We start from the raw sequence: 42,649 nt of genomic DNA on the forward strand, positions 1-42,649 counted from the left end.
TTTCCTATTCTACACTATTAAAAATGCGTTCACTTTATTGTTTTTCATTTTAGTATTTTATCGGCGAAAAAATTTAGCAAAGTCAAAACACTATGAATCATACACTCACCATACACATACCGGATAACATTTATCAAATAATTACACAAGAAGCACTCCAAACAGGGAAATCTCTTGAGGAAGTACTTCTCCAATCAGTAAATTCTCTAAGAAAAACACCGCGCAATCCTTTTTTTGCAGACGAAAATTTTTACGAGGGAGACGTTCCTTCAGATTTATCGTTACATCACGATGAATATCTGTATGGAGATAAACAATGATTTTTATTGATAGCGGTGCGTGGATTTGTGGCATTGAACACGTACGCGAAACAATTCCCTTTGCGAGAATGATTTATCGGATTACGCCGTGAATAAATTGCAGTCATGCTGTGCGAATCGAAGAATCTTCTTTGATTCAACATTGAAGTAAAATTTGAGTAGATGCATCACTTCGTTCAGCATGACAAAATATATAGATGATATCAGTATTAAATCTCCACAAAACGTTTTCCAATGTTGTTGCCGTGAATGACGTTTCATTCAATGCAGAGCGAGGAAAAATATTTGGTTTGCTTGGTCCGAATGGCGCGGGAAAAACAACAATAATTCGTTTGCTGTTGAATATGATTTCGCTCGATGAAGGACAAATTACATTCGATGGGTTTGCATTTTCTTCTGCGCTGCAAAATAAAATCGGATATCTTCCCGAAGAGCGAGGTTTATACAAAAAAAGTAAATTACTCAACACGATAGTTTATTTTGCATGTCTTAAAGGACTTTCTGAAAACGATGCAATGAAACGTGCGAAAGATTGGCTTGCACGTTTTGAGTTATTGAATTATGCCGAACGGCGAATCCAAGAACTCTCCAAAGGCAATCAACAAAAAGTTCAATTCATTGTTTCGCTCATTCACGAACCGGAATATGTTATTCTCGATGAACCATTTTCTGGACTCGACCCTGTGAATCAATTACTGATGAGAGAAATATTTCTTGAACAACGCAAGCAAAACAAAGTCGTAATTTTTTCGACGCACATAATGGAACACGCAGAAAAATTGTGCGATGAACTTGTGCTTATCAACAAAGGAAAAATTGTTCTCGATGGAACAGTAAGCGAAGTAAAAAAACGCTTTGGAAAAAATGCAATTTATATCGAGTTTGATGGTGATGGAAGTTTTCTTTCTTCGATGAAGAGTGTTTCCAAATGTCAACTGTTTCAAAACTATGCAGAACTCGAATTGAACAGTAGGGAATCCCCTTCCGAATTTTTGCGAGAGATTGTTTCTAAACTCAACGTAACAAAATTTGAAACGAAAGAACCATCGCTGTATTCAATATTTCTTGAGTTGGTAGGAAGCGATTCTTCGGTAGAAATTATAGAAACGGAGAAAGGAGCGATGCAATGAAATCAAAAATATTTGCCGTAGCGAAACGGGAATTTTTGGAAAACGTACGAAGCAAAGCGTTTTTGATTTCGCTTGTGCTCACACCAGCGATTATGATTGGTTTTGGATTGTTACCTTCATTCTTTGTTTCGAAAGCAGAAACGAATACGATTATTCTCGGCATTGTAGATGAAACAAATTGGCTTACCGAAAAACTTTCGGAGCGATTAAATGAGAAATATAAACTTCCGAGTGAACAGCCGAATTATTTTTTACGAATATTTCGTAACGGCGATTTCCAAACACTTTTAAACAACGCTGATGCATTAGCATTGAAAGAAGAAATTGAAGGCGTTTTTATTTTTCCAAACACCATCGAGAGCGATTCGACAATAGAATATCGTTCAATTCATCCGGGAAACATTCATCTGGTCAATCGTTTTGAGAAAACGATTCAAGAAATACTACGAGAAGAGCGAATGCGAAGAGCGAATGTAAGCGATGAAGAGATAAAAAAGTTTTCGCAAACCTTAGAAATCAATCCGATAAAAATTTCAACTGAAGGAGAAGAAAAAAAAATAGATTTCAAAACACAATTTTTTTCTTCGTACATTTTTGTAATGCTTATGTTAATGCTGATTCTCACATCAGGACAAATGTTGGTGCGGAGCGTTGTTGAAGAAAAATCCAATCGTATTGTAGAAATTTTGCTTTCAAGTTGTTCTGCAAGCGATTTGATGAATGGAAAAATTCTTGGATTGAGTGGACTTGGTATAACGCAAATTTTCTTGTGGGTTCTTATTGGAATTTCTGCCGTTCCTTCGTTTGCGGTGTTACTTTTTTCAACAAATGGAATTTGGTTTCTCCCAATGTATTTTATTCTTGGTTATTTGATGTATGCCGCAATTTTTGTAGGTATTGGTTCGCTTGTCAATACTGAACAAGAGGCGCAGCAGATTACCACGTACGTAAGTTTAATATTAGTTTTCCCCATTGTTCTATCAATAAATGCGTTTGAGAATCCGAACGACTCATTGTTTCAAATACTTTCCTTTTTTCCGTTGATGACACCAACGATGATTGCGTTGCGAATTTCTGTGCAAATGCCTTCAACGTTTGAAATTATTGCAACACTACTTTTGCTTTTTGCAACAATGGTAACATTGATGTGGACAGCAGGAAAAATTTTTCGCATAGGAATACTTTCAACCGGAAAGAGAATGACAATGAAAGAACTTTGGGAGTACTTGAAAACGCATTAACACAGAAAGTTTTTCAAATTTTTGTGTTACTCAAATTTAATTGCTCATATTTGTGCCGATTTTTTTTCACTAAGAAATCGGAGCAGTATATATCGGTTCAGAGTCGCATCCGTATGCAGTAAAACCAAGTGGAACAATTTTAATTGATGCGCTTGGTATTGGTCCTCATGTTCACGTTGCGAGTTATGAATTTGCCTGCAAATCAGGAGCGCGTCAAGCGCAAAGATGCGCGAATCGGAATGGCTCAAAATATGGTAAAGCGAGAATTTTGTGTTGCGGATATAAAGCAATAGTATTTTGAAAACAGTTGCAGTATGGAGAATGTTAAAACTTTGTTTTTACGTCCTCCGTATTTTTATTCAGAAATAATTTAATCAACATTGAAACAAAAAATTAGAATTGCATCGGGGCAAGGTTTTTGGGGCGATTTGCAAACTGCTCCATTTGAACAAGTAACAAAAGGTCCTGTGGATTACGTAATGATGGATTTTTTAGCGGAAGTTACGATGTCCATTATGCAGAAGCAAAAAACAAGAAATCCGGAATTGGGATACGCAAAGGATGTAGTTCATATCATTGAACAAATATTACCAATCTGCGTTGAAAAAAATATTAAAGTAGTAACCAACGGAGGTGGTGTAAATCCGAAAGCATGTTGTGATGCGATTTTGAAAGTTGCAGAGAAACATCATTACAGAAATGTAAAAGTCGGTATCGTGCTTGGCGATGACATACTTGATAGAATGGAAGAACTTTCAAAGAACGGAATCAAGTTGAATAATATGGAAACGGGAGAATCTATTGACAATATCGGACAAAAAATTTTGAGCGCGAATGTGTATTTCGGCGCATTACCGATTGTTGAAGCGTTGAAACAAAATGCGCAATTTGTCATTACCGGAAGAACAACCGATACAGGATTAACGCTTGCGCCAATGATGTATGAATTCGATTGGAAAGAAAATGATTGGAATAAACTTGCCGCAGGAACTGTTGCAGGACATATTCTTGAATGTGGTGCACAATCGAGTGGAGGAAATTTTTCTGCCGATTGGGAAAGCGTTCCCGATATGGCAAACATCGGATTTCCAATTGCCGAAGCATATCCCAACGGTGAAATCATAATTACGAAGCACGAATCGCTCGGCGGAAAAGTTTCGCGACAAACTGTATCGGAACAACTTCTCTATGAAATCGGAAACCCGAAAGAATATATCACTCCAGATTGCGTTGCTGATTTTACATCTATTCAGTTGGAAGAAGCCGGAGAAAATCGAGTGAAAATGTTTGGCGTAAAAGGAAAGCCGGCAACAGATTTTTTCAAAGTTTCGATGTCGTATCTGGATGGATATGTAGCGTTTGCAACATTAACATACGCTTGGCCCGATGCATTGAAGAAAGCGCAAGTTGCAGATGAAATATTACGGGTGCGATTAAAAAAATTAGGATTGGAATTTGAAGAGATACGAACAGAATTTCTCGGATATAATTCGTGTCACGGTCCGCTTTCAAATTCCGTCGGTGAAATAAATGAAGTTGTGCTGCGCATAGGTGTACGCGGACACGACCATAATTCTGTTGAACAATTTGGAAAGGAAATTGCTCCGCTTATATTAACTGGTCCTCCAAGCGTAACTGGTTTTGCAGGAGGAAGACCGAAACCAAGTGAAGTAATTGCGTATTGGCCCGCATTGATAAGGAAGAATGTCGTAAAATCCGAAGTGAAAGTGTATTAAAATGAAAATTCAACTCTTACAAATTTGTCACGCACGTTCCGGAGATAAAGGAGATACAGCAAATGTTGGTCTTATTGCGCGTGAACAACAATATTATTCTGTCATTGAAAAATATGTAACCGCCGATGTTGTAAAAAAACATTTTGAAGGAATTTGTTTCGGGAAGGTAGAGCGGTACGAACTTCCCAATCTTTGGGCGTTGAATTTTCTATTATATAATGCGCTCGGTGGAGGAGGAACGAAATCGTTGAAAAATGATGCGCAAGGAAAAACGCTTTCTTCCGCATTGTTGCGATTGGAGATTGATGTAAAAGAAAAGTTGCATATCTGAATTTCGTAAAAAAATTATGTACGGATTTTTGTCAAGGAAATCGAGAATAGTATATTTTTACAAAATTTTACAGCACATATACAATGCTGGCGTAGCTCAGTGGTGGAGCAGCGGTTTCGTAAACCGCAGGTCGTCGGTTCAAGTCCGACCGCCAGCTCATCTTCTTATTTTATTCTTTCTTTTTTATTCACAATATTTCTTTCCGAACATCGTATAGAAATTATCAGTATCCGAGAATGAATATAAACTTATTCGGTAAGAATAAATATACTTTCCTTTTTTTTGTATTCTTTTTTATCTTCGAAAAAAATTTTTCACAAGAATATTTTCCACAATTAAAAGGGCGACTACTTCCAACGCCGCTTTTTGACCAAGACAGAAAATTTACAAATGTTGGGAATATCGGTTTAACGGTAACAAACTATGGAGTTACTGGTCATGGATTTTTATATTGGACAGAACGACAACCATCGTGCGAATATCCAAAAGGTTCGAGAACAGAGCATTTGTTTCTCGGAGGTTTTTGGATTGGAGCGCAAAATAGAAGAACAGCGCAGATTTCTGTTTCGACAGGAGCAGTTGATGTTGGCTCCTTAAATAGATTGAACGAAGGATTTGAATTTACCAATGAGGCGGAAGATAGTTTGTTCGAACGTTCATCATTATCGGGCGCATATTTTGACACCAACGCGATAAGTCATCAGGATTTTGTTTGCGATTACAGCGACGTGAGAACTCGTTATTCCAACGGCGATACGATTTTCAATCATATTCCGTTGAATGTCCGAGTTCATCAAGAAACGTATGCATGGAATTATTCGTTTGCAGATTTTTTTGTGATTCTTAATTACAAAATTTACAATGTTGGAACAGATACACTTGATTCTGTGTATGTAGGAATGTGGACAAATCCCGCTGTGCGCAACACGAATCTTTCCGGAGTTCCATCGGGTTCGGAATTTTATCGTCATCAAGGAAACGGTTTTGTTGATTCATTGCGAATGCATTATACATTTGATTTTGACGGACAACCGTACGGACCTCCAGCAGATTCATATTTCGGTGTGAAACTTTTAGGAACTGTTCCGTTTCCACTTTCTGCACGACATACGATTGATTCAACATTTTATCAGCAAGTAACGAACTTACAAGAACTTGATTCATCCGTTCAGTATAATGCGTGGAAATTCCGCAATAGCAGTGGAGATGGAGCATATTTCTATCCCACGGATGATGATAATGCAGATAGATATTTAAGCCGCTACAAACGCTTAAAACTTTCTCTTTCGCAAGATAAAATTTCACCGTTGCGATTGAGCGGAGGAAATTATACGAATTTGCTTTCCGTCGGTCCTTATGCGCAATTACTGCCGAATGATTCTCTCAATATTGTTTTCGCATTTGTGTGCGCCAAAAAATACGGAACATATCACGCGCGATTTGATTCACTTGAAAGCCGCGCAACGTTATATTCGAATGCTAGTTGGGCGCAAAAAGCATACGACGGTGAAGATATAAACGGAAATAATATCTTAGACGCAAATGAAGATTTAAACAATAATGGAATCATTGACCGATATGTTCTTCCGCAGCCGCCGCGACAACCGAAAGTTCGTGTTGAAGTATCAAATCAAAATGCTGTCATATATTGGGATAAAGAAACTTCTGAAAATTCTATTGACCCGATTTCCAAACAAAAAGATTTTGAAGGATACAGAATTTATCGTTCGAATGCCGGCGCGGATTTTTTAAATCCGGAAGATTTTATACTTACGCTTTCACTCGTTGGAGAATTTGATAGAAACGATGACACCATTGCCTACAACACAGGGTTCAAACGAATACTTCTTTCTGAAGCAAAAACATTTGCAGGAGATACGATAAAATATTGGTATCGTTTTCCTCCGGAAGATGCGCAAGATTCTGGACTTTCGCTTTTGAATGGATGGCAATATCTCTACGGAATTTCAGCGTTTGATAGGGGAGATGAAGTTAACAATCTTCCTTCGTTGGAAAGTGGAAAAATATTATCTCGAATTATTCCGGGAACTCCGCCGACAAAAGAAAAGACAAAAGCAATTGGAGTGTATCCGAATCCGTATTATGTGAACGCATATTGGGATGGAACGGGAGAACGGTTGCGCAAATTGATGTTTTATAACCTTCCGTCATTTTGCACCATCAAAATTTATACTCTTTCCGGTGATGTCGTTTCTGAATTTGAACATAATGCGGATAAGAATTTTGGGCAAACAATTCCATGGTATGCACGATTTGAGGGATTGCAATCAGATACTACTGCATTCGCAGGCGGAGAACATGCGTGGGATTTAGTTACAAAGTTTAATCAAGCGCTTGCAACAGGGTTATATTTATTTTCCGTTGAAGATAAAACTAACGGAGAAATTAGAACAGGTAAGTTTTTAATCATCAAATAATTTAAGGATTCAATCGTATGAACAAACTCTTTTTATTCATCTCATTTCTTTTCGTCTCATATTGTTCTTTGGCTGAAAACAGAGTTCAGGTTTCACTAAAGAAAAAATTTAATTTTCCTGAAGTATCCATTCACGACATACAGTTTGTTCATCGTGATTCGTTACGTATTGCAGATTCATTGCAAAACAGTAACCCATCACGATGGACTCTGCAAGTAAGTCCGTATTTAGGAGATACAATCACTGTAACTGCGTTGTGCGTAATTCCTTCCAAAGTTATTACATACACTGCGGCGGGCTTTACTATGCTTCTTGGTGATACATCTGGTACGGGAATTTCAAAACCATGGCACGGTTTGTTAGTGCGTATAAGTACAGCTGATTCTTCGCAGGCAATTCTTGACGGATTTCTCAATGTTCAACGCGGAGACATTGTAAAAATGACGGGATTGATATCAGAATTTCCAACAAACAGTATGAACAGTACAACACAATTTCAACCGATTCCGGGAATTCCTGTTGAAATAGTTGGAAGTGGCGATGTGCCTGATGAACATTTGATAACTGTTGATTCTATTTATGTTGGATTATTTCCGAATGGAAAAGTAAAATACAGTTCTGCTGAACAATTTGAAGGAGTACAAGTAAAAATTGTAAATACCATCGTTAATGCCATCGTGAACGCATCTCGTGGAACATTTGCCGTTGTTGATGCTTCAAGCAACAATATTTCCGAATACGATATTTCACATTTCTTTACTCTTGGGCACGGAAATCCGGTAATTCCCGGTGATTCTGTCTACATTCAACAACTATGGCCGAAAATACAAGTAGGAACTTTGATTGATACTATTCGTGGAACTATTTCATCCGCTTCCGGTCAAGAAAACCAACGAGGATATAGAATTTGTCCTCTTCTTCCAGGCGATGTTGTTATTGGCGTACGAAAAATTCAAGTGTACTCTCATCGTCGTTATCCGGTAATCGTTACTCCCGACAGTAGCGCACGTATTACTTGTATTGTGAAAGAAGGAGATAACGCAATAAATTCTGTTCAATTATTGTACAGAACAAATAATAACGCGTTTCAATCACTTTCAATGGTAGCAACGAGCGGCGATACAATCTACGAAGCAACGATTCCGCAACTTGCAAATAATTCATACGTTAATTATTTTATCAAAGCAACGGATGATGAAAATTATGTTACGATTCTTTCAAGTTCTGCATCCGATGGTTCGCAAAACGATACATCTAAAGGATTTTTCTTTTATACCGTTTTGAATCGGGCGTTATCTATTTATGATGTTCAATATACTCCATTTCTCAACGGAAGAAGCGCATATCTTGGGGCAATTACCAGTGTTTCGGGTTACGTAACAGCAGATACTGCGTATATGATGCTTTCCCCGCGAACTACGGGAGGAACAAGCGCATGGTATTTGCAAGATAGTTCTTCTGCGTGGAATGGAATCTGGATAGTTGGTCCCGAATCGCTTCTTGCGCCGATGAAAAATAACGACAACGTAACCGTAACCGGCTCCATTCAGGAAAGCAATAACGTAACGCGAATTGCAAGCGTATCTTCCGTGACAATCAATTCGAACGGAAATCCGAAACGTATTCCGATAAAATTGAAAACAGGAAGATTTGGTCCATCTGTTGGAAATGGAAATCAAAATGCAGAACCGTATGAAGGCGTATTAGTGAAATTCGATTCTGTTACTGTTACCAGTGTGAATCCAACGTTTGCGGATGTAACCGAGTATGAAGTTGATGACGGCACAGGTCCGCTACTCATCCGTCGCGACGGAAGAAACACTTATTCGAACATTCCCGGAGATGATACGTTGTACGGATATACAGTTTTACACGTTGGAAGTAAAATCGGTACACTTTTGGGTCTTGTATATTTCGGAAATAATCGTTATAAGTTAGCTCCTCGAACCAATTCCGATTTTATGAATGTTCAAGTTGGCGTTATTGAACGACAAGGAGAAAATATCCCAAAAGAATTTTCACTCAAGCAAAATTATCCGAATCCGTTTAACCCTTCAACAAATTTTGAATTTTCGCTTTCCACTTCACAATTTGTAAAGTTGAAAATTTTCGATGTGCTTGGAAGAGAAATGGCAACCGTTGTCAATGAAAATTTAAATGCAGGAACGTACAACGTTCACTATGATGCATCGCAACTTCCGAGCGGTGTATATTTCTATCGTTTGTCCGCAGGAACATTTTCGGATGTGAAGAAAATGATAGTGCTTAAATAAATTATCGAGTGATGAGATATTTTCAAATACTCTTAATCGTTGTTTTCGCGATTGCGGGATGTAAAAAATCTCCAACAGATAGCGAAATGAAAAACAGTAAACCACAAGCATTTCTTTGGATATTTCCGAATAATCCGGATTCACTTGCATTGGGAATTTCCAAACAACATATACATTGGTGGGGAGAGGACAAAGATGGATACGTTGTTGGTTTTCTCGTAGGAATAGGTAAAAGCGAAACTTCCGTAGAATGGATATTTAAAATTAGAAACGATTCCGTTATTTCTTTTCCGTTATTAACCGTACAAGATACATTTCTTGTTTTTGTAAAAGCCATTGACAATCATTTCCGCGAAAAAATAAATGATGGAACAAATATTGCGCTTGCTGCATCTCATCCTTTTATTGATTACGAAAACGACGGTGTATTCAACAATAACGATAGAACACTTCCAACGCTGCAAAATGCGTTAGGAGCAACAGCAAAGCAAAAGTTTCCTATCAAAAACACTCCGCCAACGGTGAAGTTTGAAATAAATTCATCCAATGTTACCGTTCAACCGTCGGAGACTTCATTCACCGTAGTAACATTCGCTTGGAGAGGAAACGATAATGATGGCGATAACACCATCACGAAGTACGAAATTGCATTGAATGATACTGCAACAAATAATTGGGTTTCGATTGACAGTACGGTGAATATGATTACGTTGTTTGTACCGCGCGCTGTTTCTGACATTGCAACGGGTTCAGTAACGGCTGATGTTATGAAAGGTACTTATGGCAACACAAGGAAAATCGGAGAGGCACACGGATTGCGATTGAACGATACGAATCGGATTTTTCTTCGCGTGAAAGATATTGCAGAAGATTACAGTCCAATCGTTTCGCTTCCAGATTCAGGATTTCTTTGGTATGTCAAAAAACCTAAAAGCAAATTGTTAGTCATTGAAGATTACGTTGCTTCTTCAGGACCAAATTCACCGGATTCCGTTCTTTTGTTTTACAAAAATATTTTTTCCCAACTTGCAGATTCGATAGGCGATTCGGTGCGCGTGTTTGATTTCCTCAGTTTAAGAAGAAACGACGGCGCTTTCATTCCGTTTCATTTAGACCCTGCATTGATACTCACGTTACAACAGTTCAATTTTGTTTTTTGGTATGCGGGACAAGAGCCGAGTTGGAGCGTTGCATCAAATCCGTTGTTTCAATATGCCGTTGATCCGGCTACCAATGGAAAAGTCTTATTTTCTACAGCGTTTCAATTTTCAATTGCAGACCCTCGTGGTTCTATTGTAAGTTTTGCACCGATTGAAGCAGTAAGTTTATCTGATGACAGCACAGCAACACGCGCGTATGCAGATACAACTGTTTCCAACATCAGTACAATATTGAATTTTCCTCCGTTGCAGTTCAAGCAAAATCCATCAATTCATTCATTATTCTTTTATCGAAATTTATATCCTCGCTCTACTGCTACGCCAATTTATAAAATTGATTCCATTGTTTCGAAAACGCATAGAAAATTTTCTCCTACCGTAGGAGTCATTGACGCAAACAATCGTTTTGTTTTTATGGGAGTTCCTTTGCATTTATTGAATGGCAATGGAAATCTTCCGTCGTTTTTCAACACAGTATTTGGGAATATTTTTAAGTAAAAAATGATACGAATATTTTTTGTCGTCTTCACCCATTTCTGTTTCCAGTATTTTGTCTTCTCGCAAACGAAAGGAAATATTTCCGGAAAGATAACGGATAAAAAAACGAATGAGCCGCTTCCCAGCGTTAATGTGTTGATAAAAGGAACATATTACGGCGCATCATCGGATTTTGATGGGAACTATAAAATTCAAAACATCAATCCGGGAACGTATGTCATTACGGCAACACTTCTCGGGTATGCACAGAAAACATTTTCCGCAGTAAAAGTTGAAGAAGGTAAAACGACTGCACTTGATATCAAACTCGAAGAAACTTCACTAACGATTGATCAAGAAGTTGTTATCGTAGGAGAGAAGCCGTTATTTAATATCGAAGAAACATCGAGTAGAAGAGCAACGGCAAGCGAGGATTTGAAAGCCGCCGCTATTCAGCGAGTGGAAGATGCAGTTGCATTGCAAGTTGGAGTTACACAAAGCGATAATGAAATTCATATTCGCGGAGGAAGAACGTATGAAAATGCGTATCTCATCAACGGCGTTTCTGTTCAAGACCCGCTCGCTGGCTCTGGATTTGGATTACAACTTGGTTCCGACGCAATGAAAGAAGTGGAAGTTCTAACGGGCGGATATAACGCAGAGTACGGTCAAACAACTTCCGGCGTTGTCATTGTAAAAACAAAAGAAGGAACGGAAAATTATTCCGGAAGTATCAGTTATCGCAGAGACCATTTTGGGTTCAATGATAATTCACGTTCAAATTTCAATCAAGATGTTATGTCAGCAAATATCAGCGGTCCGTTTGGTCCCTTACTTTTTTTTGCAACGTTTGATGGAAATTTTTCAGATGATTACACACGTTGGATGCAACAAACGGAATATGGAAGACCCAGTGGATATTTTGTAAGCGCACCGCAAGGATTACATTCAACAATATTTTATGGAAATACCTTTGCTCCACGACAAAATAATCGTGTTTCGTGGCTCACGAATTTTTCTTTCAAGCCATCATCTACTGCGAAACTTTTGCTTTCATTAACACAATCTGCTACGATAAACCAAAACACAAAAACAATTCAAGCAACGTTAGAACGCGTAGAGCCAAATCCTGGTTTTCAATATGTTTTTCGAAATATTCCCGATAGTGCCGCAACGTTTACTTCTGTCAATAATTTTTACTCATTGCAGTTCACGAATACAATTAGTCCGAAAACATTTTACGAATTGCAATTCAGTTTATACACCGCACACGTACGCGGCGATAATAACGGTCAAGACAAAAATGGAGACGGAATTGTTGATTGGAATGATTATGCAGAGCCACAAGATTTTGTAACGTTTCCGATTGACACATTTCGCACTTCACCTGAAACGTTGCGAGTAATTCCCGGCGATGGATTTTATGATATTGGAAGTCCTTCGATGTGGCGCGACCATTTCTTCCGCGAATATACACTGAAAGGCGACGTAACGCATCACTTTTCAGAAAACAATAAATTGAAAACCGGAATTGAATCGAAGTTTCAGGAAATTCAATACATTGATATTTCGCAACCGTGGATAAAAAAACTTGGTATTGACAACGATAAATATATTGTGTACCCAGCAATGGGTGCGATATATGTACAAAATAGTCTTTCTATTTCTGGTATGATTCTCAACAGCGGATTACGATTAGATTATTGGTTTCCCGGAAAATATGTTGACGATGCTGCAGCAAGTTCGCAAAAAACGCTTGTTGCTCCGTACGTGCGTCAGCAGTATTTTAATGAGACGTTTTCAGGATTCGATTTTAGTTGGAACAATGGTTTTCGTTCTGCGAACAGAAAATGGAAAGCGCGATTAAGTCCCCGACTTGGTATTTCGCATCCGATATCAGATAATCAATCATTGTTTTTTTCATACGGACATTCATCCAAACTTCCGCGTCCACAATTTGTTTATTCAAAATTAAAAGCAACTTCTGCAAAATCTTCTTCGCAAACAATTGGAAATCCGAATTTAAATCCGGAAACAACAGTTTCGTACGAACTCGGCATTCGTTATCAAATTACCGAAAATGACGTGCTATCGGTTACAACGTATTACAAAGATATTTTCGATTACGTTTCGTCCGTTTCGTTTCAATTCCGCGGACCAAGAGCGAAAGGAAACTACAACACATATATCAATCAGGATTACGCGCGAAACCGCGGAGTAGAAATTGAATATATAAAACGGATAGGGACTTGGTTTCGAGGAACATTCTCAGGTTCGTATGCATTAAGCACGGGAAAAAGTTCGAGCGCCACGGAACAAATTTTTGGCACAGAAGAAACGCGGAGAGAAACCGTTACTGAAAATTTTATGAATTGGGACCGTCCGTTGCAATTTTCGGCACACTTAAATTTCACCGTTCAAAAAAACAAACCTCTGTTTGAAATGAAAGGAATACTGGAAGATATCAATGTATTCACTAAAATATTTTTTCAATCGGGAAAGCGTTATTCACCGTGGATTTTTGCAGGGATAGATTCTATCAATTATGAACCATCAAGAAATATTTATCGAGATGAACCGAAAAATTATTTAAGCGGCATTGGCGAATACTGGTTTTATATTGATATGAATATTGAAAAAGCAATAGAGATGGGTTTTGGTAAATTAGTACTTGCTTTGGAAATACAAAACGTACTGAACAATTCTAATTCTCAAATAATCAATCCCGTTACAGGACGTGCATACGAATACGGCGATGATGTCCCACTTTCCAATTCGTGGAATGACCCTCGATGGCCGGATTTGACAAAACCGATTTCACCGTTTCCATTCAATCCTGCGCGATATCTGAATCCACGAACATTTCGACTTGCTATCTCGTGGAGATTTTAAACGTGAAAACTATGGTGAATAAAATTCTGGTGCATCAATTTTTTACAAAAATATTTTTTTGCGTCGCTTTCTTTTTTTCAAGTGTTCAAACATTACATTCGCAACTCGTTCCGAATCTTGGTGGACAACGAGCAGGAATTTCTGTATATCAATTTTTGAAAATCGGTGCGGGAGGAAGAGGTACGGCAATGGGAGAATCGTTCACTGCAGTTGTCAATGACGCATCTGCACTTTATTGGAATCCAGCTGCAATTACAAATTTTGAGTATAATCAAATTATTGTTTCTCACACGCAATGGTTTGTTGATATTCAGCACGAATTTCTTGGAGGCGTGTATCATCTCTCTGCTGCTGATGCAATCGGAGTTTCCTTCACTTCGCTTCATTTGGACGATATGCTGCAAACAACAGAAACGCAACCATTCGGAACTGGAAGATATTTTACTTTCGGCGATATTGCAATAGCAGGAACGTATGCAAGGAAAATGACTGAGCAATTTTCCTTTGGTGTCTCTTTGAAATATGTTGAAGAAACGTTGGATATGCTTAAGATGCGAAGTATGCTTGTTGATGTCGGAACATATTATTATACCGGAATCGGAACAAGCAGATTTGCAGTAGTGGTTACGAATTTTGGAAACAATGCAACTCCAACAGGAACAGTAGAACTTCTTGATGGAAAAAAAATACAATCATTTCAGTCATTTTCGCCGCCAACGCTTTTCAAGATGGGATTTGCATTTGAACCATATCAAAGCGAATTTCAACGCATAACAACATCGGCGCAAATCAATCATCCCAATGATAATGCAGAAAATTTGCGCGTCGGTATTGAATACGAATGGAATAAAACATTATTTCTACGCGGAGGCATAAAACGTACGTTTGGTCAAGAACTCTTCGGCGAAGATGAAACGAGCGCAGAATATTTTTCCCTCGGAGCAGGTTTTTATATCCCTCTTTCGTTCACCGATATAAATGTTGACTATTCATTCGCGCATTTCCAACGATTAGGAGGAGCGCATCGCATTTCTTTAAGTATTGCACAGTAACTATTTCCAATGAAGAATACGTTCATTAATCGTCATATAATTTTTGTCGTTTCAATTTTCGTTGCTTTGATAATACTTACGAGTTGCGAAAAAAAATTCGATTTTTCAACGCTTCCGCTTGACGAAAATATTTCTGTCAATGAAACATCGTATGTGGAATTAGCACCGCCATTTTCCGGTTTTCAAAAAATTTCTTCGATTGCAATTGGAGGCGACCAAATGTTATATGTCGCTGATTACAATTCAAATAAAATTTTTCAACTTAACGTTGCCGGAATTGTTTTAGGTGAACTCTATTTCAATGATTCTATTGCATTTCATCCATCGGCAATTGTACAGGATTCGCGTCTCGATTTGCTTTTCTGTGGAGAAACGAAAGTACAAAACGATACGATTGCGGCAATTTTCAGAATACAACTTTCTAAATTTGGTTTAAAACTTTCCGAAGTTACTACATCGAACATAAAAACAGTTTGGAAAGAACGCGCTAAGCCTGCTCGACGATTTAAAGGAATTATTGTTGTATCCGATAATCAATACATTGTCGCACGTGTTGGTCCCGATAACAGTAGTCCGATAGATCCTGATTCGCGCATTATTTGGTTTCAGAAAAATGATGCAAAAATAAAAGAGATTTCGGATTTGCAAACCGGAGTTGGTTCGAGCATAACATTCATCAATAAACCAACGGGAATAATCGGATTTCCATTTTCAAAAAATTTTATTGTTACACAAACACTTGAAGGAGTAATTTACGGAGCAGTACTTATGAAATATTCATCTCTTGAAGAACTTTGGATTCCCGGTTTTGACCCTTCGAATCCGTTACAGCGTGTTGATTTTATTCGACCGAATCAATTTACAAACGCACGCGGAGGAGCGTACGACGCACATCGCGGTGATGTATTTATCGTAAATGCAACTTCGGATACAAATTCGTACGCAGTTTTTAAGTTTGATTCGAAAGCAAGGTTCAAAAATGAATCCATCCGACCGAATGATGTTGTTCCAATGCTTACTTCTCCTTCGGGAGCAGCGTTCTATGATAGAGTTTTGTACGTTGCTCAAGACTCGAGAATATTTCGATTCAAACTTTCCACTGATTTCATTCGATAAAAAAATTTCATTTTTCAAACGATTAGATTTCTTGTTTTAATCATTCACTCTTATTACATTTATCCCAAGTTTTTTATAAACTATAATTATTCACAAATTCTTTGAAAGGAGTATTCTCGTATGAGATACACGTTTATTTTATTCGTCGCAATTTTACTTTCGTCCACCGTTGTGTTTTCTAAAAAAGAACATAGAAACACGTCTCCATTTTCTCGCGCAATTCTTCCTGATGTCATAAGTCCTGATACCAGTGCACCAGATACGTGGGGCTATACTTGGGTACGAAGCACAGAGCCCGGAGGTCCGGTTTATAACTGGCTTGATTCTACAGATGGATGGCAACGAGTAAATGGTTTATTGGATGATAATGCCGTTGGATTTTTCAACTTAGGTTTTACATTTCATTACTATTGGTATGATGTTACAAGATTGCAAATCGGTTCAAACGGATGGATTGGTTTTGAACAAACTATCGGAAATCTTGCTGCTGCTTTTACACAATTTCCTAACTCAACTCCTCCCAATGATGTCATAGCACCACTTGGCGCAGATTATGATTTTAGCCCTAATGTTATTGGTCCTTATAATTCAAGAGTATATTTTTGGACGAACAATGTTGATTCTGCAGTTATCAGTTGGGTAGATGCAATTGAATGGTTTCAAACACCTCCCAATCCCCGTCCTACATATTCTTTTCAGGTGATATTAACGAAAGCTGATAGTTCTCTCACATTTCAATATGGACAACATACAGGAAATGGAGCATTCGCATCCGAAAGCAATATAACAATGGGAATTGAAAATGTAACGGGAACTATTGGATTAAGTTACTATTTTGCTAGCGGTTCAATTGACCCAACACGCTATGAAACTGGAACTGCAATTAGAATTAAAAAAACAATTGATACTGGTTTGCAAATTGTTGATGCTGGAGTTATTGGAGGATTTAATAATTTGAACGGTGCGGTTTTTCTTCAAGCGAATGTCAATAATACTATTTCTGCGTATGTAAAAAATTTTGGAACTGCAAATTTAACCAATGTACGCGTACGTCATACTATTTCCCGAGGCGTAACAACATTACTTCGCGATACGGTGTTTATAGATACGCTTTCTCCGGGAACAACAAAAGTCATCACGTTTCCAAAGCCGTTTTTGCCAACACAAGTTGCAGTTCATTCCGGACAATTTCGTATTGAAGCAGCGGGAGATGTTCTTGCTTCTAATAACGTAAAGACAACAGAAATGGATGTTATCAATGCAATTCCTGGAACTCCAATCGTATTAGCATACGATGATAATGTTCTTGATGGAACTGGTCGTTCATGGGGAAGTTCTGGTGGTTTTGGAAATGAATTTGAGGTCCCCGTTCCCGTAAAAATTGAATCTGCGTATGTTAGAATTCAAACAGTAACATCCGGACAAACACTTACTATTTATGTCGTAGATGATGACGGTTCTCAAGGTTCTCCTGGAACAGTACTTGATTCGGTAATTATTGCATCTCCAATTTCCGGAATCAACAAAGCGTATTTTGGTTCTAAAAATATTGTTGTCGAAAGTGGTAAATTTTACATTGGTGAAACCGGTCAGCATACTTATGCAATGGATCAAACGCAGCCACTTTCCAACCGTGGATGGGAAATCACATCGGGATGGGGAGTAAACCGTTTTGGAGCAACAGAAGATGTTATGGTGCGCGCAGTAGTATCAGTTGTCTCCAGCGATGTTCGCAATTATATGCAATATCTTCCCAAAGGTTATGAAGTTGAACAAAACTATCCTAATCCGTTTAATCCAAGTACTACAATTCGCGTAACACTTGCCAAGAAATCGAATATCAAAGTAGTAGTGTACGATATACTTGGAAATGAAATCAAAACGCTTTTTAACGGTAATGCCCAAGTTGGCGAAACAAAAATTATTTGGGATGGAACAAATCGTTACGGTACATCTGTTCATTCAGGAGTATTTTTCTATCGAGTACAAGGAGATAATTTTTCCGAAACAAAAAAGATGTTATTATTGAAGTAACACAAACTCTTTGTTTTGCAAAATACGTAAGCCGATTTCAATTTACGAAATCGGCTTTTTTTATCAGAGAAATTGTTTGTGAAAAAAAGCATCATTATATTTTCTCCGTTTCTTTTAATTAACCTAAAAAAAAACACCATGCTCTCAAAATTACTCATTCTGCTTTCAATCATTATTTTCCAAAGCAAAATATTTTCGCAACCTTCCATCAAAATCGTTGGCGGAACAAATGCTGATTTCGGCACACTCTATCGCGGTGATAGAATCGAGAAAAAATTGACAATAAAAAACGACGGAAGTGATACGTTGCGTATTGCAAATGTATCTGCTTCGTGTGGTTGCACAGCAGCAATGTTAAGCGAAAAAATTATTGCTCCCGGCGATTCCGGCTCATTGAATGTTGGATTTAATTCAGAAAATTTTTCGGGAAAAGTTCAAAAAAATGTTACCCTAACATCGAATGATCCCCAAAATCCAACATTGCAATTTCGTTTCGGTGTAAATATCATAGAAGAACTTTCTCTTGATCCGCGAACGCTTATTGTTCGTGAGGCAAAAAAAGGTGAAAATGTTTCAACATCTTTAAGAATCAAAAATACTTCAACATTTCCAATTTCTTTATTATCGTGGAACAGCGAAAATAAAAACGTAAGTATTGAATTGCCCAAAGAACCAATTCAACCTTCAGATGAAATTACACTTATCGTAAATTATTTTTGTGAACAAGCAGGTTATGTGAATTCGACATTCGATATCGTTACCAATGCAAAAAAACAATCGAAACTAACGATAAATTTTTACATCAACATTCTTTCTTCACAAGAGTAAATGCGAACCGAGGCATATATCGTTGAAGCAGTAAGAACACCTATTGGAAAATATGGAGGCGTTTTTCGTGATGTTCGCGCCGATGATTTGGGTGCAATTCCACTTCGTGCTCTTTTGTCACGTACAAAAATATCTGCAGAGTGTATTGATGACGTAATCATTGGTTGTGCAAATCAAGCGGGCGAAGATAACCGAAATATAGGTCGAATGTGCAGTCTGCTTGCCGGTTTTCCTTATTCAGTTCCAGGAGTTACTATTAACCGTCTCTGCGGTTCAAGTCTTGAAGCGATAAATATTGCGGCGCGTTCTATTTGGAGTAATGAAATGGATATTGTAATTGCAGGTGGAGTTGAAAGTATGAGCCGCGCACCGTATTCGATTGCGAAAAATCAAAAAGGAACGTTTGGAAATGTAACTGCGTACGATACTGCACTTGGATGGCGTTATCCGAATCCGCAGATGGAAAAATTATTTCCATTGGAATCAATGGGAGAGACTGCGGAAAATATAGCAGAGAAATATAAAATTTCACGAGAAGCACAAGACGAATTTGCATTCAGAAGCCATAACAATGCCGTAAAAGCACAGGAAGAAAATGTATTCTCTAACGAACTTATTTCTGTAGAAACATTTTTCAGAAATACATCAGCGACAATAATTTCAGATGAGTGTCCTCGCAAAGACACTACGTTAGAAAAATTATCTCAACTGAGTTCTGTGTTTAAGAAAAACGGAACGGTAACGGCAGGAAATTCTTCAACATTAAATGATGGTGCAGCAGCAGTTTTGATAATGAATGAAAAAAGTATTGTAGAACAAAACCTTTCTCCTATAGCAAGAATAGTTTCTACTGGAATTGCTGGAGTTGATCCCCGATATATGGGAATTGGACCTGTTCCAGCAACACAACAGGCAATGAAAAAAGGAAAAATTACGATTGCTGATTTAGATATAATTGAACTTAATGAAGCATTTGCGGCACAATCGCTTGCAGTGATAAGGGAATTGAAACTCTCTATAGAAAACGTTAATGTAAACGGTGGAGCAATTGCACTTGGACATCCTCTCGGTTGCAGTGGTGCAAGAATTTTGACAACTTTAGTGTATGAATTAGTGAGAAGAAAAAGTACTTTGGGATTAGCAACAATGTGCATCGGTGTTGGACAAGGAATTGCAACGATAGTAGAACGTGTATAAAGTTAATCACGTTTCCAAATTCCCGGAATGCGTATTGAACATTTTGGACAACAATTATCTAATAAATTATTTTTCTTTATTGTAAAACCTAAACGCTCCACTAATAATTCGCCGCAATTATAACAATAAGTGTTTTCGTACTTCTTCAACATTCCTGGGAGATTTCCGGCGTATACAAAATGCAAGCCTTCTTCGTAGCCTATTTCTACGGCACGTTGCAACAAAGAGACAGGAGTTTTAACCGTTGTTTTCATTTTGTAATTGGGATGAAATGCAGTAATATGCCAAGGAATATCCGCAGATATACTTTGAATGAATCTTGCTATTTCGCGAATTTCTGTTTCGGAATCATTAAATTGAGGAACAAGAAGAGTTACAATCTCAATCCAAAATTTCATCTTGTGTAAACATTGAATTGAATTTAGTATGTTGTTCAGCGGACATCCTAATTTTCTATAGTATTTGTCGTTAAATCCTTTTAAATCAACCTTGAATAAATCAACATACGGACGAAGCAATTCAAGTATTTCATGAGTTGTATTACCATTTGAAACATACGAAGTAAGCAAGTTGTTTTGTTTTGCGAGTTTGAAAATCTCAATCGCCCATTCGCTTGTAATAAGTGGTTCATTATATGTACTGGTTACAATTTTCGCGAGAGTAGCAATTGCAAAATCATTGATTTCTTGCGCTGATATTTTTTGAACTTGTGCAATAGAATTTTTATCACGAAGTGTTTGCGATGTAACCCAATTTTGGCAATAGTTACAATGCAGGTCGCATCCCAGCATTCCAAAACTTAATGCTCGTTCTCCGGGAAGTATATGATAAAAAGGTTTTTTTTCTATCGGATCAAGTTGAATCGCTGATACATAACCCCAAGGAACATATAATTTCCCATGTCTATTAAAACGTACTTTGCAAATTCCGTCTCTGCCTTCGTTTATAATACAACGATGTCCACATGCAAAACACTCTATTGCATTATTTTCTAATGAAGTAAAAAAATTACTTACCGTTGTATATTTTGAAAGAATTTTTTTAACAGGATTTTCTAATTGTGATGCTATCATAACGACAAAGAAATTGTAAAACAATATAATGCTCTTTTTTAAAGAAATAAATCTACACGCAAGAAAAATTATCGAGTTAGTCAAAAATAATTCTTCAACAAAAATTATTATATCTTACTTTGTGATGTACTTTTTGGGGAGTACTGATGTATGTTCAATGGAAAAAAATAAACATCAATTGTTTTTTAATACATTAACAATACGAAAACAAGAACCTGAAATTCAAAAACAACAATCGCTTGCATTTGAAATTTTAATTTCAACAACTGGATTTGGGTTGGGTGGATTCTATAAAACGAAACTATCGAATTCCACAAGTGGAACGCTTAATCTATTTGTTTCAGAAGTCGAAGACGAACAAGAAATCGAGTTTTACGACATTTACGGAAATTCCATTCATCCAGGAAAAATAAACCGTTTCTTCCTCATTCCACTGTATTTCGGAATTGAACAAAGAATTTTTACTGAATCTATAACATCATCATTTCGTCCGTTTGTGAACTTCGGAATTGGACCAACAGTTATTTTTTCTACCTCTGCACAAGAAGATTTTTTTTCTTCTTTAGGAAATGGACGTTCACGATTGAATGTAAGCGGTTATATTGGTGTGGGCTCGTATTGGGGAAATAAGTCGGAAACATTGTTTGGATTTAATGTACGATATGTTTACGCTCCTTATCCGAAAGGAATAGAAAGTTTAGAAAATATATTTACAGGAGAAAAAAAATATTTAAAAGAATTTGGCGGGATTTACATTACGCTTTCCATCGGTAACAATTTCGATTAAAATACACTGGCGTTCTCGTAAAATCTCCCCTCGTTCTACGGAACGCCTTTGTATTTAGCCATGCGACAACTAAAAAAACCGAGAAAAAGTTAACCACATTATATTCCTACGTATGTGAGAAATATCACAAACATCGGTATTTTCAATTTTATTTTTTTAATTCTTTGATAGTACTCTCTTCAAGCAACTTCCAGTTATAGAATCTGTATTATTGATTATTGTTTTGAGTGTACCTTCTGCAATTATAAATCCGCCTCTTTCTCCTCCCTCTGGTCCTAAATCAATAATCCAATCAGCGCATTTTATGACATCTAAGTTATGTTCTATGACAATGATTGAATGTTCACGTTTTAGCAACCGCTGAAAACACTGTAACAATATATTTATATCATTGAAATGCAAACCCGTTGTCGGTTCATCAAAAATAAATAGTGTGTTTGCATTTTTATCTGCATCAACTAAAAACGATGCTAACTTTATTCGTTGAGTTTCTCCACCTGAAAGTGTCGTTGAAGATTGCCCTAAGCGCAAGTATCCTAATCCAACATCGTGAAGAATGCGTAAGCGTTTTGCAATTTTTATTCCTGTTGGATATTCACCAAAAAAAGCAAAAGCTTCTGAAACTGTGAAATTTAGTACGTCGATAATATTTTTTCCGTTGTATTGAATTTGCAGTATTTCTTTCTTAAATCTTGTTCCACCACATACTTCACACTGCAGTTCAAGTTCAGCCAAAAATTGCATTTCTATCCTCTGTATTCCTTCACCATTACACGCCTCGCATCTACCGCCCGATACATTAAAAGAAAAATGTGATGGCATATACCCACGCATTTTAGATTGCGGCGTACTTGCAAACACATCTCTAATCAAATCGTACGCTTTTATATACGTAACAGGATTTGAACGAGAAGTTTTACCAATGGGCGATTGGTCAACTAATGCGACATTCGCAATATTATTTATACCTTCTACTTTTTCCACTTGAACAACAGTACCATCTAATTCACCTCGAATTTTTTTTATACTATTATAGATTACGTTGTGTACCAACGTGCTTTTTCCAGAACCTGAAACGCCAGTAACACAAACAAAATTTTGTAAAGGAATTTTTACGTTGATATTTTTCAAATTATGTTCTCTCGCTCCAATAATTGCAATGTAATTTCCACTTCCATTATTTCTACACGTTGGAATTTTTATTTCTTCATATCCAGAAAGATACTTACTCGTCAAAGTATTTGATTGCAATAGTTGCTGATGTTTTCCTGAAAAAACAATTTCGCCGCCCAATTCTCCAGCATTTGGACCAATATCAATAATATAATCAGCAGACTCAATTATTTCTCTATCATGTTCAACTACTATTACTGTATTTCCTAAATCTCGTAATGATTTTAAAATTCCTATTAAGCGGCGCGTATCTCTAGTGTGTAATCCGATACTTGGTTCGTCGAGAACATATAATGTTCCGACCAACGATAATCCAAGTGCAGTTGCGAGATGAATTCTTTGCGATTCGCCTCCGGAAAGAGTGTGAGTTGTTCTATCAAGCGTTAAGTAACCGATTCCGACATCGATCAAAAATTTAATGCGCTTTTTTATTTCATGTAAAATGCGTTCAGAAATTTTTTTTTCAGATTCGCTGAGAAGTAATGAATCGAAAAAATCGTATGCTGCAGAAAGCGACATTTGCGCAACATCAGCGATGGTTTTGTTATTTAGTTTTACTAATAATGCTTCTTGCCGAAGACGGCTTCCTTTACATTCGCTGCAAATTGTATAGCCACGATAACGACTTAAAAACACGCGGTAATGCAATTTGTAAGATTTCGATTGTAGAAATTGGAAAAAACCGTTAACTCCACAAAACGTTTCATATCCGTTGAAAATTACGTTACGTTCTTCCTCTTTAAGTTGATAATACGGAACATTCGTACGAATGTTTACGCGGGCTGCAATTTCTAACAATTCAATGTGGAATTTTTTCCAATTCGGAAAATTCCAACAATGGATTGCCCCTTCTTCGAGATTTTTATTTTTGTCAGGAACGACTAAGCCCTCATCTATGCCGATTGATTTTCCGAAACCTTGACACACAGAACACGCGCCTAAAGGAGTATTGAATGAAAAGAGTTGTTGTTCTGGTTCCTGATATTGCACATCACAGAGCGAGCACATAAAGTGCTGGTTGAATCGTAATTCATTTCCGGATTCAACAAAATGAATTACGAGTTTTCCATCTCCGAATCGAAACGCCGACTCAAGAGAATCAGAAAGACGATTATCGTGCTTTTCATTATTTAGTAATAGTCTATCAAGTACAACAAATATTTTTTTTTGGTATTGAAAGTTTTCAATATCAATTTCATTTACATCAATTACAATTCCGCTGTGAAAAATGCGCGTAAACCCTTGTGAACGTATGTATTCTATTTGCTCATTGATAGTAGTGGTTGAATGTATATGAACGGGAAACAGTACTAAAATTTTATCTCCATTGATTCCACTTGTTTCTTCATAAAGTTTGTTCACAACTGATTGCACAGAATCTTTTAAAACCACTGTTCCGCATTTTGCACAGTACGTTTTTCCGATGCGGGCAAACAACAGTCGAAGAAAATCATAAATCTCCGTAGAGGTTCCGACTGTCGAGCGAGGGTTTTTTGAAGGAATTTTTTGCTCTATGGCAACAGAAGGGGAAATGCCACTAATAAAATCTACATCTGGTTTTTCAAATCGCTCTAAAAATTGACGCGCGTATGATGAAAGACTTTCGACAAATCTTCTTTGCCCTTCAGCATAAATTGTGTCAAACGCGAGACTTGATTTTCCTGAACCGCTTACTCCGGTTATTACAACAAGTTGATTGTGGGGAATTTCAACGTTAATATTTTTCAGATTATGAACACGTGCGCCACGAATGATAATTGAATTTTGTTTTTTAGAATTACTAAACGTATTGTTTTGATTAGTTTTCTTCTGCATAAAAAGAACAACAGTTCGTTATGATTTTAATTTTTGAATTTTAATAAATGCAAAATTACATTCTGTAAAAAACAATCGCAAAGAAATCAATCAAAACAAAAAATTATAGGTCGCTTTAATAGAAAAAATCCTAAATTTTCTTGAACAAAATTTTGACTTGAACCAAAAAAAAGACTAAATTTATTCTGTTTTAATATGGGGATGAATTGGTTTCGACGGATTGTCGATGGTTACAATTGCATCTCGTGCTCTCCATATGCACGTAAATCTCGTGGAAAAACATTAAGTGCCAACTATAATTACGCACTTGCTGCATAATTAATTTTATGCAGCCGTTTTCACTTCGTTTCTTCTGATGGACGAAATGAAAGCGTCGCAACATCAGAATAGTTTCAGTTTTGCTCAGTAATTGAAGCGAATTTTTATGAGATAGTTTTTTATTGAGCGTGTTGTTGCGCGTATAAAAAGCAAAAATAAAACAATAACTAAAGATGTAGTAGTTGTAATGGTCTGCACTTCGGACGCCGGTTCGATTCCGGCCATCTCCACAATTTTTATTATGCGTTGCTATGAATGAACTACAAATCAAAAACCCTCTTGATTTGCAATTTTTCTTGTGCGTCAATAAAAATTTTGCAATGAACTATGAACGATAACAGCGAATTCGCGTCCAACAACAATATGTATTTGTTCGCGTATTCGATTCAAGGATATTACGATAAAGATTTACTTGATTATACGCTATGGCGCAAATGTCCTTTCATAAAATTTGCTTTCAAATTCGATGAAGAATTATTCGAATTGCAATTTACAGTAATTTATTTTTTATTAGTTGATGAAAAAGCAAATTTCGTTCACAAAACTTACAGGTGCAGGTAATGATTTTATACTAATTGACAATAGGGGAGAAGAGATTTCGTTACCTTGGGATATTCTTGCAAAAAAATTATGTGATAGAAATTTTGGAATTGGCGCTGATGGCTTACTGATCGTTGAACATTCAAACGATTCCGATTTTGAAATGAAATATTTTAATAGCGACGGAAGTTACGGTGGAATGTGCGGCAATGGAGGACGATGTATTGCTCATTATTATTTTCTCACAAAGAAACGTAAGAAAAAAACATATTTCAGAGCGCTTGGTGAAACATACATTGCATTAAAGAAATCGCAAACAATTTCTATTAAAATGAAAGATGTATTTGTAATGCCAAGTACGCTTTCACTACGTATCAACAGCCATATACTTCCTGCATATTTTCTAGATGTTGGTTCACCGCATGCAATAATATTCTACGAAGATTTTCAAAAATTCGTTTCAAAGAAATTTTCGTTTCATAGTCTTCCAGTTGAAGAATTAGGAAAAAGCGTAAGAGAAAATAAAACAATATTTCCTTTAGGAACAAACGTAGATTTCGTCCAGAAAAAATCTAACAACACTATCAAAATACGTGTGTACGAGCGAGGAGTCGAAGCAGAAACGCTTGCTTGTGGAACCGGTGCTGTTGCAAGCGCGCTCGTTACTTCATGGAAATTTAATATGAGTTCGACTGTTACTATAATACCGAAAAGCAACCAAAAACTCTATGTATCGTATTCTAAGAAAGTTAACACATTTAAGAATATTTGGCTTGAAGGAAATGCTCAAATGGTATTTCAGGGAAGCATTTTCGTAGAACTATGATAACATTCTTTCTCGGAGAAAAAATGCGAAGTTGTAAATACATATAATCAATATTATGTATAATTATAATGAATGTGTGTATTTTATCTAATCGCTATTATTTTCTCTCCTTTCTCTATTATGGACTTTTCATTAATGTAGATTTGCGCTACTTCTCCACTTTCCATTGCATGTATATCATTTTCCATTTTCATTGCTTCCAAAATACAAATTCGTGTTCCAATGGTAATCCTATCACCGACGCGAACAAATATTTTCGTAATTAATCCAGGCATTGGCGCATACATTACTACGTTTTTTTTTTCGTCTGTATCTTTTTTGTATTTCCTGTAAGTGTTTTCTGTTTCCTTAATGATTTTCGTTTGATAATTCTTCTGAGAAATCATTACCGAATATGTTTCATCGGAAAGTTGGTGCAACACACCGTCATATATTTTTTCGTTGATAATCAATGAAAATATATTTTTGCTTTTTTCTAAGTAAGAAATTGTAAAACGCAATTCATCGGCCGCAACATTTTGTTCGTTGGAAAATTCCAGCGCTATTGCTACGCCATCTACTTCAACGATTTCTCTTAATTTTTTTTTCATCGATACTGTTCCAGTTTTTTATTTTTCCATTGTGAACCTATTGTTGAATTTTTCTTTGTTACAACTAATGTGCGATGCTTGTGCAATACGGTAGCAATTGCAGCAACTAACGCTTCTTCCTGAAGTTTCTTCTCTTGAAAACCTGATGGAAAATTTCTTTGAAGAAAATTTGTATCAATCGTTCCTTCAAGAAAATCCTGATGTTCTAAAATTTGAAGACACGCCGGAATATTCGTTGCAACACCACTTATTACATATTCGTTAAGTGCGCGTATCATTCGTTGTATGGCAAATATTCGTGACGATGAATAGGAAATTAATTTAGAAATCATCGGGTCGTAATACAGAGATATTTCATTCCCTTCCTCAATTCCTCTTTCTTCTCGAATACCAATTCCACTCGGCGAACGCATATATGTTATTTTTCCCGTTGAAGGATAAAAATTATTAAAAGATTCTTCAGCGTATATTCTACATTCAATTGCATTTCCGCGTAGGATTATATCTTCTTGCGTAAAAGAAATTTCTTCTTCCGATGCGACACGAATTTGTTCTCGTACCAAATCGATCCCAGTAACTAATTCGGTTACAGGATGTTCTACTTGCAATCGTGTGTTGACTTCAAGAAAATAAAAATTCTCTTTATCATCCATTAAAAATTCCACTGTTCCTGCATTAGAATAATTTGCAAGTTTTGCAACTTCTTTTGCTGCATTTCCCATCTTGTTTCGCAACGCATTTGTCATAATTGGTGATGGCGACTCTTCGATTATTTTTTGATGTCGTCGTTGTATGGAGCACTCGCGTTCTCCAAGATGAACGATATTTCCATAAACATCACCAAGAATTTGTATTTCGATATGCCGAGGATTATGTAGATATTTTTCTATAAACACGCGCGAATCTTTGAATGCATTCATCGCTTCGTTTTGACATAAACGAACTGCATTTTCAAACTCCGCTTCCGATTCGACAATCCGCATTCCCTTTCCCCCGCCTCCTGCTGCTGCTTTGATAAGTACCGGATACGAAATTTTTTGTGCTATTCCTTTTGCTTGTTGTAAATCGGTAATCGGTTCATCTATTCCTGGAATTATGGGAACATTAGAATTTCGTAAAAGTTGTTTTGCTTTGGTTTTATCTCCAAGAGTCTCAATTGCATTCGCAGATGGACCGATAAATACAATTCCACTTTCCTCAGCGAATTTTGCAAACGAAGAATTCTCTGATAGAAATCCATATCCCGGATGAATAGCATCTGCTTTTGACTTCCATGCAACATCAATAATTTTCACCGCGTCAAGGTAACTCTCTTTTGCAGGTGCCGCTCCTATGCAATATGCTTCATCTGCGTAAGAAACAAACGGCATCATTCTATCAATTTCTGAATACACAGATACTGTTGCAATATTCATCTCCTTGCATGTACGCATTATTCTCAATGCAATCTCTCCCCTATTTGCAATAAGTATTTTTTTTATTGTTCTTTTCAAATAATATTCGTACTAGAAAAATTTTAGTGATAAGATACGACTATAATAATGAAGACGTGTTTCTATTTCTGAACAGAAATTGAAATGGAAATTTTGTCTTCTTGTTTTGTTTTCGAAAATATTTTTGAAAAAGTCAGGAATTGTTACTCTCCATCTTTTCATATTTACGTACGCTGTAGGCACAACAACAAGCGTAAGAAAGTTGGTAAATAGTTTTTTTACTCATTCCATCTCTATTGCAAGTTCTTCCATTGTAACTTTGGTAATACAATATTTTAGATATGAATTTGCAACCGTATAAAATATTCGATGTTTTGCTTCGAGTTCACTTACCATAATTATTGAAAACAGTATAACGGTGAATTTAGTTTGAAAATTTGCTTAGTAACTGAGAATTTAATAACTCTACTTTTGTATTTTAAAAAAAATCGAGATGAAGAAATGAAAAAATATCGAAAGAACAATTGGAAATTAATATCGTATTTTAGGTTTCCGATATTTTTTATTCTTTTTTCTTAATTTCTTGTGTACTAAAATGTATTTACATATTTTTTGCCTCGCTTTTTAAGAAATTACGAGCAAATAACTGCTTTATATCTCACGCCTTCGTATTATCAATGAGCAATTTAGAAATATTTTCCGGGCGTTCTAATCAAACGCTGGCTAATGCTATAGCCAAAAAGTTGGAAATGCGATTAGGAAAATGCGATATTGAAAATTTCGCAGATGGAGAAATTTGGGTAAAATATAACTCAAACATTCGAGGTAAGGATGTGTTCATCATTCAATCTACAAATCCTCCTTCGGATAATTTAATGGAATTGCTCATATTGATAGACGCTGCTAAACGAGCATCTGCACGAAGAGTAACAGCAGTAATTCCATATTTTGGATACGCTCGACAAGACAGAAAAGATCAGCCGCGAGTTTCTATTACAGCAAAACTTGTTGCAAATCTCATTACGCACGCGGGAGCAGATAGAGTAATAACAATGGATTTACACGCTCCTCAAATTCAGGGATTTTTTGATATTCCAGTTGACCATTTGTATTCATCGGCGGTATTTATGCCGTTTTTACGAAAGAAAAAAATTCCCAATCTTGCAGTTGTTTCACCGGATGTTGGAGGAATAAAACTTGCGAGAGCGTACGCAAAGCGTTTACAAGTTGAACTTATTCTCATTGATAAACGACGCCCAAAGCCTAATGTTGTTGAAGTTATGAACATTATCGGCGACGTCAAAGGAAAAAACATCCTCATCGTAGATGATTTAGTAGATACTGCAGGAACATTTACAAATGCAGTAAAAGCGCTTAATGCAGAAGGAGCAAAAGAAATTTATGGAGTTTGTACACACGCAGTACTTTCTCAAAATGCCATAGAAAAAATTACCAATTCCGCTGTTAAAAAATTATACGTAACAGATACATTTCCATCGAAAAACGTTGGAGAAAAAATAACAACACTTACTGTTGCAAATATTTTCAGCGAAGCAATTCTTCGCTGTTACAATAATCAGTCAATCAGTTCGCTTTTTGACATAAGTAAAGATTAAAAAAAGTATAGTCAAACATTATTATGAAAGAAGTTACATTACCCGTCGAAGTTCGGACTATTCGAAAGAAAAAAGTAGGAAAATTACGACGCGAAGGTTTTATCCCGGCAATTTATTACTTGAACGGTGAAGGCGAAATTCCTGTTTCTGTTCGTGAAAAAAATCTCCTCCCGATAATCAACAATCCCGATTTGCAACTCATTAATCTGGAAATTACTCCCGGTGGGATTCGTCAGGGAATTGTAAAAGAAGTACAACGCGACCCTATTACTGAACGCCCTCTTCACGTGGATTTTCAAGGTGTACGGGAAGACAGAATGTTAACCGTTGAAATTCCTATTGTACTCACAGGCGGAACTCCTGCTGGTGTGCGAATGGGAGGAATTCTCCAGCATATTCTCCATACTGTTGAAGTTTCTTGCCTTCCCAAAGATATTCCGGAACATATCGAAGTAAATATCAGCGAACTCGCAATTAACCATTCAGTTCACGTAGGACAACTTTCATTTCCGAATATACGTATCTTAACTCCGTCAGAAGAGCCGATTGTTGCAGTATTCCCGCCGAAAGTAGAAAAAGAACCTACTGCGGTAGAAACAACCGAGGAACAGAAAGAACCTGAAGTAATAGCAAAGGGAAAGAAAGAAGAAGAAGTTTCCGCTGAACCTGTAAAAGGAAAAGAACAAACAAAGAAGTAAAACAAATTTTAATTCACGCCTGTGTAAACAGGAATATTCTCTGTTTCAGTGCATTGCGCATCGAAACCAACACACTTAAGACCGAAGAGAACATTTCTTATGAACGAAAACAAACGCTTATACGAAACTACTTATATCATAAACGGTTCGCTTGAAGATACTCAAACCGAATCTATCATTTCAAAAGTGAACGACGTCGTTGTAAAACACGGCGGCGAAGTTCTTTCAATTGTCCGTTGGGGACGAAAACGATTTACGTATCCCATACGACATAAAACAAACGGCTACTACGTAATTCTGGAAATAAAAGCGAATGCGTCGTTCATCCGCGAGTTTGAACGTTTCTTTCATCTCGAAGAAAATATATTGCGCCATTTATGTATTGCATTAACTAAACAAATGCTTAAAGCAAAGGAATTAAAACCATTTGTCATTGAGCCATCTACGTTAATGCAGCAAGAAGTTATTCTTGAAGAAATACTCACAACCGAAATAGAAGCAGCAAAAGAAGAAATACCTTTGCCTATTCGTCAAGAATTACACACACACGAAAACGAACTACAAGGAGAAAAGAACAATGCCTAAACTCACTCCGCAGGAATATGCGCAATTAGCCGCAAAACGCCGAAAGCAATTAGAAGAATCATTAAAGAAACGCACATGCCGTTTTTGCCGCTCGCGCGATATCTACATTGACTACAAAGAAGAAAAGCGATTGATTCGTTGTCTTTCCGAACAAGGAAAAATAACACCGAAACGATTGACAGGAACGTGCGCAAAACATCAACGACAACTCGTTATTGCTATCAAACGCGCTCGTTACTTAGCATTATTACCGTATGTTTCAACAATAATTCGTTAAAGGAAATTATATGAAAATCATTTTACGCAAAGATTACGAAGTATTGGGAAAAAAAGGAGAAATCGTTTCTGTAAAAGATGGTTTTGCTCGCAATTACTTATTCCCTCAAAAAATTGCAGCGCTTGCTACCGAAAGCACCGTAAAAGCGATGGAACTTGCTCACCAACAAATGCAAGCAAAGGTAAAAAAAGAATTACTTGCCGTTCAAAAACGCGTATCCGATTTGCAAAAAATTTCACAAGTTACTATTGCCGTAAAAGTTGGCGAAGAAAACCGATTATTCGGCTCCGTAACTTCGCTCGATATTGCAAATGCTCTAAAAGCGCATCACTTTGACCTCGATAAGCGCGCTATTGAACTCGACGAACCAATTAAATCGCTTGGCATTTATTCTGTTCACGTGAAACTTCATTCAGAAGTTAAAACTACTATTAAAGTCAAAGTGGTTAAAGAGTAATTTATTGTCTTTTGAAACAAAGGACACACTTGTGTATTCAACGATTCTCAAATGTGTCCTTTTGTTTTTTTCAGAAAATCTTTACTTCAAAATATATTCACATAACAATCACTACGTATGGAACTCACACTTATTTTTGTAATCAGTATTATCGGATTATTATTCGCAGTTTATCTTATTCGGAACGTAATGCAACGTGATACCGGAACCCCCGCTATGCAGGAAATCTCCAACGCCATTAAATCGGGCGCAGAAGCATTTCTCCGACGACAAAACAAAACAATTCTCTATTTAGCAGTCGCATTAACAGCACTCATATATATACTCTACGCATTTGTCAGAACATCGAACGAGCACGACCCCGCAACCGCATCTACGCTTGCACTATGGACCTCGCTATCTTTCATTCTTGGAGCGTTATGCTCTGTTGCCGCTGGATATATGGGAATGTGGGTTTCCATTCGTTCCAATATTCGAACCGCCTCCGCAGCAACTCGAAACTTAAATGACGCTCTACAAACAGCATTACGCGGAGGCGCAGTTTCAGGATTTTTTGTGGTTGCATTATCACTACTCGGTGTTGCAGGATTATTTGCTATTGTGAACGCAATGGGAGTTGCTAAAACTGTTGAACAAATTCCGCTTCTCATTGTCGGATACGGATTTGGTGCATCATTTGTTGCATTGTTCGCTCAATTGGGCGGTGGTATCTATACAAAAGCCGCCGACGTGGGCGCAGATTTAGTTGGTAAAGTTGAAGCAGGAATTCCTGAAGATGATCCTCGTAATCCTGCTGTTATTGCCGATTTAGTTGGCGATAATGTCGGTGATTGTGCCGGTCGTGGAGCAGATTTATTCGAATCTACTGCGGCGGAAAACATCGGCGCTATGATTCTTGCCGCGGCATTATACAAAGCAAACTTTGTTGAACTTGGTACAAATGGCTTACTTTCCGTATTACTCTTCCCTCTTGTTGCTCGAGCATTCGGCATTCTTGCTTCTATCGTAGGAATTTTGATTGTCAAAACCAACGACAATGAAGACCCAATGAAAGCACTCAATCGCGGTTATTACGTTACTACGGTTCTGGCAATGATTGGTTTCTTTGTTGCTTCCAAATGGTTGTTGGGAAGCGAATATTATTTTAATTTCTTTTTATGCGGCGTTATCGGTGTACTTACTGCTCTTGCCTTTGTGTTTTTAACACAATATTACACAGAATACAAATATCGCCCCGTACAATCTATTTCCGAAGCATCCAAAACAGGCGCTGCTACAAATATCATAGCAGGAATTGCAGTGGGAATGGAATCCACCGGGTATCCTGTTCTCGTTATTTCCGCCGCACTTATTTCTTCTTATTTCCTTGGTGAAAGTTCGGGATTGAAAGAAGCAGGTTTGTTTGGAACTGCAGTAGCAACGATGGGAATGTTAGGAACTGCTGCATTTATTCTCGCTATGGACACATTTGGTCCGATTACTGATAACGCAGGAGGTATTGTCGAAATGTCCAAACAACCCGATGACATTCGGAAACGAACGGATAGACTTGATGCCGTAGGAAATACCACCAAAGCATTAACCAAAGGATACGCAGTTGGTTCTGCTGCGCTTGCCGCATTTCTCTTATTTTCTGCATATTTTGACGAAGTGAGAAATTATGGTTTTGATTTACAGCATATAGATTTATCAAAGCCGCCTGTATTTGTCGGAGCGATGTTCGGAGCGATGCTCGTGTTTATTTTTTCTTCGCTTGCTATTAAAGCAGTCGGAAGAGCCGCATATTCTATTATTAATAATGTCCGCGAACAGTTTAAAAATAATCCCGGAATTATGAAAGGAACGTCTAAACCCGATTACAGACAATGTGTTGATATTGTTACTCGTGCGGCATTGAAAGAAATGGTGCTTCCTGGTCTTCTCGTAGTTATTATGCCCATCTTTGTCGGACTTGTTTTCAAATGGATATATAATGCAAGCGGAACTCCAGCGAACGGAGCAACCGGCGCAGAAGTTGTCGGTGGTTTGCTGATGGTTGGAACAATTACAGGAATTCTTGTTGCCCTCTTTCTTAACAATGGCGGCGGCGCGTGGGATAATGCAAAAAAGTTTGTCGAAGTTGGAAATAAAAAAGGAAGCGATTGGCACAAAGCAACCGTTGTCGGCGATACCGTTGGCGACCCATTCAAAGATACAGCTGGTCCCTCGCTTCATGTATTGATTAAATTACTCTCTACAATAACGTTGGTTTTAGCGCCGTTGTTTATTTAAGTTTTTTTTCTTCTGAATAATGTGTAAACCTTCAAGGTTTTTTAAACCTTGAAGGTTTTATATATAATTCAATCTTATTTACCATTCATACCGAACTGTGTATGTTACTATTTTTTCTCCGTCTTTGTTTACATTTACGTGGAATTTAACAGTGTTTTGGTCAACTTTTTCCCACTTGTCGCTCCAATTTGTAATTTCCCATTCGCGCCAACCTCCTGGATGTTCATAAATCTGCACTTCTATTTCCTCCGCTTTATGATTGCGAATTTTTATTTCGTATGTTTCTTGCGCTGAACGCTCACCGAATGTTTTTCCGTCGGTTTTCTTACGCTCACCGACGATATCGAACGCATTACCCAAATTCAATTTTAGTTCTTCATCTTTCGGCGTGTGGTCAATTTCATCTTCGCCGATAAATTGTTCTTTCCCATCTTCGTCTTTCTTATATACGCGGACTTTACCTTTGGGCAATGCAATTCCCAACCCAGATTTTTCTTCGTTCTTGAACTGCACGTACACGCCAACTTTCGGTTTTGTTGCACCGTCATAAATAAAAACTTTTTTCGCAACAACTTTTTTTCCTGCAACGAGTTCAAGTTGTTTCGTTTCGTTATCGTTGATATCTGCTTTGCGTTTGAGTGAGTAAAGTTTGTATTCAAATAATTCTCTCTGCTCAAATTGCGGCTCCTTTGATGTCGACATCAATTCCATCATTTGATAACGCGGATATATTTCAACATCTTTTGCTACAATGTTGACATCGCCGGCAACAAGTTTCAATCCCGCATTTTTGAACGACGTTCCGCAATTATTAGTTATTGTAACCCATCCTGTCAAATCCAATTTGTTGTCGTCTTTATTTATCAATGCAACGTAATTGCAAATCCATGAAAGATTATTCGCAAGATAACTGATTTCTGTTTTGTGCTCGCCTTCCTTTTCGTTCTCTATCATCCATTGCAGTTGAGGTTTTGAAATTAAACCTTCGGGCAAACTCGGAAGCACAATTTTTCCCGATGGATTCACTTCTATTTTCCCATTCACTTCTGCAACAATGCCATCAACGTTGGAAAGAAGTTTTCCGCTTACAGTAAATTCTTTTTTCGTTTCCTCATTCAATCGAACGAACTCAATCGTCTTCCCCAAATATTTAAAAAGAAGTTTTGATTGATTGACTAAATCGTATTGATAATTTTGTTCGAGAACGCGCACAGCATTTGCATCGGTCAAGCTTGAAAAATGCAATGACGTACCGTCAATCGTCGAAGGAATGTCGGGAATAACGATTGTCGAAATTCCTTTCTTCAAATTGAGCGTTCGTTCTTCTCTGATGAGAGAAAGATTTTGATTGTATATAGTTAAATCTACTTGCGTCCGTTCATTTTTCGATTGTGAAAAAAGATTGGATGCTAATAAAATGGTGAGAAAAATTGCGTAAAACATAAATTACTCCTTGTTGATGTGTTTGTTGTTTTGTTAGTTGATTAATGAGTTATTTAATTGAAGTACACTTTTAGTAGTATTAGTTGATTCTTTAAATAATTCTTCTTGTCCTCGAAATTGCAATTGATACAACTTGAAATAAATTCCGCCTTGCACGAGTAATTCCTGATGTGTTCCCGATTCCCGCACTTCGCCTTTATGGAGAACAATGATATTATCCGCATGCTGAATTGTTGAAAGACGATGCGCAACAACAATGGCAGTTCGGTCTTTTAACAACTCTGTTATAGCGTTTTGAATGAGACGTTCTGTTTCTGTATCAACGCTCGATGTCGCTTCATCAAGAATCAAGATTTCAGGATTCGTTACCAATGCGCGCGCAAATGCCAGTAATTGCTTTTGTCCCACGGAAAGCGTTGCTCCGCGTTCCTTTACTTCTTCGTCGTATTTCTTAGGTAACTGTTCAATGAATATATGCGCGCCGACAATTTCGCACGTGCGTTTAACTTTCTCAAGAGAAATTGAATCGTTGCCAAGCGTGATATTATTTGTTATATCGTCGGAAAATAAAAACACATCCTGAAGTACAACAGCAAACCGTTTTCTCAAAGCGTTTTGTGGAAAAAGGCGAATATCAATTCCATCAATCAAAATTGCGCCTTTTTGAATTTCATAAAACCGCAGCAACAAATTAACAATGGTGGATTTTCCCGCACCTGTTGCGCCTACAAATGCAGTAGTCGTTCCACTTTCTATTATGAACGATACATTCTTCAATATCCAAGCATCGGATTGTTGATGCTCGATATTCGATGTTCGATTGAACTCACTGTTGCCATCGAAAGTATAATCGAAAGATGTATTTCTTCCTGAAGAATCGTCGTAACGAAACCAAACATTTCTAAATTCAATCGTTCCTTTTCTTCCATTATTTCCACCGTCAACTGCTCCATCATTCCGTTTCACAGCATTATCGTGAATAATGGCATCATCATCGAGCAATGCAAAAATTCTTTCTGAAGAAGCCATCGCCGATTGCATAATATTATATTTTTCAGATAAATCGCGAATCGGGCGGAAAAACATTTCCGTGTATTGAATAAACGAAATCAAAACACCGAGCGAAATTGTTTGCTGCATTACTTCTCCCCCGCCATACCATAAAATAAGACCGATAGCAATAGCAGAAATAATTTCGACAGCAGGATAAAATATTGCATAGTAAAACACCGAACGAATATGCGCATCCGTATGTGCTTGATTAATGCGTTTGAATTTCTGAAATTCGTTTTCTTCGCGGCGAAATATTTGAACTACGTTAATTCCGGTTATATGTTCCTGAATAAACGTATTGATTCTTGCAAGTTGGGTACGCACTTGGCGATAGGCATCACGCGCACCTTTACGAAACCACATCGTCACAAGCACAAGCAACGGCAAAACCGACATTGTAACGAGTGATAATTTAACATCCATCATAAACATAAAGATAAGAATCCAAACAATGATGAAAATATCGCTGAAGACCATAACAATGCCGGAAGAAAAAAGTTCATTCAGCGTTTCAACGTCGTTGGTAACGCGCGTAACCATTCGTCCAATCGGAGTTTTATCAAAAAACCGAAGCGAGAGTTTTTGCAAATGCGAAAATATAGTGATGCGCAAATCGTAAATAGTTCGTTGACCAATCCACGATGTAAAATAATTGTTCAGATATTGAATGACCGCTTGCAATATCAACACACCAAACAGCGCAAGCGCAATTTGTTGTAATCCGCTGCTGTCATTTTTTAAAATGAAATCATCAATAGCAATTTTCGTTAAATACGGACGCATAGGACCTAATCCTGCTATCACAATATTTAACAATATTGCAACAATTATCCACGTGCGATATGGTTTTAAGAATAACAGCAATCGTTTCATCAAACGACTGTCGTAGGCTTTTCCTAATATCTCTTCGTCTTGCATAGAGTTTATCTTATACAGAATTTTTTAATGTGTTCAACCATTCTTCGAATAACTCTTATTTAAAAAGTTCATGCAAATTCTGAATTGTTTGCTCCACAACATACAATTCTAATTCATTGGACAAATTCAATCTTTCTCGGAGGATAAGTATTGTCCCGTCTTTTGACCACAATGGATAATCTGTTGTTCGTTCATCTGTTTCAGAAATTTTCCACTGTAGTGTTCCATCAGCATTGCATATCCATGTTTCGCTTTTCAAACATTGTGTATCGTTGTCATTCCAATACGATTTTATATATACAATTTTCTTTCCATCGAACGACCAAACGGGATGATGCGTTTCTTCTTCTCGCTTCGATTCAAAGCCAAATCTTCCTACGGTTGATATGGAAATTCCTAAAGACGTTTCCTTAAATTCAAGTAATTGATATTCGTATGCATTGTAACTGCGAACAATAATTCTATCAGATATCGGCGACCAGAGAACTAACAGAGGAGAATCAAAATCTTTTAACTCTAGTACTTCATCGCCCAATGAATTATACACCCAAATAGTCCACGTAAGACTAAATTCATTGGGCTTCATTCTTTGCAAAAAATCGTTCATAATATTTCGACGTTTCTGTGAACTTTGTCGTTCCCAATCTCCATAAAATTTCGGTTTTAATACGGTGAACCAATTTCCATTATATGACCAACTTCCAAGTAATCCGTCGCAAATGTTTCTTCCATTTCTTCCATTCGCCTCAGCCATCCAAATATTAGGAAAAGAATCGTAGTTTTCCGTTTGATACAAAATATAATTGCTACGCGGCGAAACTGAATGCTGTACAATATCATTTTGCAAAGCGTCCACTATAATATTTTTTCTGAAACGTACATCGAAAATCCCTGCTCGTCGCTTTCCTTTTTCTTCATACGTGTACTCAATAAAATTTCCATCTGCGTTGAATCTCACTTGCGGTTTTTGCCTTTGATGAACCCGAAGCACTTGCGTTTTGTCAAATTGCGATTTGATACTCGAAATAAAAAAAATAATTTCATTGTTTATATATTCGCATACTATCATTTCCAGTTGAGGACTTATTGCGAAAATATTCTTCGTTCTCAAATCGAACGCTGAATAGCGTAGCAACTCTCTCTCGAAAATTATTGGCGACTTCAAAAGGGAATCTTGTGCATCAGTATCGTGAAAACAAAAAACGAGTAACAGAATTCCAACGTTCCAAAGAACACGCCATCGAATATTTCCACGATTCTTGTTCTTCATCAAAATCATATCGCTTCCAATTCCGACTCGAGCATTTGCTTTTCGTAAAGCTCAGTGTAAATTCCGTTGAATAACACAAGTTCGCTGTGTGTTCCTTGTTCCACAATTTCTCCGCCATCAAGAACAATAATCACATCAGCATCTTTTACGGTTGAAATACGATGCGAAATAATAATACTCGTGCGCTCGCGCATAAATTTTTTCAATCCTTGCAGAATTTCTTCTTCTGTATGTGTATCAACTGCCGAAAACGCATCATCAAGTATCAGAATTTTTGGATTAGTCATTATTGCGCGAGCAATTGATGTACGTTGTTTTTGACCGCCGGAAAGTGTAATACCGCGCTCTCCAACAATCGTATCATATTGATTCGGAAAATTTTCAACGTCGTTCGATATGCGAGCTATTTCTGCAGCACGTATTACAGTTTTCAGATTACGAATGCCAGAATTTTCATTGAAACTATCGGTATCACCGTTTTTAAATCCGTTATCTGTTCCAAAAGAAATATTTTCAATCACCGATGTTGAAAACAAAAATGTTTCCTGCGGAACAATAGCAATATTGTTTCTCAAAATTTCCAGCGGAATATTTTTAACATTCACTCCGTCAATCAACACTTCTCCTTCGGCACTATCATATAATCGCGGAATGAGATTGACAAATGTTGTTTTACCGCAACCTGTTTTACCAACAATAGCAAGCGTTGTACCTTGTTCAATTTTCAAATTGATGTTTTTTAGTACCGGTTCAGTTTTGTTTTTATGAACGAAAGAAACATTGCGGAATTCTATTGCTCCGAAAATTTGAGATTCCGAATTACTGATTACTGACTTCTCGTTATAGTACTCTCCAATCTGTATTCCGAAATCTTCATTTCTAATTTCCGGTACTGTATCCAATACTTTACAAAACCGATTCATTGAAGCCGCACCGCGCTGAAAGATATTTACCACCCACCCAAATGCAATCATCGGCCAAATTAACATTCCAAGATACATAATGAATTGCGTCATTGTTCCAAGCGTCATTGTTCCTTCGATAATATTTTTCCCTCCGAAGAAAATAACTATCACAATAGAAACTCCCGTGAGCATAAACATCAGTGGCCACAATAAACTTTGAATACGCGCAAGTTTCATATTCTTTTCCAGATATTCCCAACTCATTATTTTAAAAATGCGAATTTCATGTTCTTCACGAAGAAAACTTTTTACTACGCGAATACCTGAAAGATTTTCTTGAGTTCGTGTTGTCAACTTCGAATATTGTTCCTGCACTTCGTCATAAAATTTATGCACACGTTTTCCAAGCAAGTACACGGCAAATGATATGAACGGTAACGGAAGCAACGAAACGAGCGTGAGAGTTGTATCGAGCGAAAACATCATTGCGAGTATCATAATAAATCCTGTTGCTGTATCGGATGTGTACATAATTCCGGGACCGAGAACGCTGCGTATTGCATTCAAATCATTCGTTGCATACGACATTAAGTCGCCCGTAGGCGTATTCTGAAAATATTGTAACGGAAGTTTTTGTACGTGCGATAGAAAATCGTTACGCAAATCAAATTCAATTTTTCTTGATACGACGATAATTGTCTGTCGTGTAAGATAAGAAAAATAACCGCTGAAGAGCATTGTTCCGACTACAAGCGAAGCATATTGAATGAACGTTGTTGAATCAAACGATTGCTGTAATTCGTCAATAGTTTTTCCGATGATTATCGGAGTAAAAAGCCAAAACATATTGCTTCCGATAATCACGAAAAAACCAATAGCAATGCTTTTTTTGTAGCGATTAAGATACGGAAGAAGTCGAAGCAGAGATTTCATTTATTGTTCGAAAGAGATACAAAGATAAATCGAAATTCAACAACGAAAGTGAATCAAAAATTGTTCAGAAGAACAGTAATAAAAAATGAAAGAAAACAATTTAGAGTTACTCAACCTTTTCTTTTAGTTTACTTTTTCTAAATCCGTAGAAAAAATAAATCACTGTGCCGAGAAAAAGCCATATTCCAAACCTAAACCATGTTACCCAGGGAAGCCCAAGCATAAGATAAATACAACTCGCAATGCCAAGTAACGGTACGAGCGGAACAAATGGAGTTTTAAATGCACGCGTTCTATTCGGTTCTTTTTTTCGGAGAATTAAAACGCCTGCACAAACGAGAGTAAAAGCAAACAGTGTTCCGATATTCGTCAGTTCAACCATTTCATTGATATTAGCAACACCAGCAAATGCCGCAACAAGAACCCCTGTCCAAATTGTTGTGATGTGCGGTGTTTTATATTTTGGGTGAACTTCGGAAAACTTTTTTGGAAGTAACCCATCACGCGACATCGAAAAGAAAATACGCGGCTGTCCAAGTTGAAATACAAGCAACACAGCAGTCATTGCAATCACTGCACCGAAAGAAACAATCCCCGCCGCCCAATCCAATTGAAGATACGCAAGCGCAGCAGCAAGCGGGTCGGCAACTCCAAGTTGATTCCAGGGTATAATTCCCGTTAACACTCCTGCCGTAGCAACGTAAATAATCGTGCAAATAAATAACGAACCGAGAATTCCCCGCGGCATATCACGTGCGGGGTTTTTACATTCTTCTGCCGCTGTTGAGATTGCATCAAACCCGATGAATGCAAAGAAAATTAAACTTGCCGCAGTCCAGACACCCTGTATTCCATTCGGGAAAAAAGGCGACCAGTGTTCGGGTTTAACATACATTCCTCCAACGACTATAAAAAAAAGCAGGATAGCAACCTTGAGCAACACCATCCAATTATTCACTCGAGCAGATTCCTTTACGCCAATAACCAACAGCCACGTTATGAGCAAAACGATTGATGAAGCAAGAAAATTAAAGATGATTGGTATTCCCATTATAGTTGGATGACGCTGCCATGCTTCATACGCAAACTGTAAATCGGACGTAAGTTGTCCTCCGTTTCCTACAATGCTTGCTGCCTGATGTGCTGTTCTGTAATCAACTGCAATCCACGCTGGAATAGTTATTCCAAGCCCTTCCATTAGTTGATGAAAATACGCCGCCCATGAAATTGCTACTGCAACATTACCGATCGCATATTCAATCATCAAATCCCAGCCGATTATCCACGCAACTAATTCTCCCAATGTTGCATACGAATACGTGTATGCGCTTCCAGCAATAGGAACCATCGAAGCAAACTCCGAATAACACAATGCGCAAAATGCACAAGCAAGCGCAGTAATCAGAAATGAAATCATAACCCCCGGTCCTGCACCAAGATGAC

The 42,649-nt window shown here is 37.3% G+C and carries 31 protein-coding genes, 1 tRNA gene and 1 other RNA gene; 24 read left to right on the forward strand and 9 right to left on the reverse strand.

The genetic code is table 11. The features are described 5' to 3' along the window. The first annotated feature begins 92 nt into the window (after positions 1–92). The 15 genes from FJ218_03345 (at position 93) to FJ218_03415 (ending at position 20,225) form a co-directional block, all read left to right on the forward strand. Positions 93–320, forward strand: a complete 228-nt coding sequence (locus tag FJ218_03345) for a hypothetical protein (GenBank protein MBM4165941.1) — start codon at positions 93–95, stop codon at positions 318–320. 197 nt (positions 321–517) lie between these two features. After that, positions 518–1,450 carry an ATP-binding cassette domain-containing protein gene (locus tag FJ218_03350; GenBank protein ID MBM4165942.1) on the forward strand — a complete coding sequence of 311 codons (933 nt, stop codon included), beginning with the start codon at positions 518–520 and terminating at the stop codon, positions 1,448–1,450. Further along, on the forward strand, positions 1,447–2,691 hold the full coding sequence (locus FJ218_03355; GenBank protein MBM4165943.1) for an ABC transporter permease: 1,245 nt from the start codon (positions 1,447–1,449) through the stop codon (positions 2,689–2,691). Before FJ218_03350 ends, FJ218_03355 begins: the two co-directional genes overlap by 4 nt. A 380-nt stretch (positions 2,692–3,071) precedes the next feature. After that, a complete protein-coding gene (locus FJ218_03360) occupies positions 3,072–4,427 on the forward strand; it encodes a DUF1446 domain-containing protein (GenBank protein ID MBM4165944.1) in 1,356 nt (451 codons plus the stop codon). A gap of 1 nt (position 4,428) precedes the next feature. Beyond that, entirely contained in the window at positions 4,429–4,758 is a 330-nt protein-coding gene (locus FJ218_03365) for a hypothetical protein (protein ID MBM4165945.1), read from the forward strand. 85 nt (positions 4,759–4,843) lie between these two features. Beyond that, positions 4,844–4,915 (forward strand) — tRNA-Thr (locus FJ218_03370). A gap of 79 nt (positions 4,916–4,994) precedes the next feature. Beyond that, the gene (locus tag FJ218_03375; protein MBM4165946.1) at positions 4,995–7,196 is read left to right on the forward strand and encodes a hypothetical protein; all 2,202 of its coding nucleotides are present in this window, start codon (positions 4,995–4,997) and stop codon (positions 7,194–7,196) included. A gap of 17 nt (positions 7,197–7,213) precedes the next feature. Further along, positions 7,214–9,469: a T9SS type A sorting domain-containing protein gene (locus tag FJ218_03380; protein ID MBM4165947.1), complete on the forward strand. Its 2,256-nt coding sequence runs from the start codon at positions 7,214–7,216 to the stop codon at positions 9,467–9,469. Between the two features lie 86 nt (positions 9,470–9,555). Then, the gene (locus FJ218_03385) at positions 9,556–11,127 is read left to right on the forward strand and encodes a hypothetical protein (protein MBM4165948.1); all 1,572 of its coding nucleotides are present in this window, start codon (positions 9,556–9,558) and stop codon (positions 11,125–11,127) included. Between the two features lie 3 nt (positions 11,128–11,130). After that, positions 11,131–13,998 carry a TonB-dependent receptor gene (locus FJ218_03390; GenBank protein MBM4165949.1) on the forward strand — a complete coding sequence of 956 codons (2,868 nt, stop codon included), beginning with the start codon at positions 11,131–11,133 and terminating at the stop codon, positions 13,996–13,998. Between the two features lie 11 nt (positions 13,999–14,009). Continuing rightward, complete coding sequence (locus tag FJ218_03395; protein ID MBM4165950.1) at positions 14,010–15,050, forward strand: PorV/PorQ family protein; 1,041 nt, start codon at positions 14,010–14,012, stop codon at positions 15,048–15,050. A gap of 9 nt (positions 15,051–15,059) precedes the next feature. Beyond that, positions 15,060–16,166, forward strand: a complete 1,107-nt coding sequence (locus FJ218_03400) for a hypothetical protein (protein MBM4165951.1) — start codon at positions 15,060–15,062, stop codon at positions 16,164–16,166. 120 nt (positions 16,167–16,286) lie between these two features. After that, positions 16,287–18,200, forward strand: coding sequence for a T9SS type A sorting domain-containing protein (locus FJ218_03405; GenBank protein ID MBM4165952.1), 1,914 nt, complete (start codon positions 16,287–16,289; stop codon positions 18,198–18,200). A gap of 138 nt (positions 18,201–18,338) precedes the next feature. Beyond that, positions 18,339–19,028, forward strand: coding sequence for a DUF1573 domain-containing protein (locus tag FJ218_03410; protein ID MBM4165953.1), 690 nt, complete (start codon positions 18,339–18,341; stop codon positions 19,026–19,028). Beyond that, entirely contained in the window at positions 19,029–20,225 is a 1,197-nt protein-coding gene (locus tag FJ218_03415) for a thiolase family protein (protein ID MBM4165954.1), read from the forward strand. 2 nt (positions 20,226–20,227) lie between these two features. On the opposite strand, the gene amrS is transcribed toward FJ218_03415, so the two are convergent. Further along, positions 20,228–21,298, reverse strand: coding sequence for an AmmeMemoRadiSam system radical SAM enzyme (gene amrS, locus FJ218_03420; protein MBM4165955.1), 1,071 nt, complete (start codon positions 21,296–21,298; stop codon positions 20,228–20,230). 157 nt (positions 21,299–21,455) lie between these two features. Here amrS and FJ218_03425 point away from each other — a divergent pair, with 157 nt between their 5' ends. Then, on the forward strand, positions 21,456–22,085 hold the full coding sequence (locus FJ218_03425; GenBank protein MBM4165956.1) for a hypothetical protein: 630 nt from the start codon (positions 21,456–21,458) through the stop codon (positions 22,083–22,085). A gap of 156 nt (positions 22,086–22,241) precedes the next feature. Here the strand turns inward: FJ218_03425 and uvrA are convergent, their stop codons facing one another. Further along, positions 22,242–25,073: an excinuclease ABC subunit UvrA gene (gene uvrA, locus FJ218_03430; protein ID MBM4165957.1), complete on the reverse strand. Its 2,832-nt coding sequence runs from the start codon at positions 25,071–25,073 to the stop codon at positions 22,242–22,244. Positions 25,074–25,270: 197 nt separating this feature from the next. On the opposite strand from uvrA, the gene ssrA reads away from it, so the two are divergent. Together ssrA and FJ218_03440 are read left to right on the forward strand one after the other, a co-directional pair. Next, positions 25,271–25,624: a transfer-messenger RNA gene (ssrA, locus tag FJ218_03435) on the forward strand. 284 nt (positions 25,625–25,908) lie between these two features. Further along, complete coding sequence (locus tag FJ218_03440) at positions 25,909–26,757, forward strand: diaminopimelate epimerase (GenBank protein ID MBM4165958.1); 849 nt, start codon at positions 25,909–25,911, stop codon at positions 26,755–26,757. Between the two features lie 83 nt (positions 26,758–26,840). Here the strand turns inward: FJ218_03440 and FJ218_03445 are convergent, their stop codons facing one another. Continuing rightward, entirely contained in the window at positions 26,841–27,347 is a 507-nt protein-coding gene (locus tag FJ218_03445; protein ID MBM4165959.1) for an acetyl-CoA carboxylase biotin carboxyl carrier protein subunit, read from the reverse strand. After that, positions 27,344–28,828, reverse strand: a complete 1,485-nt coding sequence (locus FJ218_03450) for an acetyl-CoA carboxylase biotin carboxylase subunit (GenBank protein ID MBM4165960.1) — start codon at positions 28,826–28,828, stop codon at positions 27,344–27,346. Before FJ218_03450 ends, FJ218_03445 begins: the two co-directional genes overlap by 4 nt. Before the next feature lie 629 nt (positions 28,829–29,457). Here FJ218_03450 and FJ218_03455 point away from each other — a divergent pair. From FJ218_03455 to FJ218_03480, 6 genes are all read left to right on the forward strand, one after another. Then, the gene (locus tag FJ218_03455) at positions 29,458–30,396 is read left to right on the forward strand and encodes a ribose-phosphate pyrophosphokinase (GenBank protein ID MBM4165961.1); all 939 of its coding nucleotides are present in this window, start codon (positions 29,458–29,460) and stop codon (positions 30,394–30,396) included. 23 nt (positions 30,397–30,419) lie between these two features. Beyond that, complete coding sequence (locus FJ218_03460) at positions 30,420–31,094, forward strand: 50S ribosomal protein L25 (GenBank protein ID MBM4165962.1); 675 nt, start codon at positions 30,420–30,422, stop codon at positions 31,092–31,094. Between the two features lie 99 nt (positions 31,095–31,193). After that, positions 31,194–31,679 carry a 30S ribosomal protein S6 gene (rpsF, locus tag FJ218_03465; protein ID MBM4165963.1) on the forward strand — a complete coding sequence of 162 codons (486 nt, stop codon included), beginning with the start codon at positions 31,194–31,196 and terminating at the stop codon, positions 31,677–31,679. Beyond that, positions 31,672–31,956 (forward strand): 30S ribosomal protein S18, encoded by a 285-nt coding sequence (gene rpsR, locus FJ218_03470; protein ID MBM4165964.1) that lies wholly within the window; start codon positions 31,672–31,674, stop codon positions 31,954–31,956. The genes rpsF and rpsR overlap by 8 nt, the downstream gene beginning before the upstream one ends. A 10-nt stretch (positions 31,957–31,966) precedes the next feature. Then, the gene (locus FJ218_03475) at positions 31,967–32,413 is read left to right on the forward strand and encodes a 50S ribosomal protein L9 (GenBank protein ID MBM4165965.1); all 447 of its coding nucleotides are present in this window, start codon (positions 31,967–31,969) and stop codon (positions 32,411–32,413) included. Positions 32,414–32,530: 117 nt separating this feature from the next. Continuing rightward, complete coding sequence (locus tag FJ218_03480) at positions 32,531–34,684, forward strand: sodium-translocating pyrophosphatase (GenBank protein MBM4165966.1); 2,154 nt, start codon at positions 32,531–32,533, stop codon at positions 34,682–34,684. 78 nt (positions 34,685–34,762) lie between these two features. On the opposite strand, the gene FJ218_03485 is transcribed toward FJ218_03480, so the two are convergent. The 5 genes from FJ218_03485 to FJ218_03505 form a co-directional block, all read right to left on the reverse strand. Further along, a complete protein-coding gene (locus tag FJ218_03485) occupies positions 34,763–36,127 on the reverse strand; it encodes a DUF4139 domain-containing protein (protein MBM4165967.1) in 1,365 nt (454 codons plus the stop codon). Between the two features lie 33 nt (positions 36,128–36,160). Next, positions 36,161–38,098 (reverse strand): ABC transporter ATP-binding protein, encoded by a 1,938-nt coding sequence (locus FJ218_03490; GenBank protein ID MBM4165968.1) that lies wholly within the window; start codon positions 38,096–38,098, stop codon positions 36,161–36,163. A gap of 55 nt (positions 38,099–38,153) precedes the next feature. Beyond that, the gene (locus FJ218_03495; protein ID MBM4165969.1) at positions 38,154–39,056 is read right to left on the reverse strand and encodes a hypothetical protein; all 903 of its coding nucleotides are present in this window, start codon (positions 39,054–39,056) and stop codon (positions 38,154–38,156) included. A 317-nt stretch (positions 39,057–39,373) separates the two neighbouring features. Next, a complete protein-coding gene (locus tag FJ218_03500; GenBank protein MBM4165970.1) occupies positions 39,374–41,206 on the reverse strand; it encodes an ABC transporter ATP-binding protein in 1,833 nt (610 codons plus the stop codon). Between the two features lie 106 nt (positions 41,207–41,312). Continuing rightward, the coding region (locus FJ218_03505) for an amino acid permease (GenBank protein ID MBM4165971.1) at positions 41,313–42,649 on the reverse strand (1,337 nt) is incomplete at its 5' end.

This window comes from Ignavibacteria bacterium, from assembly GCA_016873775.1.
In the GTDB taxonomy this organism is placed as follows: domain Bacteria; phylum Bacteroidota; class Ignavibacteria; order UBA10030; family F1-140-MAGs086; genus JAGXRH01.

Bases quoted from the DNA above. Each gene is read 5' to 3' on its own strand.
- FJ218_03345 (MBM4165941.1), top strand. From the start codon at position 93: ATGAATCATACACTCACCATACACATACCGGATAACATTTATCAAATA.
- FJ218_03350 (MBM4165942.1), top strand. From the start codon at position 518: ATGATATCAGTATTAAATCTCCACAAAACGTTTTCCAATGTTGTTGCC.
- FJ218_03355 (MBM4165943.1), top strand. From the start codon at position 1,447: ATGAAATCAAAAATATTTGCCGTAGCGAAACGGGAATTTTTGGAAAAC.
- FJ218_03365 (MBM4165945.1), top strand. From the start codon at position 4,429: ATGAAAATTCAACTCTTACAAATTTGTCACGCACGTTCCGGAGATAAA.
- FJ218_03375 (MBM4165946.1), top strand. From the start codon at position 4,995: ATGAATATAAACTTATTCGGTAAGAATAAATATACTTTCCTTTTTTTT.
- FJ218_03380 (MBM4165947.1), top strand. From the start codon at position 7,214: ATGAACAAACTCTTTTTATTCATCTCATTTCTTTTCGTCTCATATTGT.
- FJ218_03385 (MBM4165948.1), top strand. From the start codon at position 9,556: ATGAAAAACAGTAAACCACAAGCATTTCTTTGGATATTTCCGAATAAT.
- FJ218_03390 (MBM4165949.1), top strand. From the start codon at position 11,131: ATGATACGAATATTTTTTGTCGTCTTCACCCATTTCTGTTTCCAGTAT.
- FJ218_03395 (MBM4165950.1), top strand. From the start codon at position 14,010: ATGGTGAATAAAATTCTGGTGCATCAATTTTTTACAAAAATATTTTTT.
- FJ218_03400 (MBM4165951.1), top strand. From the start codon at position 15,060: ATGAAGAATACGTTCATTAATCGTCATATAATTTTTGTCGTTTCAATT.
- FJ218_03405 (MBM4165952.1), top strand. From the start codon at position 16,287: ATGAGATACACGTTTATTTTATTCGTCGCAATTTTACTTTCGTCCACC.
- FJ218_03410 (MBM4165953.1), top strand. From the start codon at position 18,339: ATGCTCTCAAAATTACTCATTCTGCTTTCAATCATTATTTTCCAAAGC.
- FJ218_03415 (MBM4165954.1), top strand. From the start codon at position 19,029: ATGCGAACCGAGGCATATATCGTTGAAGCAGTAAGAACACCTATTGGA.
- amrS (MBM4165955.1), bottom strand. From the start codon at position 21,298: ATGATAGCATCACAATTAGAAAATCCTGTTAAAAAAATTCTTTCAAAA.
- FJ218_03425 (MBM4165956.1), top strand. From the start codon at position 21,456: ATGGAAAAAAATAAACATCAATTGTTTTTTAATACATTAACAATACGA.
- uvrA (MBM4165957.1), bottom strand. From the start codon at position 25,073: ATGCAGAAGAAAACTAATCAAAACAATACGTTTAGTAATTCTAAAAAA.
- FJ218_03440 (MBM4165958.1), top strand. From the start codon at position 25,909: ATGAAAAAGCAAATTTCGTTCACAAAACTTACAGGTGCAGGTAATGAT.
- FJ218_03445 (MBM4165959.1), bottom strand. From the start codon at position 27,347: ATGAAAAAAAAATTAAGAGAAATCGTTGAAGTAGATGGCGTAGCAATA.
- FJ218_03455 (MBM4165961.1), top strand. From the start codon at position 29,458: ATGAGCAATTTAGAAATATTTTCCGGGCGTTCTAATCAAACGCTGGCT.
- FJ218_03460 (MBM4165962.1), top strand. From the start codon at position 30,420: ATGAAAGAAGTTACATTACCCGTCGAAGTTCGGACTATTCGAAAGAAA.
- rpsF (MBM4165963.1), top strand. From the start codon at position 31,194: ATGAACGAAAACAAACGCTTATACGAAACTACTTATATCATAAACGGT.
- rpsR (MBM4165964.1), top strand. From the start codon at position 31,672: ATGCCTAAACTCACTCCGCAGGAATATGCGCAATTAGCCGCAAAACGC.
- FJ218_03475 (MBM4165965.1), top strand. From the start codon at position 31,967: ATGAAAATCATTTTACGCAAAGATTACGAAGTATTGGGAAAAAAAGGA.
- FJ218_03480 (MBM4165966.1), top strand. From the start codon at position 32,531: ATGGAACTCACACTTATTTTTGTAATCAGTATTATCGGATTATTATTC.
- FJ218_03485 (MBM4165967.1), bottom strand. From the start codon at position 36,127: ATGTTTTACGCAATTTTTCTCACCATTTTATTAGCATCCAATCTTTTT.
- FJ218_03490 (MBM4165968.1), bottom strand. From the start codon at position 38,098: ATGCAAGACGAAGAGATATTAGGAAAAGCCTACGACAGTCGTTTGATG.
- FJ218_03500 (MBM4165970.1), bottom strand. From the start codon at position 41,206: ATGAAATCTCTGCTTCGACTTCTTCCGTATCTTAATCGCTACAAAAAA.